Origin of the sequence: Gimesia sp. (assembly GCF_048262075.1) — a bacterium.
Taxonomy (GTDB): Bacteria; Planctomycetota; Planctomycetia; order Planctomycetales; family Planctomycetaceae; genus Gimesia.
The window spans coordinates 1-57,671 of the sequence record NZ_JBLXFK010000014.1 but is presented as its reverse complement, the minus strand read 5'-3'; the positions used below and the strand labels follow the sequence as shown (position 1 = coordinate 57,671).

Annotated in this window: 47 protein-coding genes and 1 pseudogene (1 of these 48 running past the window's edge); 23 read left to right on the top strand and 25 right to left on the bottom strand. The window is 48.8% G+C overall.

Annotated elements, in window-relative coordinates:
- Nucleotides 1–941, bottom strand: the 5' portion of a protein-coding gene (locus ACN0YH_RS22585) for a sigma-54-dependent transcriptional regulator (RefSeq protein WP_417381860.1). It extends 526 nt beyond the left edge of the window; the window shows 941 of its 1,467 coding nt (coding positions 1–941); it begins with the start codon at nucleotides 939–941; the stop codon falls past the left edge of the window.
- 742 nt (nucleotides 942–1,683) lie between these two features.
- Here ACN0YH_RS22585 and ACN0YH_RS22580 point away from each other — a divergent pair.
- The 6 genes from ACN0YH_RS22580 (at nucleotide 1,684) to ACN0YH_RS22555 (ending at nucleotide 6,243) form a co-directional block, all read left to right on the top strand.
- Nucleotides 1,684–2,412, top strand: coding sequence for a PRC-barrel domain-containing protein (locus ACN0YH_RS22580; RefSeq protein ID WP_417381859.1), 729 nt, complete (start codon nucleotides 1,684–1,686; stop codon nucleotides 2,410–2,412).
- Between the two features lie 117 nt (nucleotides 2,413–2,529).
- Entirely contained in the window at nucleotides 2,530–2,721 is a 192-nt protein-coding gene (locus tag ACN0YH_RS22575) for a hypothetical protein (protein ID WP_417381858.1), read from the top strand.
- A 107-nt stretch (nucleotides 2,722–2,828) separates the two neighbouring features.
- Complete coding sequence (locus ACN0YH_RS22570; RefSeq protein WP_417381857.1) at nucleotides 2,829–3,035, top strand: CsbD family protein; 207 nt, start codon at nucleotides 2,829–2,831, stop codon at nucleotides 3,033–3,035.
- Between the two features lie 212 nt (nucleotides 3,036–3,247).
- Nucleotides 3,248–4,219, top strand: coding sequence for a PRC-barrel domain-containing protein (locus tag ACN0YH_RS22565; protein WP_417381856.1), 972 nt, complete (start codon nucleotides 3,248–3,250; stop codon nucleotides 4,217–4,219).
- A 274-nt stretch (nucleotides 4,220–4,493) separates the two neighbouring features.
- Nucleotides 4,494–5,891 carry a DUF2254 domain-containing protein gene (locus ACN0YH_RS22560; protein ID WP_417381855.1) on the top strand — a complete coding sequence of 466 codons (1,398 nt, stop codon included), beginning with the start codon at nucleotides 4,494–4,496 and terminating at the stop codon, nucleotides 5,889–5,891.
- A gap of 76 nt (nucleotides 5,892–5,967) precedes the next feature.
- Entirely contained in the window at nucleotides 5,968–6,243 is a 276-nt protein-coding gene (locus tag ACN0YH_RS22555) for a GlsB/YeaQ/YmgE family stress response membrane protein (protein WP_417381854.1), read from the top strand.
- A gap of 5 nt (nucleotides 6,244–6,248) precedes the next feature.
- On the opposite strand, the gene ACN0YH_RS22550 is transcribed toward ACN0YH_RS22555, so the two are convergent.
- Nucleotides 6,249–6,371: a hypothetical protein gene (locus ACN0YH_RS22550; RefSeq protein ID WP_417381853.1), complete on the bottom strand. Its 123-nt coding sequence runs from the start codon at nucleotides 6,369–6,371 to the stop codon at nucleotides 6,249–6,251.
- 292 nt (nucleotides 6,372–6,663) lie between these two features.
- Between ACN0YH_RS22550 and ACN0YH_RS22545 the strand changes: the two genes are divergently transcribed.
- A complete protein-coding gene (locus tag ACN0YH_RS22545; protein WP_417381852.1) occupies nucleotides 6,664–8,214 on the top strand; it encodes an alkaline phosphatase family protein in 1,551 nt (516 codons plus the stop codon).
- Here ACN0YH_RS22545 and ACN0YH_RS22540 read toward each other — a convergent pair.
- From ACN0YH_RS22540 to ACN0YH_RS22515, 6 genes are all read right to left on the bottom strand, one after another.
- Complete coding sequence (locus tag ACN0YH_RS22540) at nucleotides 8,211–9,269, bottom strand: AI-2E family transporter (RefSeq protein WP_417381953.1); 1,059 nt, start codon at nucleotides 9,267–9,269, stop codon at nucleotides 8,211–8,213. The two genes, ACN0YH_RS22545 and ACN0YH_RS22540, sit on opposite strands and share 4 nt — an antisense overlap.
- Before the next feature lie 214 nt (nucleotides 9,270–9,483).
- Nucleotides 9,484–9,696 (bottom strand): hypothetical protein, encoded by a 213-nt coding sequence (locus ACN0YH_RS22535; RefSeq protein WP_417381851.1) that lies wholly within the window; start codon nucleotides 9,694–9,696, stop codon nucleotides 9,484–9,486.
- Between the two features lie 154 nt (nucleotides 9,697–9,850).
- Nucleotides 9,851–10,312, bottom strand: a complete 462-nt coding sequence (locus ACN0YH_RS22530; RefSeq protein WP_417381850.1) for a phage holin family protein — start codon at nucleotides 10,310–10,312, stop codon at nucleotides 9,851–9,853.
- The gene (locus tag ACN0YH_RS22525; RefSeq protein ID WP_417381849.1) at nucleotides 10,294–10,506 is read right to left on the bottom strand and encodes a hypothetical protein; all 213 of its coding nucleotides are present in this window, start codon (nucleotides 10,504–10,506) and stop codon (nucleotides 10,294–10,296) included. The genes ACN0YH_RS22530 and ACN0YH_RS22525 overlap by 19 nt, the downstream gene beginning before the upstream one ends.
- A gap of 4 nt (nucleotides 10,507–10,510) precedes the next feature.
- Nucleotides 10,511–11,005, bottom strand: a complete 495-nt coding sequence (locus tag ACN0YH_RS22520; RefSeq protein ID WP_417381848.1) for a hypothetical protein — start codon at nucleotides 11,003–11,005, stop codon at nucleotides 10,511–10,513.
- Nucleotides 11,006–11,452: 447 nt separating this feature from the next.
- Entirely contained in the window at nucleotides 11,453–11,902 is a 450-nt protein-coding gene (locus ACN0YH_RS22515; RefSeq protein WP_417381847.1) for a CsbD family protein, read from the bottom strand.
- Nucleotides 11,903–12,566: 664 nt separating this feature from the next.
- On the opposite strand from ACN0YH_RS22515, the gene ACN0YH_RS22510 reads away from it, so the two are divergent.
- From ACN0YH_RS22510 to ACN0YH_RS22500, 3 genes are all read left to right on the top strand, one after another.
- Complete coding sequence (locus tag ACN0YH_RS22510) at nucleotides 12,567–13,544, top strand: PP2C family protein-serine/threonine phosphatase (RefSeq protein ID WP_417381846.1); 978 nt, start codon at nucleotides 12,567–12,569, stop codon at nucleotides 13,542–13,544.
- A 513-nt stretch (nucleotides 13,545–14,057) separates the two neighbouring features.
- A complete protein-coding gene (locus ACN0YH_RS22505; RefSeq protein ID WP_417381845.1) occupies nucleotides 14,058–14,690 on the top strand; it encodes a sigma-70 family RNA polymerase sigma factor in 633 nt (210 codons plus the stop codon).
- Nucleotides 14,691–14,747: 57 nt separating this feature from the next.
- Nucleotides 14,748–17,660: a protein kinase domain-containing protein gene (locus ACN0YH_RS22500; RefSeq protein ID WP_417381844.1), complete on the top strand. Its 2,913-nt coding sequence runs from the start codon at nucleotides 14,748–14,750 to the stop codon at nucleotides 17,658–17,660.
- Between the two features lie 34 nt (nucleotides 17,661–17,694).
- Here the strand turns inward: ACN0YH_RS22500 and ACN0YH_RS22495 are convergent, their stop codons facing one another.
- The 3 genes from ACN0YH_RS22495 to ACN0YH_RS22485 form a co-directional block, all read right to left on the bottom strand.
- Nucleotides 17,695–18,924, bottom strand: a complete 1,230-nt coding sequence (locus tag ACN0YH_RS22495; protein WP_417381843.1) for a serine/threonine protein kinase — start codon at nucleotides 18,922–18,924, stop codon at nucleotides 17,695–17,697.
- A gap of 418 nt (nucleotides 18,925–19,342) precedes the next feature.
- Entirely contained in the window at nucleotides 19,343–21,727 is a 2,385-nt protein-coding gene (locus tag ACN0YH_RS22490; RefSeq protein WP_417381842.1) for an ABC transporter substrate-binding protein, read from the bottom strand.
- Between the two features lie 487 nt (nucleotides 21,728–22,214).
- The gene (locus ACN0YH_RS22485; RefSeq protein WP_417381841.1) at nucleotides 22,215–27,410 is read right to left on the bottom strand and encodes a PVC-type heme-binding CxxCH protein; all 5,196 of its coding nucleotides are present in this window, start codon (nucleotides 27,408–27,410) and stop codon (nucleotides 22,215–22,217) included.
- Between the two features lie 351 nt (nucleotides 27,411–27,761).
- Between ACN0YH_RS22485 and ACN0YH_RS22480 the strand changes: the two genes are divergently transcribed.
- Nucleotides 27,762–28,382: a GntR family transcriptional regulator gene (locus ACN0YH_RS22480; protein WP_417381840.1), complete on the top strand. Its 621-nt coding sequence runs from the start codon at nucleotides 27,762–27,764 to the stop codon at nucleotides 28,380–28,382.
- A gap of 64 nt (nucleotides 28,383–28,446) precedes the next feature.
- Here ACN0YH_RS22480 and ACN0YH_RS22475 read toward each other — a convergent pair whose 3' ends face one another.
- From ACN0YH_RS22475 to ACN0YH_RS22450, 6 genes are all read right to left on the bottom strand, one after another.
- On the bottom strand, nucleotides 28,447–29,628 hold the full coding sequence (locus ACN0YH_RS22475) for a fasciclin domain-containing protein (RefSeq protein WP_417381839.1): 1,182 nt from the start codon (nucleotides 29,626–29,628) through the stop codon (nucleotides 28,447–28,449).
- 272 nt (nucleotides 29,629–29,900) lie between these two features.
- Nucleotides 29,901–30,923, bottom strand: coding sequence for a bile acid:sodium symporter family protein (locus ACN0YH_RS22470; protein WP_417381838.1), 1,023 nt, complete (start codon nucleotides 30,921–30,923; stop codon nucleotides 29,901–29,903).
- Nucleotides 30,924–30,962: 39 nt separating this feature from the next.
- Nucleotides 30,963–32,768 carry an exo-alpha-sialidase gene (locus ACN0YH_RS22465; RefSeq protein WP_417381837.1) on the bottom strand — a complete coding sequence of 602 codons (1,806 nt, stop codon included), beginning with the start codon at nucleotides 32,766–32,768 and terminating at the stop codon, nucleotides 30,963–30,965.
- Nucleotides 32,769–32,821: 53 nt separating this feature from the next.
- Nucleotides 32,822–33,709: a dihydrodipicolinate synthase family protein gene (locus tag ACN0YH_RS22460; protein ID WP_145226059.1), complete on the bottom strand. Its 888-nt coding sequence runs from the start codon at nucleotides 33,707–33,709 to the stop codon at nucleotides 32,822–32,824.
- A 60-nt stretch (nucleotides 33,710–33,769) separates the two neighbouring features.
- Entirely contained in the window at nucleotides 33,770–34,180 is a 411-nt protein-coding gene (locus ACN0YH_RS22455) for a hypothetical protein (RefSeq protein WP_417381836.1), read from the bottom strand.
- Nucleotides 34,181–34,182: 2 nt separating this feature from the next.
- Nucleotides 34,183–35,151: a DUF1559 domain-containing protein gene (locus ACN0YH_RS22450; RefSeq protein WP_417381835.1), complete on the bottom strand. Its 969-nt coding sequence runs from the start codon at nucleotides 35,149–35,151 to the stop codon at nucleotides 34,183–34,185.
- Between the two features lie 155 nt (nucleotides 35,152–35,306).
- Here ACN0YH_RS22450 and ACN0YH_RS22445 point away from each other — a divergent pair, with 155 nt between their 5' ends.
- On the top strand, nucleotides 35,307–36,092 hold the full coding sequence (locus ACN0YH_RS22445; RefSeq protein ID WP_417381834.1) for a helix-turn-helix domain-containing protein: 786 nt from the start codon (nucleotides 35,307–35,309) through the stop codon (nucleotides 36,090–36,092).
- A 28-nt stretch (nucleotides 36,093–36,120) separates the two neighbouring features.
- On the opposite strand, the gene ACN0YH_RS22440 is transcribed toward ACN0YH_RS22445, so the two are convergent.
- Nucleotides 36,121–39,129 carry a PVC-type heme-binding CxxCH protein gene (locus ACN0YH_RS22440; protein ID WP_417381833.1) on the bottom strand — a complete coding sequence of 1,003 codons (3,009 nt, stop codon included), beginning with the start codon at nucleotides 39,127–39,129 and terminating at the stop codon, nucleotides 36,121–36,123.
- A 183-nt stretch (nucleotides 39,130–39,312) separates the two neighbouring features.
- On the bottom strand, nucleotides 39,313–40,746 hold the full coding sequence (locus ACN0YH_RS22435; protein ID WP_417381832.1) for a sulfatase: 1,434 nt from the start codon (nucleotides 40,744–40,746) through the stop codon (nucleotides 39,313–39,315).
- Between the two features lie 362 nt (nucleotides 40,747–41,108).
- Between ACN0YH_RS22435 and ACN0YH_RS22430 the strand changes: the two genes are divergently transcribed.
- The 4 genes from ACN0YH_RS22430 to ACN0YH_RS22415 all read left to right on the top strand — a co-directional run bounded on the left by ACN0YH_RS22430 (nucleotide 41,109) and on the right by ACN0YH_RS22415 (nucleotide 45,403).
- The gene (locus ACN0YH_RS22430; protein ID WP_417381831.1) at nucleotides 41,109–41,525 is read left to right on the top strand and encodes a hypothetical protein; all 417 of its coding nucleotides are present in this window, start codon (nucleotides 41,109–41,111) and stop codon (nucleotides 41,523–41,525) included.
- 73 nt (nucleotides 41,526–41,598) lie between these two features.
- Nucleotides 41,599–43,218, top strand: coding sequence for a TolC family protein (locus ACN0YH_RS22425; RefSeq protein ID WP_417381830.1), 1,620 nt, complete (start codon nucleotides 41,599–41,601; stop codon nucleotides 43,216–43,218).
- A 1,233-nt stretch (nucleotides 43,219–44,451) separates the two neighbouring features.
- Nucleotides 44,452–44,838, top strand: coding sequence for a hypothetical protein (locus tag ACN0YH_RS22420; RefSeq protein WP_417381829.1), 387 nt, complete (start codon nucleotides 44,452–44,454; stop codon nucleotides 44,836–44,838).
- 187 nt (nucleotides 44,839–45,025) lie between these two features.
- A complete protein-coding gene (locus ACN0YH_RS22415; protein ID WP_417381828.1) occupies nucleotides 45,026–45,403 on the top strand; it encodes a hypothetical protein in 378 nt (125 codons plus the stop codon).
- A 311-nt stretch (nucleotides 45,404–45,714) separates the two neighbouring features.
- On the opposite strand, the gene ACN0YH_RS22410 is transcribed toward ACN0YH_RS22415, so the two are convergent.
- On the bottom strand, nucleotides 45,715–46,581 hold the full coding sequence (locus ACN0YH_RS22410) for a hypothetical protein (RefSeq protein ID WP_417381827.1): 867 nt from the start codon (nucleotides 46,579–46,581) through the stop codon (nucleotides 45,715–45,717).
- A gap of 275 nt (nucleotides 46,582–46,856) precedes the next feature.
- Nucleotides 46,857–47,717, bottom strand: a complete 861-nt coding sequence (locus ACN0YH_RS22405; protein WP_417381826.1) for a hypothetical protein — start codon at nucleotides 47,715–47,717, stop codon at nucleotides 46,857–46,859.
- A 159-nt stretch (nucleotides 47,718–47,876) separates the two neighbouring features.
- Between ACN0YH_RS22405 and ACN0YH_RS22400 the strand changes: the two genes are divergently transcribed.
- The 5 genes from ACN0YH_RS22400 to ACN0YH_RS22380 all read left to right on the top strand — a co-directional run bounded on the left by ACN0YH_RS22400 (nucleotide 47,877) and on the right by ACN0YH_RS22380 (nucleotide 53,282).
- Nucleotides 47,877–48,311, top strand: coding sequence for a cupin domain-containing protein (locus ACN0YH_RS22400; protein ID WP_417381825.1), 435 nt, complete (start codon nucleotides 47,877–47,879; stop codon nucleotides 48,309–48,311).
- Nucleotides 48,312–48,614: 303 nt separating this feature from the next.
- Entirely contained in the window at nucleotides 48,615–48,812 is a 198-nt protein-coding gene (locus tag ACN0YH_RS22395; protein ID WP_417381824.1) for a hypothetical protein, read from the top strand.
- Nucleotides 48,813–49,152: 340 nt separating this feature from the next.
- Nucleotides 49,153–49,539 carry a BlaI/MecI/CopY family transcriptional regulator gene (locus tag ACN0YH_RS22390; protein WP_417381823.1) on the top strand — a complete coding sequence of 129 codons (387 nt, stop codon included), beginning with the start codon at nucleotides 49,153–49,155 and terminating at the stop codon, nucleotides 49,537–49,539.
- Nucleotides 49,536–52,610 (top strand): M56 family metallopeptidase, encoded by a 3,075-nt coding sequence (locus ACN0YH_RS22385; RefSeq protein WP_417381822.1) that lies wholly within the window; start codon nucleotides 49,536–49,538, stop codon nucleotides 52,608–52,610. Before ACN0YH_RS22390 ends, ACN0YH_RS22385 begins: the two co-directional genes overlap by 4 nt.
- Before the next feature lie 138 nt (nucleotides 52,611–52,748).
- On the top strand, nucleotides 52,749–53,282 hold the full coding sequence (locus tag ACN0YH_RS22380; RefSeq protein ID WP_417381821.1) for a hypothetical protein: 534 nt from the start codon (nucleotides 52,749–52,751) through the stop codon (nucleotides 53,280–53,282).
- Between the two features lie 78 nt (nucleotides 53,283–53,360).
- Here ACN0YH_RS22380 and ACN0YH_RS22375 read toward each other — a convergent pair whose 3' ends face one another.
- On the bottom strand, nucleotides 53,361–54,212 hold the full coding sequence (locus ACN0YH_RS22375) for a hypothetical protein (protein ID WP_417381820.1): 852 nt from the start codon (nucleotides 54,210–54,212) through the stop codon (nucleotides 53,361–53,363).
- Nucleotides 54,213–54,293: 81 nt separating this feature from the next.
- Nucleotides 54,294–54,575 carry a hypothetical protein gene (locus ACN0YH_RS22370; RefSeq protein ID WP_417381819.1) on the bottom strand — a complete coding sequence of 94 codons (282 nt, stop codon included), beginning with the start codon at nucleotides 54,573–54,575 and terminating at the stop codon, nucleotides 54,294–54,296.
- Between the two features lie 190 nt (nucleotides 54,576–54,765).
- Between ACN0YH_RS22370 and ACN0YH_RS22365 the strand changes: the two genes are divergently transcribed.
- Nucleotides 54,766–55,461, top strand: a complete 696-nt coding sequence (locus ACN0YH_RS22365; RefSeq protein WP_417381818.1) for a hypothetical protein — start codon at nucleotides 54,766–54,768, stop codon at nucleotides 55,459–55,461.
- A 181-nt stretch (nucleotides 55,462–55,642) separates the two neighbouring features.
- The gene (locus tag ACN0YH_RS22360; RefSeq protein ID WP_417381817.1) at nucleotides 55,643–57,064 is read left to right on the top strand and encodes a sulfatase; all 1,422 of its coding nucleotides are present in this window, start codon (nucleotides 55,643–55,645) and stop codon (nucleotides 57,062–57,064) included.
- A 26-nt stretch (nucleotides 57,065–57,090) separates the two neighbouring features.
- On the opposite strand, the gene ACN0YH_RS22355 is transcribed toward ACN0YH_RS22360, so the two are convergent.
- On the bottom strand, nucleotides 57,091–57,237 hold the full coding sequence (locus ACN0YH_RS22355; RefSeq protein WP_417381816.1) for a DUF3309 family protein: 147 nt from the start codon (nucleotides 57,235–57,237) through the stop codon (nucleotides 57,091–57,093).
- A gap of 293 nt (nucleotides 57,238–57,530) precedes the next feature.
- A pseudogene (locus tag ACN0YH_RS22350) lies at nucleotides 57,531–57,671 on the bottom strand (IS110 family transposase); the annotation flags it as partial.

The window sequence follows — 57,671 nt, the reverse complement described above, 5'->3', positions numbered from 1 at the left end:
CGTAAGGGAGGCAGCGAAATCGTCATTCCATTGAGTCGGTAGAACAGGTCTTCACGAAACGAACCAGCTTTAACCATCGATTCAAGATTGCGGTTCGTGGCTGCGATAATGCGGACGTCGGTTTCAATGGTTTTATTACCACCAACCCGTTCAAATTTCTGCTCCTGCAACAGACGTAAAACCTTTCCCTGTGTCAGCTGCGACATATCTCCGACTTCATCGAGAAAGATTGTCCCGCCATTACATTGTTCGAATTTACCGATTCGCTGTCTGTCTGCACCTGTAAAGGCGCCTTTTTCATAGCCAAACAATTCGCTTTCCAGAAGAGTTTCCGTAAGAGCGGCACAGTTGACGGCCATGAAACTTTCTTTGGAGCGGGGACTGTGCTGATAGATTGCCCTGGCGACAAGCTCTTTGCCGGTTCCACTTTCTCCGCGAATCAGAACATTGACGTTTTCCGCGGCAACACGTCCAATAGCCTTGAAGACCTCAAGCATTTGTGGACTACGCCCGACAAACTGATCTCCTTTACTCGATTTAGTATCTCCCACGGGCAATGCGACCGGGATATTCATCAACCGACGTGTCTCAATAGCCTTCTGGACCAGTTGGTTCAGTTTTGGAAGATCCAGTGGCTTGGCAAGATAATCAAAAGCCCCCAGTTGCATGGCTTCGATGGCAAGGTTGCTTTCGCTGGAAGATGTAATAAACACGACTGGTAAGCGTCGATCCAGTTTATGGATATCTCGAAAAACATCTAATCCGGAAACTGAGGGAAGCATAATATCCAGCAGAACAACTTCAGGAGCACTCTTGCGAATCGCTTCCAGTGCCTCATCAGCCGTCCCAGCAGTGACGACGTCGATATTTATTTTTTCCAGTGATCGACGTACCATTTCCCGTACTGTGCGATCATCATCCACCACTAATGCCTGAGACATATTTGATTCCGAACTGATTCTATATCTGAAAGGATTTATTTTGCTGAATTTGATTATTCTAACAATCTGATTTCTGCATTACAAAGATCAGAAAAGAAATTCCCAGACAATACTTTTCCTTCTAAACCCCGACAAAAATTGATTCTGAGGATTCTCCTCACCCGTTGCGAATGAAAAACAGTAGAAATTCATCTGGCACGAAAACACGAAAGAAGCTGGATCAAGAGCTTTACGGACGGCAAATACAATTGGATAACACACATCAAAACGACCAAGCTTATCGAAAACGGACATCGTTCCCGATGCAATGCAGAAAATTAAATCGAAATCCAGTGATATGAAAGATTGACTGTATTTGGCGCTGCGTTACACACTAAGCATCCATGACCAGCTTCCGGAGTTTGGTCACCAGCAGGCCTATGACAGCCCTGTGGCGAACTAACCATGTACGCCGCAGGGCTTTTTTTATTGCCTGACTCTGTTTCTGCGAATGGCGTTTCTGCAAATTATTGACTGATTGTCAAGCACCCCGGTTTATCAGCGGTCGATCAGAATATTTATTAAATGAATTTACTGAGGCAGATTTTAAAACGGGGAAAAATCTGAAATCCGTATTTTAACAGTAAAAAAAAGAGCCTTGTGCATGGTAGAGAATGAGATCCCTCCTGAATCTACAGAAAACCCACAGAATGGCACACGATCTGCATTTCTTCTCCAAACAGAACCAGGAAAGGAGACAGAGATGTTTAGAAGTACAAACGAACTTAAAGGATACCAAGTACTGGCTACCGACGGAGAGTGTGGAACTGTTAATGATTTTTTATTTGACGATGAAACCACCATTATGCGTTATCTCGTGGTAGATACCGGAGGGTGGCTTTCGCATCGTCAGGTTCTGATTTCACCCGTCGCTATAGATCAGCCAGATTTAGATAGTTTTGAATTACCGACAGTGCTTTCTAAGGCAAACATTGAAGCAGCCCCGTTAGTAGATACAGACCAGCCTGTTTCGCGACAGTATGAATCAGCATTGGCATCATTCTATAACTGGCCTGTTTACTGGGGTAATTCACCCACTCCTATAATGAATCGAGCCACGGCGACTGCAGAACTTGAAGAACGTGTGGCGGCCCGGAATGGTGATCCCCATTTACGAAGCATCGCAGAAGTGACGGGTTATAAAATTCAATGTATGGAAGGTTCACTCGGGCATGTGGAAGATATTATCGTGGACACCGAAAGCTGGAGTTTACGGTATCTGATTATTGATACCCGTAACTGGCTGCCGGGCAAGAAGGTGATCATTGCTTTCGATTGGCTCACTCATTTCACCTGGGATGATCGAAAAGCACATGTAGATTTAACCAAATCACAGGTCGAGAATGCTCCGGAATATGATCCGCGGCTGCCTGTCAATCGTGAATATGAAGCTCAACTCTATGATTTTTATGGACGCCCTACTTATTGGTAAAACAGCTCGTATTTCCTGAATACCAATCTGGTATGGCAAAGCCACCAAAACCTTGATTAAACCAGCTACCGGTGCGCCTGTAGCGAGCCAGGTCAGTTTTAAAATGAGGAAGCCATTATGAAAAAGCACATTATCAATTCATGTTTTCTATCGCTGGCCCTGATGCTCATGTCGGCTACGGCCTTCACACTGGCGGGTTGCGAAGAAAAAGAGAAAGTCCTTGATATTGAAACTCCTAATGGAGAACTCGAAATCGAAAGAGACAAATCCGATGGTGATATCGGAGTTGATCTCAAAAAGAAAGAATAGCCTCATAAAGGGCTGTTCTCATGATTGTTGCTTGCTGATGCCTCTTTGGGTTCAGCTCACTTTACTGATTTAAAACCTTTAATTTCAAATTTTAGTGTAGGAGAAGAATGATGAATTCAGATCAATTCGAAGGAAAATGGAAACAGTTCAAAGGTCAGGCTAAACAGAAATGGGGAGAGCTGACTGATGATGAAATTGACCAGATTGATGGCAAACGAGAAGAACTGGTTGGCAAAGTCCAGGAGCGATACGGCATCGCCAAAGATGAAGCGGAAAAACAGGTAGCTCAGTTTGAAAGCTCCTGCCAGTGCTGAATCTAGAAATATAGCCGTCCATTAAGCTATCAACAGCTGATAATTATTCTTACTGAGAATCCAGGACTGCCGGCGAAAAATCGCTTTTCGGTAAAACACCGCTCATTTAGAGTCAGTCATCTGAATTCTCTTCTCGGAAATATTATCAGCTGTGATAGTTATTTCTGGTCATGTCTAACTTTAAATTGTTTGTTACCCCCGGGAGAAATAAAATGAAACGTTATTCTGCACTCGCAAGTATTTTTGCGTTTAGCGTCGCTACATTATGTTTGGCCGGAAGCACTTATGCTTTTGACAATCCTAATGAAGAGAAAGTACAAACGCCGGATACTTCTAAAGCTTCTCGTTTAAATAAATCTGCAACCAAGCGTATGCAAAAGGCGGGAATTGTGACCCGTGCCAGTAAATTGATCGGTATGAACATCGAAAATCCTCAGGGACAGAGCCTGGGCGAAATCAATGACCTGGTTATGAATACCTCAACTGGGGAAGTCCGCTACGCAGCTGTTACCTACGGCGGTTTTCTCGGCGTGGGGAATAAAATGTTTGCAGTGCCCTTTGAAGCATTCAAAATTAAACAGAAAACAGATTCACCAAATGAACACACACTGATTTTGCATGTCACTCAGAAGCAACTGGAAGGTGCGACTGGTTTTGATAAGGATCACTGGCCGAACTTCGCCGATCCAAGCTATCTCGCCGATCTTAACAAAAGGTATGATGTAAAACATAAAAAGATGAGCAAAGCTGATCATCGTCAGACTAAAAAGAATAAATTGGATCCTAAAACATCGGGAGCTAATGTACGAGTCAGCCAGTTAGATGGGATGAACATTCAGAACTCACAAGGAAAAAGCGTTGGTGAAATCAAAGATATGGCTATCAACGTCTCCCATGGAAAGGTTCAATATGCAGCTGTAACCTACGGTGGATTCCTTGGAGTCGGTAACAAAATGTTTGCTGTGCCGTTTAAAGCTTTCGAATTGAAACAGAATCCAGAAGATCCTGAAGAGCAGATCCTGGTTTTGAATGTCACACAGCAACAGCTGGAAGGTGCACAGGGATTTGATGAAGACAACTGGCCTGACTTTGCAGACCCGAATTTCTCTAAAGAACTTCATAAACGATATCGAATTGATATTGATGGTAAAGATCGAGAATTGAAAGTGAAACTCGACACCTGATTCAGTAGAGGAATTTAATCAAGCTCCAGAGTTCCGAACGCTGTGAGGAGTGATTTACTACTCACAGCGTTTTTTTCCATCATTTTTACTCATCTGATTATCATAATCGAATACAATCCATTCCTGATAATTTCTGAATGGTTACTTTAGACTGTGTCCTGTTTTACTGTAGCGTCTTCAGGGCTGTGTGCCCCAGTCTATTAGATTGCGAGACGCTCAGGTTAAATGTGATGCGATCTAGAACTGATTCAACAATGAGAAGGACGACCGGCGAATGCGAGCTCGACTTGATAATCTATGGGATTCATTTCGGACCAGCTTCTGGTTTGTCCCCACAATCATGTCCCTGATGGCCATCTTGCTGGCATATGGTACGAATCAGTTGGATGGGATTCTGATTACCTCTGACCGATCCCTCAGTTGGTTTACTACGACTGCCCCCGCTGCGCGCTCGACATTATCTTCGGTCGCCGGAGCAACCATTGCCCTGGCAGGTGTTGTATTTTCAATTACCATTCTGTCACTGTCCATTGCATCTTCCCAATATGGTTCCCGCCTGGTGCGAAATGTCATGGGTGCCAGCATTGCTGATCTGGTAATCGGCCAATATGTCGGCACCAGTCTCTACTGCCTGCTGGTTCTGCAGAATGTAAGAGAAGCACATGGAGACAGTCCTGCATTTACTCCTCAGGTAGGAACTGCTGTTGGCCTGATTCTGGGACTGATCAGCATGGGTATGCTGATCTGGTTTATTCATCATGTAGCAACCGCCATACAGGCCCCCACCATCATCACTGAAGTTTCCCGTGATCTTGAAGAAGCCGTTAATCGTCTTTTCCCGGAACGAATGAGCGAGGAGACACAGCATGAAGCCGATGAGGAGCAGTCTGAAGATTTAAAACAAAAGACATTCAAGGAAATCCTAGCGGCAGTAGGAAAGAATAATGTGACCGTCCCCTCAGAACAGGATGGTTATATCGAGGGGATTGACGGGGAAAGCCTGATTTCTCTCGCGGTAGAGCTGAACGGTGTCGTTGAGTTAATGTGTAAACCAGGCGATTACATTACTAAAGAACAATTACTGGCGCGCGTCTGGTTTCAGAATTCGACAGACACAAAAGAAGATCAGGAAGAACAGGCTGAAACAGTTATCAATAGCATTCAGCGCGTCATCATTATCGGGCCCCGTCGCACGCCGCGGCAGGATGTCGGTTATGCAGCACTGGAGCTGGTCGAAATCGCGGTGCGAGCACTTTCACCAGGTATTAACGATCCCTTTACGGCGATGAACTGTGTGGATCGACTGAGAGGAGCAATGGGGCGGTTTGTAGAACGTTCCCGGCCAGTGCAAATTCGCCGAGACAGCGAATCGGTACCCCGGGTTCTGGTGACTTCTTCAGATGACTTTGCAGATGTTTTAACCTGCTCCTTTGGAATGATTCGCGAATATGGTTCCAGCAGTATCGCTGTTTCGCTCAAAATACTGGAAGCCCTGTCTGGAATTGCCAGCCATGCCTCTCGACCTGAAGATCTGAAAGTGATCCGCGAAGAAGCAGAAGCATTAAAGAATGCATTTGAAAACCACAATAGTGTTCAAGCAGATCGAAATAAATTTCAGCAGGCATTCCTTGACCTGAATGATATTCTGGAACCTGGTCTGCAATCGAAATAAGAGCCGTACCTGTCGTGGGTTGCGGTCAATTAAGTTGCTTTTCAATTAAAATTCAGCACGAGAGAGGAACACGATCATGGGAATCTTTCAATTTTTTTTATTACTTCTCGTTGCTGCCATCTGTGGTGGCATAGCGCAATCACTGGCGGGATATTCACGTGGAGGCTGCCTGACTTCCATTGCGCTGGGTTTTATCGGTGCCTTGTTAGGTACCTGGCTTTCCGGAACGCTGGGACTCCCTGAGCTACTGACGGTTGAGTTTGGTGATCAACCCTTCCCTATTCTGTGGTCCATTATCGGAGCCGCATTGTTTGTATCGTTACTGAGTCTTATTTCTTTTCGCAAGAAATAAATAGTTCAGTCTTTCGGAAAATGGTCAAACGCGACTTCGGTGGCGATGTTTGCCTGGGCAATTTCAATCGGTTTCATGCGTTTATGACTGATAATTTTTTTGAAGTTGTCGGCATGTGGTTTTCTCATCCAGACTAGTGGCTGTTTTTTGAACTGCAGAAAATAACATTAGATAATAACATTACTAAAACGAATCACATTGAAACAGAGTGTCGCGAAATGTGTTATAATCGGTCCCAATATTTTTGGAAACTCTATAGTAACCCTGGGCTCAGTCTACGAATGATTTATATTAGTGAGACTCTTAACAACGCGAATTGTTGTTTCTGAACCGAAATGGTAATCTCAGTATTTAACTTTTAAATTAATAGAAGAGACTCACTCTGGAACCTGAGTCCCTATCTGGAGCGATATCGCGAAAATGAAAAAAGTCATATTAGTCATTGTTGATGCCCTGGCATCTCGTATCGTGCAACCAGCTTTGGCAAAAGGGCTATTGCCTCATTTCCAGCAACTTGTTGAACGAGGTGTTTTATGCGAGGAATGTACTTCCATTTTTCCCTCGATCACGCCGGCAGCCACCTGTACCCTGGCTACAGGAGCTTATCCATTCGAGCATGGAATCAGCGGTGCATACTGGTATGACCGCGATTCTGATGAAATCGCTTACTTTGGCTCTGATCTGCAAGCGATCATGAATGAGGGCATGGGGCGTTATATTAATGATTTTCAAATTAAATTGAATAGAGATCGTCTGCTGGTTCCAACGATCTTTGAGCATATTGAGCAACATGGAACTCTGACTGATGCAGTCGTTAACTTTATGTGGTATCGAGGTACCGTCTCGCATGAGACCAGTACCCCACTGCTTCTGAACCTGACTCCCGGAGTGAAACTGGCAGAAACGATGACTGGTCCACATTCCATGTTTCTGGGAGAGTTTGTTTCGACTCCCCTCTATGGTACTGAAATTTCAGTAAGAGGTGGCCTTACACGACGCTTCGGCTTCCATGACGATACCACGGCTGACTATCTGCTGGGGATGGCTGATCAGGATTGCCTGCCGGATTTTACGCTGGCTTATTTTCCCAATAATGATTTTGACAGCCACGCAGAAGGACCAGAAAACGCGATTTCGACTCTGCAGGCAGTCGACAGTCACCTGGGGAAACTGATAGAAACCCTCGGCGGTATAGACCAGTTTCTAGAGAAACATGTCATCCTGGTGACTGGAGACCATTCCCAGAGTGATCTGGATGAAAACTCGGGGATTGATTTGAACGAGGTACTCAAGAACTTCCAGGTCGTAGATGCGGGAAAACCCTGGTATAGTTCAGAAGATTTAATGGTCTGTCCCAATATGCGATCCGCGCAAATTTATATGCAATCAGAGCTATGGAAACGTCGGCATTCGGTGATTGACTGTCTGTTAAATTGCCCGGAGATAGATCAGGTTATGTGGTGTGACCATGACAGTGGCTTGAATGGCACAGATCAGCCATCTTTTTACGTCCATACTCAGGATCGCGGACATCTTGTATTTAAACCGGCTCCAGACTCAACTGGTAATGCCTGCGATATCTATGGAACGGCTTGGATCTGGGACGGTGACTTAAAAGCCGTTGATGCCAGTGTCACATCAGAACATCTAATCGAATTTGGTAATTACCCCAATGCATTTGAACGAATCGCCACTGGCTTTTCCGAAAAGACCGGGAATATCTGGGTGACTGCACGCCTGGGTAAAGAATTTTGCCTGCCAGGTATTAAGTGCAATCCTGCGGGGTCACATGGTTCGCTGCATCAATTGGATTCAACAGCCCCCCTGATCGCGGCTGGATTGCCAGATCATTTCGCGTTACCCGCTTCTCCTCGCATTATCGATATTACACCAATCTGCCTGCAGTTACTGGGACTGAAACCGCAACGCCAGCCTGGAGAAAGTGCGATCAACAACCCGATGAATGGCTAACCAGACAGAATGCGGGCAACAGGCTGCAGAGATTTAAAATGGTCACAAGAAATCTTGACCATTCCGATCAGAGGAACAGCCAGTAATATACCACCCACTCCCCAGGCCCAGCCCCAGAATATGATACAGATAAATACCAGTGCCGGGTTGAGTTTCATCGAACGCCCTAAAATCATCGGCGTAAATACATTCCCTTCCAGAGTATTAATAACGATATACATTAATGGCCCGATAATGGCTTCTGCTGGCGTATTCAGATAGACAATACCGAACAAAAAAGTAACTGCCGCACCAATAAACGCTCCTACAAATGGGATAAAATTGAGAGTGGCGGCCATGATTCCCAGCAGGATGGGATCGGGAAGTCCCAGCAACCACATCACAATTCCGATAATGATTCCCAGACAGATATTAATCGCTGTTATCGTGACCAGGTAGCGGGAGATACCAAGTTCCACGTTACGAATCATCGTCACGAGACCTCGTTTATCCTCAAGGGTTGGCATCAATTCGACGACGGAATTCAAGGTTCGATGTCCCATCGCCAGTAGAAGATAGACCAGAACCACGGTGATGGTAACACCAGCCAGAAAATTAACGGTTGAGCTTAACAGGTAACTGGTCACCGGTGGCTGTTGAATTGAGACCTTGACCACATCGTCTTTTTCTTTTCCCGCGGCAATGTCTGATACCTGGGAAGAAGCCTGATCAATTTTATCTACCGGATCGATGATAAAACGGAGTTTCTGTTCCGCTTTTCTAAATGTGGATGGCGCATTCGATAGCCAGTCAGATACCGGTGCCGCCAGTATGTAACTCATAAAACCGAGGGAAAAAGTAAGGGAGAGTACAACGATTGCAGCAGAAACCCACTCTGGGAGTGGGGTAATTCGTGTCAGAAATCGAACTATCGGTGCCAGAAGAAAGAAGAGAACTATTGCTAGAGCGATAGGAATAAGAATAGCCCTGGCAAAATATAAAGCGTGTACCACACCTAATGTTGCCAGGATTGCGAGAGAGACTCGCCCATAGTTTCTATTTTTTATCTTATCCATCAATACAAGAGCAGATACAGCTTGTTCTTCCCTGATCTGCTCCTGTATTTCAGAACTCGACGGATCAGAATCGGTATCACCCTTCATTCGAGTTTCACCTCGATTGGACTGGCAATCAGATTCTTGAGAGGACGTAGTCAGGGACATGGGTATTCTCCTTATTGGTAAGCATCAAGGCAGAGAGTTTCATCCCCCCTGACATACTGATTAAATCTTACCAGGGTTTTAATTTCCAACCCACGATGAATCCAATTCCAAAGCACCACAGAGCAGCTGTCCCGGGATTCTGTTTTGCATATGTGGAAACGTAATCAACCAGGTCATCTACCGGTTCCAGCTGCTCTGCGGTTCTGGCAGACGTAGCATAATTCCCCGTTGACTGGGCTGTTGATTGAGCATGTTGCGATGTGGTTGTGTTCATATTCATCTTTGATTTCCTTTCAAATTCGTCTTTTTATAATTAAAAACTAGTGGAGTGTCATTTGTAAATTTTGAGTTGATAGATATCCCGAGAGTGCGACAACGGAGCACGTAAACAATGCCCCAACTCTTGATTTCCAGCTTGAAAAAGCACTAGCAGGTCAAATAGCATTTTGTCGGTTACGATGCTTTTGCGAAATGATCGTTTTGATCCATTGAATATTACTTCGTAGTTCTCTTCCGGAACGTTTCACTATTGATATGCTTTTAACTAATCCCTTCCAGGCAAAGAACAGTAAGAAGGCTGCGGTACACAACCCTGATACGGCAACGATCAACATGGAAGAAGCCAGTGTCAGCTCAAAAGCATTACTAAGCCACCACGAACAAGCCAGCAGTAAAACTGGAAACGCGCCAATACATAACCCGAGCCCTAACGCCAATAAAACCACAGGAACTACCGATTCCCGCATTGCATCCCGCGTATCTACAGAGAGTAGCTCGACCTGTAACTCGCCCAGAGCCAGTAAATCAGCACCCAGGTCTCCCAGGTCACCTCTCATGTCAGGTTTAGGCTCTGACTGTAATGTTCCATTTTGACCGATCATCGTTTCACCCACCATCCTGCAAATAAACCTGCCAGCAAGCTGACTTTTAAAGCTTCGCCGGGATGATCACAGATCTCCTCCCGCAACAGCTCTTTCCATTTCATAATGAGAGACATTGGACTCATTTCAGTCTGGGCATCTTCCGGCTGAGAAGTCCGTTCAGTCATCTGATTTGAATACTTTCTGGTCTTCATTTGAGTAGGATACATGGTATTAAAATCTCCGGTCGAGATGATTCTCATAGGATTTGTAAGAAGTAGAGCCGTCATCATGTTCTGTAGTGTTTGATACACCACTCCCTGTCTGCTCCTGGCTTAAAATAGATGTCAAATGCCTGGCGGCTTGTGCGGCAGCAGCCCGCATTGCAAGACCGGATAGAAATGTGAATGCTGTTTTAACTACTCCCACTTTCGCATCATCGTCCTCAGCAGCATCTTTATTGATAACCAGACGCTTTTTTTTAGCCAGCTTTAACAGTTCATCAGTGTAGGGATTACTAACCTTCAACTTCCTGGGAACAATCATAAATCCAAAGGCAGCAGCAGCGCCCACGCATGCCCAGGGATAATGCCTGATATAATACTGCCAGTCAGTTAGAGTGGACGCAGACTGTTTAATCTGAGACACGTCATCGTCCAGCTCGCGCCGAATCTCATGCATCGTCTGACGTATCTGATCTGCTCGATTGTGTTCTGACTGACTGGCCACTTTTTTGGCTCCTGTCTGATATTTGATATCGTTCCGATATTTGCTAGTTTGATTCTCACTGAGTCGTACTAAAGATCCTTAAACCTAAAGACCATCAGGATCGAAAATGTTTCTTCAGAGAGGCTGGAACAATCTCAGATAGTGAATCACGAACGCTGTTCCCGACCCTGTCCATAAAAGCCTGGTCACGTGTTAAATACCTGGACGACCCCCGGAACATTGACCCCAACAGCAGTCCTGTTCCAATCCCGACCCCCAAGCCAATCAGTACAGATTTGACTGGTTGTTCTTCGACATATTGACATACCTGAGAAGATTTAGAAGTAACCGACTTCTCAACCTGATCATGAGATACAGGTTCAATATCTTTTTCCAGGTCTTCGTATTGATGAATCATGTTTCGCTCCCTGTTAGATTCAGTTTTAACTATTGAATGTTTGTTATGAATTAACGACGCCAGACCAGACTTACGATGACGCCTGCAATCAGACCAGTACCAAAGGCAACTGCAACTGACTCCGCAGGATGTTTGCGGACAGTCTGTTCTGCTTCTCGATACCCTTTTTGAACAGTCTGATTTACCTGTTCGTATTGTTCTCTCGCCGCTTCTGAAGCATTTGCGAATTGTTCTCTCGAATTTTTGACAGCTTCGTTGAACGTGTCGCCGACTTTCTCTGCCATGGTTGAGGCCGAATGAGAAAGGCTTTCCACCATGGAATCGAGTTCGCGCTGGATGTCGCTTTTTGTTTCCCCAGTTTTCTGCTGAATCTTTCCGACCAGTTGATCCGTCTTTCCTTCCAGTCCATCAAGATCACTCGAACTGATCTGGCTCCATTTTTCCTCAATACGCCCTCGGATTTCATTCCAGTGACCGCGAAGTTCTTGTCGAGTGGTCATCTTTCTCTCCTTATTTTATTTGTCTGATTTGTAAATCTAATATGAAACGCTGAACGTTAAGCAAGGTGAAATGCAAGAAGTATGCCAGTTCATATTTTCATTGCCTGGCCATTGAATAAAACAGGATCAGACCACCCGAAAACCCTGCAAATTCAGCCTGGTGTGCCAGTTTCAACAGTTTTAAAGATTTATTTTGAATCTGGCTTCGACATGAATATTTCTTTTGGAATGGTCGCCTGTGTGCCAGACTGACTTACTTTCGATCAAAACCTTCATCTTGAAATAAACAATCGCAGGCTTCATTTAAAAACAGCGATCACCAGTAAATATTTCAACTGCGATTCCAACTGTAACCTCACCCATAAATGATGTCGAAGTGTCAATATTGGTAACAGGTTACCGAAAAATGCCGTTCCCAGATTGAATTTCCCAGCCTGAATAATCATGGAAAGTGGAATACAATATGCATCCAGTCTTCCAGATTAGAAAATGCTCAAATCTGAAAATCACACTTTGTTTTGGCACTCATAGGCGGGCTGCTGTCATGCGAGGTATTTCTGAGAGACTATTTTCTCAAGTTAGCTACACCAGCATGCTCGACGACTTCAACTGGTAGATAAAGCTTTTGACTCCAGGGGCATGCCGTGACAAAGGAGAATCAACGATGACTGGAAAAATGGACTGTTACGGACTATCTCGCAGTGGCTCGCTGCACTCAGTTAATCAGGATCAGTTTCTGATTGCTGATCTGGAAAAATCAATGCGAATTCATTCCAGTAGTCTCAGCCTGGATCAGAATTCCAGACTATACGGCAACTCGCAGGCTAAACTGCTGATGGTGGCCGATGGCGTAGGCCGGTCTAACGCAGGCGATCTGGCAAGCCGTCTGGTGACTGACTGTATTTCAAGGTACCTTCTGAATGAAATGGAGTGGTTTCTGCACCGGAACGATGATACTGACGCAGAATTGTATCGTGAGTTCTTAAATGCTTTTGAATTCTGTCAGGAGCGACTGGAAGATGATATCCAGGAACATCCGGAGCACTCGGGAATGGAAACCACCTTGACACTCGCCTATCTGACCTGGCCTCAGTTGTATCTGGTTCATGCTGGTCACAGTCGCTGCTATCTGTATCGAGACTCACACCTGCATCAGTTAACCAGAGATCACAGTTTTGCAGAACGTCTGGTAACCAGCGGTGCATTAGAAGTCGATGAAGTACCAGAGATCTGGCAGGAACTGCTTGTCAATTCCATTGGGGGGAATGAAGATAGTGATTTGAATCCCGAAATTGTCAAAACAGAAGTTCGGATTGGAGATACATTGCTTTTATGCACTGACGGGTTAACCAGGCAACTTCCCGACCTGATTCTCTCCGAAATTCTGAGCCAGGACCTGATGGCTGACGAGACCTGCATTCGTCTGGTCAACCGGGCAATCGATCAGGGGGGGACAGATAATATCACAGCAGTCGTCGCCAGATTTCTGGATCTTGGTGATCAGGATGTTTCGCTGACTGTCTCATTGGATGCAGATACCGGCAAACCAGAACATTCAGATCACCCAACAGAAAAAGACGACCTGCAAAAACGACGCCACAATAATAATGATCGAGACAAACAACATGACAAGATCATTTAATGGGATTGAATGTAGTTTCGCGACTGAAAGATCGAAACCCGCTGCTGCAGAGTTCCTGACTGTTCTGATTAATCTCCCAGGTTAGTGGCTCAGAATCACGAACAAAATACTCGCTCTTCCAGATCGCTTTGAGTCCAGATCTCTGCGATTCGAAGGTATTGCATATTTCACAAAGTGGTACCTGCCTCATCGACAGTTTTGTAGGCAAACAGGAGTCAAGTGGTTTGACTTCGGGCGCTCTACTAGAATTTCTGGCGAAATTTTAAAGTAGATCCGTCATCAGCGACATCTATCACGTAAAGATATGCAGCCCTCTCAGTAATCTTTAGTCAGTAACCTGTAGCAGAATATTAAGATCAGTCGGTCTTGATTTAAGCTAAAATCACATATGGTCAGCACGGCTTGTCGATATCGCAGGCAATCGGGTACAATCACCCTGGAATGCTCTGGTCAAGTCCGGAGCACTGACACGATTCCTGAAATCGAATCCACCATGACTGGGAGACTTGTTGATTGTTTGATGAGCACGAAGACCCTGCGATCTTTCTCAACCGGCTACGAGAGAATCCGGAGGGGGTGCTTGCGGATGAATATAACCGCTATCGAGATCGGCTGTGGCGTATTGTTAATTTTCGACTGGATACGCGCCTGCTGGGTCGCGTTGATGCGGATGACATACTGCAGGAAGCATATCTGGACGCGTCTTCCAGGATTGAACATTACCTGAATGACCCGGCTACTACGTTTTTTATCTGGCTGCGAACAATCGTGGGACAGACGATGATTGATGTACATCGACGACATCTGGGGGCACAAAAACGAGATGTGCGTCGTGAAGTCAAAGCAAAACGTCGTATTTTTTCAGCCTCAACCTCCTTCCAGATTGCCAACGTCCTTCTGGGTGATATGACTTCACCCAGCCAGGCGGCCCTCAAGGAAGAACTGGCTACTCAGCTGCGTGAAGCTCTGGAAACATTGAATGAGATCGATCGAGAAATACTGGTTCTGCGGCATTTCGAAGAACTGTCCAATCTTGAGGCCTCCGAAGTTCTGGAAATTGAACCTAAAACAGCCAGTATGCGATATTTTCGTGCTCTGACCAGATTACGCTCCATTCTGGTTCAGATCCCCGGTATTATAGAGTAAACAGTCTTCCTTGAAGCATGTTTCTTTTCACGATCGAAATCGTCAGGACAACAGTTAATGTTATCGCCCGATTCACCTCAATCGATCAAAAATCTGACTCCTCCAGCCGCCACCGATCTGGATCAGATCGCGGACGAATTTATCGCTAAAATTCGTCAGGGGGAAAAACCAGCCATTTCTGAATATGCAGACTGTCATCCCGAACTGGCCAGTGAAATCGAAGAGATCTTTCCCGCCATCGTTGCCCTGGAAGGTGGAAAAAATGCCGCTCAACCCCAGGGAAAAGTCTCCCTGGGTGCCAGCGCACCAGAACAACTGGGGGATTTTAAGATCGTCAGTGAGATTGGCCGAGGAGGCATGGGCGTCGTCTACGAAGCAATACAGGAATCGCTCAATCGTCGTGTCGCCTTAAAACTGCTGCCACGACATTCGTTGCTGGATGACAAACAATTGAAACGATTCCGCAGAGAAGCAGAACTGACCGCTTCTCTGCACCACACGAATATCGTGCCGGTATTCGGTGTGGGTGAAAACGGAAATTTTCACTATTACGTCATGCAGCTCATACAAGGCGTCGGACTGGATGAATTGACCCAGAACATTGTTACTACCGCCGCCAATACGGAGTTGAAAGGTCAGCAGTTCAAACCAGGCTCTGAAACACAAACCGGTAGCGATACTGCATATTCTCCAATTGAACCGGATGGCAAAATCGAATCCGTTGATCGATCTGCTGAGGGGCATCTCAATTCAGCAGAATTTGAAAAGTATGTCAATACGCCTTACAAGATTGCGATCCTGGGAATTCAGGCGGCAAATGCACTGCAATACGCACACGACCGGGGGATCCTGCATCGCGATATTAAACCAGGAAACCTGCTCCTCGACCGCGACGGATTATTATGTATTACAGACTTTGGACTGGCACGCGCCGCCGAGCAGAGCGACCACAGTAAGTCGACCGATATCGTGGGAACGCTGGGATACATGGCTCCGGAAATGTTTCGGGGAGACACTTGCCGCCAGAGTGATATCTATGGTCTGGGAATTACGCTCTATGAACTCTTAACAAAACGTTATGCGATTGAGAGAACCAGCAGACATGCCATGATTGAACAGATCACACATGGCACGATCACCTCATTGAGGCGAATCAATCCACGCATTCCACGGGATCTGGAAACCATCATCCTCAAAGCAATTGCACCTGATACGAAACACAGATATCTCTCAGCCAGTGAACTTGCAGATGACCTGAACCGGTTTTTGGAAAATCGTCCCATCCGGGCAAAGCGGATATCTCCCATCGAATTTCTGTGGCGCTGGAGCTGCCGTAATCCTGCAATCGCATCTCTGTCCGGACTTGCTTTGACGCTGATGTTGGCTCTGGGAATTTCCATGGCGGTAGGATTTGACAGAGAGCGACGGGAGCGAAAGCGGGCAGAATCATCCGCCCAACTGGCGACCAATGCCCTGGATCGTGTCTTTGACCGTTTTGTTCCCAGTCGTCTGCATTCAACTGAAGTCTCCGGATCGGGAGATGGTTACTCGGAACCGGTGCTGTCGCGTGAATCAGCAGATCTGCTGGCAGGCATGGTTCAGTTTTATGAGCAGTTGGCCGAATCGACCGGTGAGCAGGAAGAGTTTCAGAATAAAGCTGCGAAAGCACAGCGCAAGGTCGGGGATATTCATCGCCGACTGGGAGATTTCAGTTCCGCCCTGACAGCTTATCAGAAATCACTCAATCTCTATCAACAGAACACTGGTGAATTCAATGCACTAACCATCGCTAATTTATATAATGAAATCGGTCGTATTTACCGTTTTCTGGGGAAACAGACTGAAGCCACTGAAGCTCATAGACGTGCAGAAAAACTGCTGCAGGCAACCATTGCAGCCAATCAGGAACAACCGAATCTCCAGTTTGAGTTGGCGCGGACATTTTTCCTGAAAGCCATCCAGCTTCGCCCCGATCAACTAGGCAACTCCAGCCTTGGAGTGGAGTCGCAATCTGCACCAGGCAGGTTTTTTCCGTCGGAAGAGAATCGAATTCAACTTCAGCAAGCCATTGACATTCTTGAAAGACTGACCGAGTCAGATCAGACCAATCCAGAATATCGCTATTTGCTGGCACTCTGTCTGCAGGAGCAGATTCCCGCCGACTATGCACGGTCACCCGGTGAAAAAGGCAAAGAGGCGCGCGCGTTTGAAATTCTGGAAACCCTGGTTCAAGAGCACCCCCATGTTGCAGATTATCGGCAGGCTGTGGTTAAATCTTATGAGCGGTTTGATATCCGTCGTTTAAATCCGGATGAAATCGATGAGTATGTCATCGATCGTCTGGAAAAAGCGATCCAGCATGCCAGTCGACTGGTCTCAGATTATCCAACTATTCCGGAATACAAAGTTTCCCTGATCCATGCTCATAACAAACTGGCGCACGGTCTCGATAAAATGACCAGGCAACAAAGGACTTCTAACGAAATTCGGACACGTCACGACACAGCCGAACTCTCGCTCAGAACTGCCCTCAGGTTGCAGAAAGAACTCGCATTCCAGTTCCCGGCGGCCCCGGAACATCGAATCTGGATGGCCAAGTTTGAAACCGGCCTGGCTGAAATCCTGTATAAAAAGGGGAGTACAGCCGAGGCCATCAGCCTCCTGGAGAGCGCGATCAATACCCTGCAGACTGAGTTGAAAGCTGGTCCAGCTTCATACCGTATCTACACTGAAGTTTTAAGTTCGACGGAAGAACTTGCCCGAATTTACCACCATGCTGGTAACGATGTTGACAGTTGGCTCATGTGGGACAAATACGATCAGTTCCTGGGAGAATTCAAGCAGAAGTTTCCTAATGCAGCTCACCGTATGTCCGAGGAACTTCATCCGCCGCCGCATGGAGGCCAGCATCCCCAGCATGGCAGGCGTCCTCCTCGGGGGCAAAACCGACCTGGGCCTCCTCGTTTTTGAAAGACCATGATTCACCTCGAATCAATCAAATTTGTTAACCAAATTTATTCTTCCAAACATCCGGCCATTTTCCTCGACCTTTCGATTCTGACTTTACACGCGATTTAACATCGCAACCGTTCAGAAAACGCACCAGACTGATACTCAGCTCATCAGCCGACTGATATCGATCCTGCTTTGATCTGGCCAGACAGCCGCAAATAATATTTTCCAGCGAGGAGGGAATCTCGCTATTGATTTCACACGGACGTGGATATCCCCCGCTGAGAATCTGTTCGATCAGAGCACTGGAATTTTCAGCCTGGAATGCTGGCGTGAGCGTAGCGAGCTCATAAAGAACACACCCCAGGGAATAGAGATCGCTTCGTTCATCCATTTCACCCTGGATACGTTCCGGGGGCTGGTATCGCAGAGTCTGCCCCCGTTGCTGCTTGAGAGAACCATCTGTATGTTGCGGTAAACAGAAACCTGTCAGCCAGCAGTGCCCTGCCCTGTTCACAATGAGATTCCCCGGTCTCAAATCGCTATGTAACGTTCCACGACTATGAGCAAATCGAAGTGCATTGGCTGATTGCAATCCCAGGTTGGCAATTGACCGCCAGTAATTCTGCCTGTAACCATCCATCACCTGAGAAAGTTGTTCGCCAAACAGGTAACCCGCCTGTGGTTCGAATCGGTCCTCGAATTTTGCCCTCGTCAGTTTCTGCGTCAGCCCTCGCAGGACCTGATCAAGATTGATTCCTGTAACCAGTTGCATTACTGCATAAGAATACCCCTGATCTTCCTCAATCGTATCAACTGAAATAATATTGGGATGCCTGAGTCGTAATACCAGCCGGGATTCCCGAAGAAAGCGGTCCCGCAAGCGAAGTGAGCATTCAGACTTCCAGGGCAAAAGTCTGACAGCCACACTTCGTTTCTGTGGACCTTGCGCGGCAGCATAGATGATCGAAGTTCGATTACGGCTGATTTCGTTCAGTAAGTGACAGTTCCCTAAATGGGGAATCATGAAATCAGCTGGAACCTGTCGCCGTAACCTTGCAAAGTCCTCATTCGTTTTCCATTCTTCCATTGCAATCAGGACAGGGAAACTTTCGCGAATTTCGTCTGCATATTCCGGGCAGGCGTTCGCGTAGGCTTCGATGGAGGGATTCAGCCAGCGCCGATGCTCTTCTACAAACTGCGACGCCAGAATCTCCAGTGTCATTCGCTCGGAAGCGATTTCTGGCCGTTCGATTATCCCAGATGATGATTCAGAATTCATGTTAACCCCTCAAGGAATACTGAAGTCACTCGGCTTATGCTCTGTTCAGCATCACGGATTCGAGCTTCATCCCGAATCAGCAGTCCCCTCATGCTGTTTTCTTCATTGACTACAGCTCTCTTAAGTAGAGTCGCTCATCAAATCAAATTGATCATCCGGAAACGAAAGCGGACAGTAACAGTTTCAGCAGATCGGAAAACACAGATACCTGAGCTGGCTTCAAGCGGCTCCATCTGGTTTCATCAGCAAGACTTACGATCTACAATCGCTGGAAGGCTGGTTAGAATCAAATGGGCCCGCATCTCTATAACGAAAGCGATTCAAGATGAGCTACAGATAATTTCATTGATTTTTAATAAAGCGAATCCTGCGAACCATTCAACACAAAACACCAGATAACATTCCAGGCAGATAAACCTTACTCCATGTCCAGTTCTTTGTATTGTGCTTTATTATCCAGAATCGTTCCCCATACACGATTAGAAGCCTGATGCCGTGAGGGACCGAAATTAATGATCGGCCCGATACCCAAATCCAGACCGTTAATCTGTTCCAGGGCATTAATCAGATTTTCTGTGGTCAGTGATTTACCGGATTGTTCCAGAACTTTTAAACCTTCTACCAGACATTCCGCCGCGATGAACCCTTCCAGAGAGACAAAACCCGGCTTGGAAAGAGGGTAAAATTGTTTCATGGCATTGCGATATCGTAATACTCCGCTAGCACTCGAAAGATAGTAAGGCACCACCTGGGTCACAATCACTCCCTCCGCATATTGAGGGCCCATTTCTTTAAACTGCTGGGCCAGCAGTTCGCTTCCCACAAAGGAAACAGCGGCAGTCTGAATATTCAGATTTCGATCTTTAATCTTCTGTACCATTAAGGCTGCTGGCTTATAGGTCGCCACCATGATCAATGCGTCGATGCGACCCTGGTTTTCTTCGATCTGTTTGACAGCATCTGCGATTTGCGTGGTATTTCGCTCATAACCAACTCTGAAAATATTTTCCGGCTGGATTTTATATTTTCCCAGGGCTTTCGCCACACCTGCAAAACCATCATCGCCAAAGGAATCATTTTGAGCAAACACAGCAATTTTTTCAGGGGCAATGTGTTTCTTCTCAACAAAATAGTTGACCATTGCTGCAGTTTCATCCGCATAGCTGGCACGAAGATTAAACACATAACGATCGGGAGGATCACGTCGCAGACTTTGCGCTCCGGTGAATGGTGCAAAAAACAGAAACTGGTTCTCATTCGCATAAGGCACGGTCACTTGAGCAGTCGGTGTGCCTACATTGCCAATCACTGCGAATACCTGATCCTCTTCAAACAGTGTGTGCATGTTATCCAGCGCCTGGTCTGGTTCATATCCATCATCTTTCACAACAAGCTCAAGCTGACGACCACCGATACCCCCCGCCTCGTTGATCGATTTAAAACAGGCCTGCATCCCCATCACCATATTGGTTCCCAACTCCTTATTGGCACCGGTCATGGCAGTCGAAGTCGCCAGGAGAATTTTCTCATTGGTGATTCCCTGGGAGGCAGGTCCCGCCTGCTGTTTGGTAAGAGCCGGTTCAGTCACTTTCTGTGGATGACTGTAATTCCAGTAATAGTAAGGCACCAGGGTCAGCAACAGAAAGGTCACCAGAAAAATAACGGTATTAAACACAGTCCCCCGCCAGGGAGCAGCTGTCGGCGCTGCAACTGGTGCAGAATGTCCTTCCAGTTCATCCTGGCTCAAAATCTTTGTATCACCATATTTTTCTGCACTGACAGTGATTGCTTTCAGATCCTGTAACATTTCTCTGGCAGACTGATAGCGGTCTTCCGGTTTTTTGGCCATCGATTTACAGACAATGGCAGCACATTTATCGGGAATGCTGGAATTCACATCACGAGGGTCAAGAATGTCAGCATGACAATGGGCATACATGATCTGTACTATGCTGCCGGCATCTTCATAGGGATGATCCCCTGTCAGTAAAGTATAATATGTAGCCCCCAGAGAATAGATATCGCTCCGCATGTCTACAGGCTTAGACTCGCATTGCTCGGGGCTCATAAAGTAAGGCGTCCCGATCAGCTGACCATCCTGGGTAAGCTGCATCGACTGTTGAATGATTCGTTTCGCCAGACCAAAATCTGCGACTTTGATCGTACCATGTGCTGACTGCAACAGATTTCCCGGCTTGATATCGCGGTGCACCAGCCCGGAGGCATGCGCAACCATCAACCCTTCACAGGCATCTGCGATAATTCGTGATGCTTCCAGAGGAGAATAAGGCCCAATTGATTCCAGATGGTCATCGGTACTGCCACCTGTCATCAGCTCCATCACGATGTAATGGATATCCCCCTCCTGGTTAATTTCGTGAATGGAAACCACGTGAGGATGAGTTAAGCGACCAGCGGCCTTAGCCTCTGCCAGAAACCGATCCAGCATCATTTTATCTGAAGCCAGTTCGGCAGGCAGCAACTTGATGGCAACATCACGCTCGATCGTTGTATCATGCGCCTTATAAACAACCCCCATCCCCCCCTGCCCCAGGAGACCGGTGATCGTATATTTCCCCAGCTTTTTCCCGATCCATGCGGCTGCTTTCTCAGCGGAAGGCCCCTCCAGATGAGGCGACGACTTACCTGAGACACTGTTGCCACCAATCATGGTTTTGTCGATCTCGTTGATGTTGAGCGGCGGTATTTCATCCACCGTTTCTTCCTGCGCAGGATCGACGGGGGGAAATTCATCGACAGTTTCTTCACCATCTACGGGATCTTGGTAACCTTTGTCCGACACGGGTCAGTTCCCAGAATTTGATCGTCTCAATCGAGTAAAATTTCAGCCCCGGAATGCAGGTTTCCTGCCAGGCGTCTCTCAAGTGATTGAAAAATATTATCCAACCAACGGCCAGTGTTCCATTGAACACAAAATAAAAGCCATTTATATGAGGGTTTTATAGATATACAAAATCATCGTTCATAAAAAAATTTACGCAATCGTTTTTTTTCAAACTCGAAGGAATATTCATGAAAATTCAATGACAACAAGGAATGTACACGCTCGTCCCACATCATTACCTCCAATAACGGCAGAACGTTGGAGTTGACACCTGTTTTTCACCAATTATTTTCGGAACCAGCAGAGTTTTCACATCGCTGGAAACAGGGATTTCGGAGACAGCAGAATCAATACAACCAGTATAAAAGATTTGATGCTGGCCTGGTTTCGGGACAGCACATACACTTTCAGGTTATTGTTCTGACAATGACACACCAGTCAATATTTACTGACTGGCAACGCGGAGACGAACCGTTTTGAGATCCAGAAGTGCATTGTTGATTTTGCCATCGCTGCGAACCGTCAGACGGGTCTTGCCACTGGGAACATTGAGCGTCCCGAGTTTGCGGCTCTGATATACATCCCAACTGCCTGTTGCAGCGACGGCCCAGATCAGTCGCTGACCAGCGACCTCCAGCTGCATCAGATTACCGGCGACTCCCTGTGGGCAGGCATATTCCAGGTAGACATCATATTTACCCGATTTCGGAACGTCCATTGTCCAAACGGCTCGGTCGTTTTCACTCTGCCAGTAACCCAGATTCTTATATTTATTTTCAAACTTCAGCGTTTGTCCGTAAATCTCAGCCAGTTGCGGAGTCAAAAAGTAATCTCCTCTCAGAGCTTCCGCTTCCACAACAGCAGGTGCATTACCGTTGAATGTTTTACGCGGTAATTCGATGGCGTTCAGATAGGCAATCACATCTGCCAGATTCTGGGGAGACATATCTTTCTCTAATCCCTCTGGCATCAGGGATTTTCCCGTACTGAGCAGTTCTTCCAGATCATTGCGTAACAGCGTTTTTGTTTTGCCATCATTTTGAACCAGAGTAATACTTTCCCCACTCTCCGCTGCGAGCAGCCCGTTAAAGGTCAGCCCGTTAACCGTGACTGCCAGGTAGCTCACATATTTATTTTCTATTGCCCGGTTCGGATCCAGTATCGCGGTGACTAATGCTCGATGTGACTTGTCAGTCAGAGCCGACAAATCCGGACCGATTGGTTTTCCTTCCTGATTCAGCTGATGACAGACAGAACAGCGTTTGACAAAAATCTGATGTCCCGACTCGGCATTCCCTTTGAGTTCTGAAACCACCGAATACTCTTCCACAACCTTCATACGATTGGAGTTCATGGATGAAGCCAGCAACCGTTCTGCCTGCTTGCGGATCTGGTTGTCTTTACTGCTCAGCAGGATCTGGCGACTGGAAGCATCGATCTCCGCAGGGAGAATGGTTTTCTGCTCGAGCGCCGTCAAGACGGATTGACTCCAGGCTCTGCGACTCAGCAGGGCGTTCAAGACTTCAGCACGTAAGCCAGGCCCAAAACTTCTCCAGCGTTCGAGTAAAATCTCCGGCGTCTGTGGATTTCCGAATTGGGTCAATGCCGAAACAGCAGCACTCTGAAGTTCACGTGAATTACGAGGAGAAAGCAGACCGGCCAGCAGTTCGAAATCCTCATCACGGTGTGCGAAACCGCGACCGAGCAATCGGAGTACCTGTTGGCGTTTTTGCACAGAAGCAGTTTCATCCTCAGCGATCGTTCTCGCCTCAGAAAAAAGGGGTTTCAGTTGATCAAGTACCACCTGTAACTGTTGATCGGATTTCTGATAAAACTGTGTCAGAGACTGATTTCGACGTCCCAGGGATTGAAGGAGAGTCGCAAGAGCCTGGAACTGCCAAGGCTCAAATGGCTTTCCGGCAGTTCGCTTCCCGACGACATTATAAATCTGCTTCAACGTCGCCTGATCGTTCTTCGCAACGGCCATCGCGACCAGAGCATTAAAGCTTTCCGCGGGAGGCTGTTTTCCGTTCAGTTCCTTGAAAAGTGCTGTTGTGAAGGAATCCAGGTGGGAACCAACCGAACTCAAAATTGCAGTGCGCAGATAAATATCCCGACCATGCCGTAACGCGAGTTGCGCCAAAGCAGCGCCGGCTTTCGGTGAATCCCATTCACCCAGTGAATAGGCAAGTTGCATTTGCACCTGGGGATCAGAGTCATCTACCATGCTCAGTAACTTCGAACCGATCTCTGGTGAGTCATTGTCGAAGCGTTCACCAATTCGAATTGCATGCCGACGTACTCCCGGATGTGAGTCAGCCAGAGCGGTGAGTACTACTTCCGCGGTGACCTCGTCTAATCCCTCCAGCACACACATCGCATGCAGTCGGGCCGTTGCTGCTTTGCCGTTTGAAACCATGCTCTTCAAACCTGGTACCGTGGAACGCAGCTTCTGACTGACCATCCATTGATGGGCCATGTCACGCTGTGTTCCGTTGGGACTTTCCAGTACCTGTACCAGCTCTGAATCTGTCAACTGATCCAGTCGGGGAACAGGACGCAGCGGCGTCCGATCTTTCACTATCCGATAGATTCTCCCCTGCTCTTTACCGGCACGCAGATCCAGTTTGGCCTGCATTTCCTCTGGAATCCACTGTGGATGCTCAATCACATGGCGATACATGTCTGCCACCCAGATCGCTCCATCAGGGCCGGTGCGTGCCATCGTGGGGCGAAACCAGTTATCCGTCGAAGCCATGAACTCCGAATCCTGTTCACTCTCTGCCCGCTGGCTGGTAAACGTCGTCCCTTTGGAAGTGACAATTTCCCGATGTACCAGATTATGGACTGGTTCACAGATAAACGAATTCCCGACAAAATCGGAACCCAGTAATTTATCCCGATACAAACACAGGCCACAAGCTGAGGTAATACGATTGACCTTATTGAAATCATTAAAGCGTACCTGCGTCCGACTGATGGGAAAAATAGTAGCCGCTCCCGGTCTGACTGAAACCTGGACTTTCGCATCCGGTGCAATCAAACTTTGATTGCGGCGGAGATAGTGATCAGCCAGTGCATAATGAAACGCAGGATTACTGTTGTTGCTGCCAAACCAGTTGCCCCAGTCATCTCGTTCCCGACCAAACTGAGTCTGCCCTGACTGAGGATCCATTAATCCGGAATCCGGCCTGATGCGTAAGTCACGACGTCCAAACGTCAGCTTCTCACCCGTTTTAACCGACAGTAGATTTCCGCCTGAGTCGCCGTTGGCCAGATAAACCCAGTTATCCAGGCCCCACCGCAGACCATTGACACGATGCTGCTGGTTCCCTTCACCAAAGCCGGTATAAAGCGATTCGCGCAGATCCGCTTTGCCATCTCCGTCGGTATCTTCAGCATAAAACACTTCCGGAGCCGTCGTCACAATCGCTCCCTTGCGCCAGGCCATGACACCAGTCGGATATCCCACCCCCTCAAGAAACAGGGTCGATTTATCATACTGGCCGTCACCATCAGTATCTTCCAGGTAGCGAACCCGCCCGGCAAATTTCCCGGTTTCATCCACTCCTAGCGGATAGTCGGCCATTTCTGTCACCCAGAGTTTTCCATCCGGTCCCCAGTCGAAAGCGACCGGATCCTGCACCAGGGGTTCAGCAGCAACCAGCTCTACATGGAATCCGGGTTTGACTTGAATGGTTTTGAGCGCTGCGGCAGGAGACTTGGGCTGAGGTCCCTGTAACTCCATTAATTCTTCAAACGACTTACCGGCGACAAGGTGTTTCAGTTTGGCAGTATCTTCATTTTGAACCCAGAGATGTTTCGAGTGAAACCAGGCACCATTATTCGTTCCGTTCCTGGATATGGCGGGAACCTCATCTGCCTCTTTTCTCTGCTTATTAAACAGCTGCTTCCAGCCCTCATCAATTGATTTAAACAGATGCAGCGAATAGCGACTCTCATTGGAAAAGAGCGTATCCTCGTAGCCATCTTCATTAATGTCCACAAACCGCAGCCCCGCATCACGACCATTCGCATCGACAAGCAATGTTGCTTGAGGAAGGGACCAGGCAAGTTGCTCCCATTGGGAATTTTTCTCAGACCACTTAAACACAGATTGTTGCTTTGGATTCGAGACAATCAGCTCGCACTGACCATCGTGGTTCAAATCGCGCAGGCGAAATCCCTGGTCGATGCCTTGCTTTTGAATAAAAAATGACGCGTCTCCTGTAGGTAAACCGGCCAGGAGTGATTTTTCTTCGACCCAGCTTTTCCCGTCAAACCGCCAGGCCCCGGATTCATCAGGAGTTATTGTGAACAGCACTACCTGGTCGTTCAAGATCCCAAAGCGACTGCGAATGGCCTGCGTACCGTCCGCTGCAGGCTTAGTAACCAGTTGCGTCGGAAAGCCACTTTCGATCCAGCTGTTTTGTTCAGGATTCCAGATTCGTGTTTTCTGTATGCTCTGATTTCCGATGACGACATCCATAAAACCGTCAAAGTTCAAGTCCAGCAGGCGCACCCCATTGTCAGCCCCCTGTTCATTTCGCAGCGGCTGTCCGGCCAGCAGGTTTTGATTCATACGCTCAAGCACTTCACGAAACGAGAGAAACTGAACCGCGGAACCATGTTTCTCTGTTGCATGATCAATCAACTTGATGACCTGCTCATTACTGATCCAGCCATGGGGATGAAAGACCAGATTGAACGTGCCCTGTTTGACTACAGTCGCATCCAGCACGGCGGTCCAGTCACGAACCGTCAATGGGTTCATTGGCTTCTGGCGATGCTGGGCCGACCAGTCACTGGGCGTTACGCAGGAGAATTCCCAGCACAGCCGCGAAATCGGATAGGGATAAGGATAGTCAAAGATCGTATTCACGAAACCCCGATCCACGGGAACATACTTCTCAATTCGTCCTTGACCATCCGGATCGACAACATACTCTTTTGGCAATTCCGGATCCTTGTCCGTGAATACATGAAATACTGAAGTATCGATCTGCAGGAAGTTTCCCTTAGGAGACTGACTGTTGAAGATCTCGGTAAAAAAGCGGGGACTGACCGTATTCAGGGAATCACAACAGGGCATGCGATAAGCAACAGGCTGACTGTGAGGGATCTCGTTCAACAGATCAACACAGCGATCCACAGTCCCTTTGGCTTTTTCAAAATCACGATCCTTCAAGAGTGGACAGGGATGATCATAGGTGTGTACCTCAATGCTGACCCCCTCTTGAATCCATTTCTGCAGATGAGGATCTTCCGGCTTTACGCGGCAGGTCATGATACTGACGCCCGCGTTCCCGTTGATTTCTTTGAGTCGCTCCAGGATGGGTCGCAGGTAAGTTTCGTACTTCTGAACATCACGCATGTCATCAATGGCAAGCACACAGACCGCTTTGACGGAAGGATCTCCATACCACTGCGGGGTTGTCAGCTTGGGAAAATGCTGCGACACATAATAGGGATCATCCTGATCCAGGTAGACCAGGCGATTACCGGTTTCGACGGTTTTCTCCGCTGCCCTCAGCGAGCAGGACAGAAAAAACAGAATGCTCAAAATCAGGACGGAAAGTTTCTGGATTCGATCCCGGTTTGAACACGCGGATTGAAAAACAGCTGTGACTGACAAAAGCATCTGTAAGTCTCCGGTAGGTATTAAATTGCCATACTGACTTAAGAGTCTGGTATTCGTTGAGCTTTCAGGAAACACTCTCCCTTTGAGTCTGGCTGCCTCATTGTGACGTGTCAACCAATCAAACCTTTTATTGTATACAATTTATACAATACCGCAGTTTTAGAGATTCCTGTCCCTGTGACACAAAACCCAAAATCGTGAACAATATCAGCATGTTTTATAATTCCCTGCGACCATAGCCAGAAACAATACCCCTCAATAAGAATTGCAATATTGTTCACAATAACACAGAATGGAGCAATCGAAGCGAAAACACAGCATCACCCCGTTTGAAATAAACCAGGAAACATCATGTCCCAGATCGAATCAGCCGCCAATCAGAGCCAGGACATTGTCGAGCAATTACGGATGGAGATCATCACCGGACGTTTTGAAGAAGGCATGCCGTTAAGAGAAGTCAGCCTGGCGGAACGGTTTCAGGTCAGTCGAGCCCCGATTCGCGAAGCGCTCAAACAACTGGCTCATGAAGGCATGGTGGAATCCAAACCCAACTGCGGTATGCGCGTGGCCCCGGCTTCCTCGGAATCGATGCAGGAACTGGTGATCCCACTCCGGCAGACGGTGGAATCGTTTGCTTTGAAGTCCATCTTCGCAGATTTGTCAGAAGCGGATTTTCACGAATGGGATGAGCTACTAAATGAAATGAGAGCCGCCTGCGAATCCAGAGACTATAGACAGCTCACGGAACTGGATATCAAATTCCATCAGTCGATCGTTGCCAAATCTCCCGAGCAGGGTCTGATGTCGATCTGGGTGACTCTTGTCTCTCGACTGCGTCGCCACTTCCTGGCAGGATTTCAGAAACCCAATGACCCGATGAAGGTCTACTACGAGCATGTCGCGATTGTGGCCATGTTTCGAACTGGCAAGCTGGAGCCATCATTACAGGCCCTGATTTCCAATATCGATTAAAAAAGCTCCCGCAGCCACCCGACAAAAAGTGACTATGGGAGCCCCTGATTTAAAGAATATTGGACTACAGAGAAGACATCTCTGTATAAGCATGGTCCAGTGCATTTCTCAATCGCCATGCCTGTTGTGAAACACAGTTCATCTGCTGCGACTCACTCAATGCATGTTTCATGTTCATGCGAATGGTAGCAGGCATGCTGTCTGTACTCTTGAGGACATCCTGCATCGTTTTCTGATAAAGCTGAGTCGTAGCGTGATAATCCCCACAGTTATAGAGATTAGCGCCCCGTGCCACCGCATGCTTGATCTTCTCGCGAGCTTCCGTCGCGCTGTACTTCTTACCTTCTGGAGGCATGATCACAGTATCGATGACATGAATCACCCCGTTGGAGGCATCCAGGTCTGTCATGAGCAGTTTGGCGTTATTAACTTTTGCAACTCCATCCACCACTTTGATCATCACAGGTTTACCCTGCAGCGTTTTCGCTTTACCTGCTTTCAAAGCGTCTTCCGAGTAAACCCGACCTGCGACGACATGATATTTCAAAATCGCGGCCAGTTTGTCTTTGTTCTCTGGCTTCAGAAGTGAGGCAATCGTCCCTTCCGGTAGTTTCGCGAAGGCATCATCTGTCGGAGCAAATACGGTAAAAGGTCCCTGCTCGGACAACACTCCCGCCAGACCGGCGGCCTTGGCTGCAGCGATTAAGGTTTTAAATTTCTCAGCTTCCACTGCCGTTGTGACAATGCTTTTATTGCTGGGAAAAATTACGGAATCAATCACGTGAATGATCCCATTGGAGCACATGATATCTGTCGCTTCGACTGTTGCTCCATCAATCTTTACACTTCCTTCTCCAGCCGCGATATCCACACGCTGGCCATTCAGAGTTTTTGCCCCTTTCAGTTTGACAACCTGACTGGCGGGCACTTCACCTGAGATCACGTGGTATTTCAGGATGGCGATCAGCTGATCTTTATTCTCCGGCTTCAATAAGGTTTCGACGGTACCGGCAGGTAATTTATTAAAGGCGGCATCCGTGGGAGCCAGTACTGAAAAAGGCCCGACCCCCTGTAATGCACCAACCAGATCAGCAGCTCCCAGGGCGGCGGCAAGTGTTTTAAAAGATCCTGCTTCCACAGCAGTTTCGACAATGTCTTTCTTTTCAGCGGCCTGAATCAGCGTGGCTGATAATGTGACAGCAAAAGCGGTGGCCACAGCCGCTGACTGCTTTAGCAAGTGGTTCATCAAACAAACTCCTTGGGTGATGAGAAATAATTGACTCGGTTTCTGAACTACTGGAGAGCATCGCATTTAACCATAACGTCTCTTGATCTATTACACCTGGTCCAAATGGACCTGGAGACGCTTCAGTTAAACTGGACACGGTCTTATGTGAAACATGAGTGGCCACTACAGTTTCCAAGCTAACAATACCTTAGAATGAGAAGGCTGTTTGACAAGCAGCGGTTTGCAAAGATTTCTGAAATGCGCGAAGAAGGATCTGAATCGAGCTTTAATCAGGGAGCAGAGCAATCCTCAGAAGGATTATTAAATACAGGTGTTTCCAACCCGTTCTGCTGTAAATCGGGATCTAATTCAGATTGGTGGCAGCGCTTCCAATAGGATGCCAGGAGTGAACTGGTGACTGCACTCCAGGGCCCAAAGACAGCAGACCCCAAAGCAATAACCGGGTTTTTCAAAACATTGACCGCCAGGCCAGTCGCCATTCCCCCATTCTGAATCCCCACTTCGAAAGCCACAGTACGACAGTCCCTGTGACTCAACTTCAGGCACCAGGCCGCCCAGTAGCCCAGCGTATAACCGGCTGCATTCTGACAGAGAGCTGCCGCAAATAATGCCAGTCCGACTGCAGCCAGTTCCTGCCTGGCAAGTGCGATCGTAATGGCGATGATCAGGCAGATCGAAAACATGGCAATACCCGGAAGTATTTTTTCCAACCTGTTCACAAACCGGGGAGCAAACTGATTCACAAACAAACCCAGCATAACAGGAACCAGAACCATGAAGAGAATCGAACGCATCATCGGTAACACAGGAATCGGCACGTACTGCCCTGCCCAGAACTCCATTAATAGTGGTGTCAGAAACGGAGATAGTATTGTGGAACAGGCCGTCATCGTGACAGATAAGGGGACATTGGCGCGGGCGATGTAGGCGATCACATTGGAAGTCACTCCTCCCGGGCAAGATCCGATCAGAATCAGTCCGGCAGCGACTTCCGTGGGCAGTTGAAATAGAACCACAAAAATCCATGCCAGAAAAGGCATGATCGAAAACTGGCAAATCACACCGATCAGTATCGCGCGAGGCATTTTTAATACTCGACGAAAATCGGCAAACGAAAGCGACACGCCCATCCCGAACATAATCACCTGCACCAGCGGCACAATTGCCTGACGTGGTTCCCAGCCCCCGTGATTCCAGTCATAGAGCCAGGGAAAATAATAGCCACTGACAGCAAACAGGAGCACCCAGAGAGTGAATGGAATTTGTATCAGGCGGAATAATTGCTGTTTCACGAAGCCAGTCCCTTCTTCCAGCTGAAACTGGTCCAGTCATTATTCTGTGTTACCATCTGCAGCCGTTGAGCCAACCTGTAGAGATGTGACTGGTAGAATCGACAAGCCACAGTCTTCCTTCCCGATCGAGTACACGACATACAGCTTGCCATCATACTCATGAGCATAAGGATAAGACCATTGCTTACTTTTCGCCAAACCTTTGAAGCGCGGGGCTTCTGATTTTCCATGGCGAATTCTCCACATCTGGCTCAGCGTGGACTCACCCGGCTGACTGACAGAAATCACCAGCGTATCTCTGTTTTTCAGATTGGAGACAAGGTACTGCTGTCCGGTACTAAGCGTTCCCAGGTACGCCTTGGCACGCGGCATCGGTAGATTGGCAGGCCGTGCGCTGGACCAGTTGCGGCCATTGTCCTGACTGATGGAAACCCAGGCCATTCCACCGCCCCCTCGAATAATCGCGCGGACATTCTTCCCGTCCACAGCAACGGTGGTCTCTGCAAAAGAGGGTGAAAGTTCAGGAGGGAAGGGAATCCGAACCGTATCCCAATGCAAAAGATCATCACCATGGCTAATGGCAACGACAGGCAGTCCATCCTGATCCTGTCCGCCGGTAATCAGATTCCCATCGGGCATCCGCACTGGTTCGTCATACGGCCAGCAGTTCTGCATGACAATGCCCTTTGATTCCCATTGATCCGTTTTTTCATTGAGCACAAACGCCTCACCCTGCAGACCGGGAAATCGCTTCGCCGGTCGACCCACTCCAAATCGACTACAGATCGTCCATAATTTCCCCTGATGTTTCAGCAGTACTCCATGGCTGTGTCGCTCGGGTCCTTCAAATCCCGGGCCAATCATTTCCAGCTTCGGCCAGGTCTTGCCGCCATCTATAGAACGCCTGCCCTGCAGCGTTTCATGCGGTCCATTCTCATTGGCCGGGCTGTTGGCCCAGTTCGCATATAAGACACCATTTAGAGCGATGATGGCGGCACCATGCAGAAATTTATAGCCATCTTTTTCAGCGCGATGAATTGTCTGATGAGTCATCTCCGGTACAAAAGGAATCTGATCCAGATCGGCGGGGACAGGTGGTCCACTCCACAGAGCAATCGGTTCTGGCAGTGGCTCCACTGCACCAGGACTCGGGAGTTGAGCCCCCCCTTTGATTTCCAGATCATCAATCAGGTACCAGGCATCGTTCGCCAGACGCGTCCCCGAAACCAGTGCCAACCCCGCCAGATCCAGATCACTGCGATAGGCGTGAAGAGTTCCGGTGGGAGAGTCTGGCAGTTTGAACTCTCCCGGTTTCGATAACCAGAAATCGATGCCAGATTGTCCTGCATCAACCAGGATACGCAGGCGATGCCAGATCGGATCTGTCGGATCTGTTGAGGGTTCCACGTCCTTTGAGATCACGCGCCACGAACGTGTGCGACCGTCATACTGTTGCAGTTTCCCATTTTGAATACACAGGTTCAACTGGCTGGCATCAGTGCCTTCCGGTTCGAAGGTCCACAGATTCAAAGAACGACCGGCACCGGGTGAAAATGCAAACGAAAGCTCAATCAACACTCTCTGTTGTGATTGAGAAAACGGTCTGATAATCGCCGTCAAACCTCTCGATTTCGAACGGACGCTTTTCAAAGCATGCTTCGATTCCCCTGCCCCCTGCGCAACGACCTTGACGTTGGGAGAAGTTTTCGGCAGAAAAACAGGCCAGCCCGCGGGAACCGCTCCGACCTGATCGGATTCAAATCCACTTTGATAAATCAGATCTTCGGCTGCGAATACCTGAAGCGGTAACAACAGCAAGAACAACAGGGCGAGTACAGGTTTCATATGAGGTTCTTTCAAAGTTAATTCGTTCGATTGAAGGTTTTCTGTATCTTACTCTAAATCAACCCCGCATTCAGCAACGCTTCCCGAATAGGACCTTTCTGGTCAATGGAAGTGACCGGCATCGGCGGACGGGGAATCCCCCCCTCGCGCCCCTGCAATTCCATGCAATAGCGGGTATTGGCAGGCAGGTTATCATCGAAAATGGCATTCCAGATGGGAAGCAGCTTTTCATGCAGTTCCAGTCCTTTTTTGTGATTGCCCGCCTGAACCGCGTCCCAGAGTTCGACACACAGAGTGGGTGCGGCAGTCAGTATCGCAGCGATAGAGCCTACCGCTCCCAGGGCGAAAGAAGGATACAGCAAGGCATCGACGGCCGACATGATCCGCGCACGATCTCCCGACATCAGCAGCAGGTCCGCCAGCAGTTTCATGTCCCCTGCACTTTGCTTGACACCAATCACACCTTCTACTTCATCGATGATCCGAGTCAGTAATTCAGGAGAGAGATACGTCCAGGGTACAACATTATAAATCATGATAGGTAATTCGGTAGCAGCCGCAATTTCATCGAAATGCCGAACCATCGCATCATCATTTGGACGGAAGACATAATGCACGGGAGTGACTTGAAGCGCAGCAACCCCCAAGTCTCTGACTGCCCGCCCCCGTTCAATCACGGCAGCGGTGCTGTTAGCAATGATGCCGGTAATGACGGGCACGCGCCCCGCAGCAGTATCAATGACAACTGAAGTAATCAGACGTGTTTCTTCGGTCGACAGGGTATGTCCTTCTCCCGTACTGCCACAAACCGCCAATCCGTGTACTTTGGCAGTCGCAATCAGATATTCCGTTTCTGTGCGCAAGGCTCCTTCATCTATCGAACCATCTGCTCGAAAGGGAGTGACCAGGGGAGGGATGATACCAAATAGCTCTTCGTACATTCGCGTGCTCTTTAATTAAAATGAAATGCCTGGGCGACAGGGAAATCCCCAAATCTGCAATCACAGACGTTGTGTTTCTTCGGGGATAATAAAATCGTAGGTTGTATTTTCTTTGGGCAGTGTCACACTTAATTTGACGGGAGCAAAGAGTGAATTATCTACATCAGCCGAGGAGGGTTGTGTTCCATCAGTAGCCATGATCAGAACCTGATGCGGTCCTCCGACATGCCCTTTTCCTTCACGAGTGTGAAATTGACCGTTCTCGATATCGGCTATGCCGGCAGGCCCCTTGTTTCCCTGTTGGTTATCAGGCTGGAGCAAAATCCGTCCGAAAGGAATCGGCTCTCCCTTGAATAACGCGGTCCCGGTCAGAGTAAATCGCTCAGGTCCCTCTTCAGCCGATTGACAGCCTGACAACAACATCAGACTGCAACTGGCTAAAGAAAGCTTCCACACCCATTGAACAGCCATGGCTATTGGAGCCCTCCCAGCGGCAGACCATCGGCCCGTTGTGCTAACTGGCGATAGACACTCAGATCTATATTTTCGCCAATAAAGTGCACGGAACCATCTGCCAGCGCGAAGTGAGCGCCCCCCTGATGCCAGCTGCCAAAACAACGCGTGTGCGTCCCGACGACAGCACCGATCCCGGCGGGATGATTTGTATAAGGACCATCGGAAGGAAAATAATCTACCAGTGGGGCATTGATCGGGTCTGTTGCACTCGCGACCACATTCACATGACTGGAACCACCGGCATTTCGTGTACTGGAGGCCCAGGTAAAGTAAGTGCCATACGGTGAATTTTGCCCTACTGCAAACCACCAGCGGGATTCCCCCACCAGAAAGGTATTCGATGTACCATCGATGACATCCCGCATCTTGACATTGGAATTGATAAACAACATGCCATTTTTGTAAAACAAACGACGATTACTGGCTGTTCCAGCCGTACATAAAGCCTGCGACTCACCACCGCCCCCCTGCACTCCTCGATAATTAGTATTTGGTTCACCGATAGCAGCATTCGGGTCCGTCGGGCACTGGAATTTGGAATTCGGACGAATCTGTTCCGATTCGTTTGTATGTGCCGATTCGTTAGCGATCCCGGCAAAGGTGCCTTCAAAGTTAAAGTTGTTGTAGCGGGGAACATCATCAAGGAACGGGAGAATCTGAATCGTCCAGGTCGCCCCGCGTCGAGCCGATCCCCCAGGCGGACAACTTGAGCTGGTCACAATCGACCCTGGTGGGAAACAGCGATGTGTCTCGTGATAGTTGTGTAAAGCCAGCCCGATCTGCTTCAGACGGTTCTTACAATCAGAACGACGTGCTGCCTCGCGGGCCTGCTGGACCGCCGGAAGCAGCAAGGCGATCAAAATCGCAATAATAGCAATAACAACGAGTAGTTCAATCAGCGTAAATCCACGACATTTCCTGGACATGAGCGAGCGCCTTTATTAAAAGGAGAGTCCGTGTGATTCATTTAAAAACACTGTATTAGGTCAAGTCTTTCATTCTACAAGTGGTTATAGTCGATACAATATTGCATAGATGCAGCCCGGCGCGCGAATTCACATAGTCTTGGAGACGGGAAAGTATGAAAATGACTCAGAGCCCGATGAAATCGGTTACCGAACTCCGGGCGACACTGGAAGGTTTTGCAGCGCGGTGTGCTGCGTTACAGATCAAACAGGGTAGTGATCCTAAACGCCTGCTCAATCAGTTTATCGATCTCAAACGGGCATCTGATGTAGGTAATTACCGGCAGTTTGCCACCGCAGATCGCCAGCTGCATCAAACGATTATTGAGCTGGCAGATGTCCCTGGTCTGAAACCATCCTGGCTGGCAGCTTTTGAAGCGCAGAATACATTCCGGATTAAAACCCTCGAACAATGCTGGCCTGATCTCGCGGTCCTGTTTGAATCACATCGTCCCCTGGTCGATGCGATCGCCTCCGGGTATCCCGAGGAAGCAGAAGAGGAAGCGCTGGCGCATCTGGATGCAGTCTGGTTTCGCCTGGCGGATGCGACTGACGATCAGTCTCTGCCTCGCGATCCTCTCTCTCGTGCATGTGCATTTCTGGCATTCCATTTTCATGAACCGATTCGCCTGCCGGAGTTGGCTCAGGAAATTGCCTGCTGTAGCCCAGGCCATCTGGCAAGGCTCTTTCACGACAAGCTCGGCTTGAGCTTCAGCGATTATCTGATTGAGCTCCGTATGCAGAAGGCGGCTCAGCTGCTTCAGCGTTCCGACAAACCGATTCAGGAAATCGCCCGCCGCCTGGGATACGCCGATCCATCCCGATTCACCATTCATTTTCGTCGTCGGTTTGGACAGCCCCCCCGTGAATTCCGTGCCTGTTTCACTCGTATCATAAACTGAATTTATTCTACATCTCATGATCAATCCGTTACTTGATCGAATTCAAATAAGCGAGCAGGTCGGCCATTTCCTGTTTGTTGATCTGCTTTTCCAGTCCTTCAGGCATGAATGACAGACGCGAGCTGATCAGCTCATCAATGTCGATTCGCAACACGGTATCACTCGTGCCATCCGCCCGGGCGATTGTAATGCTGTTGGCATTCTCTTCTTTGATCAGACCGGTAATCGTTCTCCCCTGGGTGGTCACCAGCAGGTACGTCACATACTGCGGCTTCACTTCGCGGTTGGGATCCAGAATGTTGAGCAGCACTGCTTCCGTACCTCGATCCTTAATCGCTTTCAGATCCGCTCCCAGTTGCACGCCGACATTCTCCAGGCGATGACAGGCCGAACACGATTTCTTGAAGACCAGCTTCCCGTGGGCCGCATTCCCCTTGAGTTTCAGAGAGGACTGATACTCTTTGATCACATCGGAACGCCCTGTCAATCGCTCATTATCAAACAGGGACTCCGCCATTTTCTTGACCGTTTTGTCCTGATTCGTCTTCAACAGTTGCACACGGTCAGGACCAATATCACCAGGATTGATATCGCCCGCCTTCACTGCCTCCAACAAACTGACCAGCCAGGGCTTACGGGAAAAGAGCGTCTCGACTGCACTCATTCGTAATTGAGGACTCAGGCCAGGCCAGGCTTCAATCAGCAGTTCCGCCACGCGATCATCGTTGATCAGCCCCAGCGCCGTGATCGCTCGCTGACGAACCGGCAAAGGCTGCTGCACCGAAAGTAACTCTTCAAAAACCGGTTGTGTCTCATTGAATGGCCCGATACTCAAAGTCGGAATCGCTGCCACGCGTGCTTTCACTGCCGCTTTGTCATTCGTTGCCTGGGCAATCGCTGACTGCATCATCCCTTTCAGCAGTTTCGCCGTATGATCACTGTCCGATTTGGCAATCACCTGCTTAGTCACTCCCGAGGCACGAGAGAGCAGATTCCGAAACAGAATTTCCGCCAGCTTCTGATGTGATTCCGGCAGAGCTTCGAGTGCAGCCAGCACCCGTTTCACATTGTCCGCTTCCTGCTGGGCACCAATCTGGACGGCTAACGCAACCAGGAACTGCTCGATCTGCTTCTCTTTAAGTGACTCGTTATTCTTGATCAAAATTTCGAAGACTTCACCAGCTCCCTGATCCAGCGAACTCTGCACCGCCATCCGCATCCACTGATTGGCAGCATGTCGTTTCAGCAGATCAGCCAGCGCCCCATTGCGTGCCGACGATTCAAAAGCTCCCAGCGAGAAAGCGGCCTGATACTGCACTTCGAGTGAAGGATGGGTCGCCAATGAAATCATCTGCTGCTGAATCGCTTTCGCATCAGCATACTGCTCGGCAATTTTCAATGACTGTTTACGGACCTGGAATTCTTTGTCTTGCAGCCCCTTCAGCAGCGTCGAAGAATCGAGTGACTTCAAAGCCTGCAGCGACCAGAGTGCCGTCGCCCGCGTAATTGGTTTGGTAGAACTGATCGCCAACTGCTTCAGGTCCCCAGAGATCGATGTATCCTGACGCTCATATAACAGTCTTTGCGCGGTATCGCGTGTCCAACCATTATCACTTTCAAGTAATTCAACCAGTTCCTGTGAACTGAGTTTTGTCAGATCGGTTTGCGCAGGCTGTTGAAATCCTTTCGGAACGATCCGATAGATTCGCCCCTTGTCCTGTCCTCCCACCGGATCCAGATGCTTAATCACCTCTTCCGGAATAAAAGGAGCCCCTTCGATTAATTCACGGTACATGTCCAGGACATACAGCGCGCCATCGGGCCCATTTTCAAATTGAACAGGTCGGAACCAGACATCCGTCGAAGCCAGAAACTCCGCATCCTGGTCAGCACGCGGAGCCACCAGCGACAATCCGTCCGGCTGGGGAGCAGCACGATAAACCAGATTATTCGCAGGTTCGCCCACAAACAGGTTTCCCTGATATTCAGCAGGCCACGCATCACCACGATAAACCGTGATTCCCGTCGCAGCGGTAAAGAAACCAGAAGGCTGACCCTTTTCGTAATCGCCACGCTCACTCGCTGCGCGGATCCGGGACCGCAGCACGCGCCACGGTTCCACCTGACTGATGCGCAGCAGCTTTGTGAACTTTCCACCGGGAGCAATCGAAACCGGAGCTGCCGGCGGTGCCAGGTAAGGATTACGGGCGATATAACGATCGTCGTACATCAGTACCTGCATCGGGATACTGTTCGCGCAGACAAACTCACGGTTCCAGTTCCCCAGGCTCATCCCATGCTGTCCGCCACCGGTCGTCAGTTCAATCGTGCGGGTCTCGGGATCCAGAATCACGCCCCGACCTTTGGTATTGTATGTCTTCTTGTTCTCCTCAGCGGCGAGAGTCACATTGCCGCCATCAATGCCTGTCGAGAAGTGGATTTTATTATCAAGGCCCCAGCGAAAGGAATTGATCATGCCTTCATCGCCTTTATCGCGACCGAATCCGGTCATCACAACTTCACGCACATCAGCAATACGGTCACCATCGGTGTCTTTACAATAATAAACGTAAGGTGGTGCCCCGACAAAGACGCCCCCTTTATAACTGAAGACAGCGGTTGGCAGAGTCATGTCAGACAGAAACGGATAGCTCTTGTCGAATCGGCCATCGCCGTCTGTATCTTCCAGCAGTTTGACCGAACTGTAGCCTTCCTGATTCGCATCGTTGTATTCCGGCATTTCCACAACGTAAGCACGACCGCGGGCATCAAAGCACATCGCGACAGGATCTCGAACCAATGGCTCTGCCGCCATCAGCTGAACCTCAAAATCAGGATGTATTTTGAATGACTTGAGCGCCTCTTCCGGTGTGCGGGGCAGAATCCGAGGCATCTCTGCTGAATAATCGACCTTGGGTTTCGTCTCCGTCTTGTCTGCCGATTGAGCTGTGATCGTTAAACCAATCATCAAAACAAAAAACAGACCAAAAACCAAAGCAGTGGTGCGAAAACGAGAGGTCGGAACAAAGGCAGGCATGAATCAATCCTGTTGAAGGCTCAGGAGGCGGGAAAGGGGCGTTATTTAACATCCCTAATTTATAAGTTTTCTGCATTATAAAGCAGGTATCACGGCAAGTTGAAGCATGCGATGCAGAAACTGACCCATTTTCCACAAATCAGTATCCGCTGATCTATCTCACTATTGATAGCGGAAAAGCCGTTAGTCCTCCATCAGCAGATTCAGCTCCGCCTGCATCTGTTTGACCGTCTCTTTCGCAGCCGGATCGTTGATCAGGTTCTGCATTTCATAAGGATCACGCTGCATATCGTAGAGTTCGTTCATCCCTTCCAGTTCGTTGAATTGAATGTACTTCCAGCGCGGCGTGCGAACCGCTTTGTACCCCATTTTGACCAGGCGCGGAAACACGGTATCGCTGTTGTACTCTACCAGGAATGATTGACGCCAGTCCGCCGGATGCTCACCTTTAAGCAACGGAACCAGACTGCGACCGTCATACTTCTGATCCGATTCTACCTGAGCCAGATCCAGCATCGTCGGAGCCAGGTCCACACTCACAGCAAATTCGTCAATCAGCGTCCCCGCTTTGATCAGAGGAGGATAGCGCACCAGTAATGGCACACGAATCCCTTCTTCATAAGGTAGCCGCCGTTCGACACTCAAACCATGCTCGCCATACCAGTACCCGTGATCGCTGGTGAAGACAAACACGGTGTCGTCGAGTTTCCCCTGCGACTCTAACAGCTTGCAAAGCGAACCCACCCCTTCATCAATGCCAGCCAGCATCCGCAGACGATCACGGATCACTTCATCACTGGTCCCCGTCTTCTGACTTAAAGGCGGCAAACCGGGTACACTTCGTTTTAATGCCTGTTTGCCTTCGAGCGTATCCACCACATTCAGGCGACGCGGAATCGCATCATTGTTATACAATTTTTCGTGCCGTTTGGCGGGCATGAACTTCGCTGCGGAGGGATCTGTTATACTGCCATCATCACGTTGCGTCAGTTCCGGATGCAATGCCTTGTGCGCGATGTAAATACAGAACGGTTTCTTACCCTGCTTTTTGACGAATTCATTCACCTTCTGATTCAGAGCATCCGTCGTATGCCCTTTGAACTGAATTCGCTTGCCATTGACATTCAACGTCGGATCAAACGACGTTCCCTGCCCCTTCATGCTCACCCAGTGATCAAATCCGGGGCGAGCCGTATCATCATTGCCCATATGCCATTTTCCGACATAGGCAGTTGCATAACCGGCCTTCTGGAGTTCCTGTGGAAATGTTTTCAGCGTATGGCTGTGTTCGCTGCGGTTGATGTTATCGAAAATACCATGGTTGTGGGTGTACCGCCCCGTCAACAGACAGGCCCGCACGGGAGAACAGAGAGGCGTCGAACAGAAAGCATTTCGAAAGCGAGCCCCTTCGCGGGAGATCCGGTCAATATGAGGCGTTCGCACAAACGGATGCCCCATGCAACCCAACTCGTCCCAGCGCAGGTCGTCCACCAGAACCACAACGATATTAGGCTGCGCGAGAGCTGCTGAAGCAGATCTTACACTCAGACTCAAGCAGGCCACCAGACAACACCAGACCAGAGTCTGCAGCATGACAAACCGGGGAATACGTTTCACGAAAACTGCTCCTGGTTGAGATTCAATAATCATCGTCTGAGCACACTGACGAACAGGTTGAAACTTCAATGTACCAGACTGCACGGGTGAATCAAGTAAACTGGCAGCTTTGATGAATCAGGAACCTGACCGTAATCATACCTGAGCTTCCCGACCTCGGACACCGGCAGGCCGCCACAAAACTGTACATACACACCAATAACCCCCTGCAGGTCGTACCGGTTATACGGATTGCTCTCATCAGACGGCCCTTGAAATCCCTGTTGCAGTTCGAAACGGGAGAACGGGTTTATCATGCATAATCCGAACAACCGATCAGAGAAGAGGATTCATATACTTTTCTTCACAGCCAGGATCTCAGGATGAGACAGTGGTTTCACAAATTGATCTGCCTCTGCTTTGCGGTGACGATTCTCGTACAGACGATCATTCCCTGCGCAGCCTGCTGCTGCCAGCATCACGATCACGACGAACATCCCCTGCATCGGGAGACCACTCATGCCTGCCACCATCATGATCAAGCTGATCCGATTGTTGAACCCGCTCATCAGATTCCCGACTCACACTGCCCGTTTTGCGTTTGTGGTGTGAAGCGAAATCTGGTCCTGACTCCGAACAAAATACATCGGTTAGAGAACCCGAACAGCTTCTGTCCAACCAGTCTCATCATTCTCAGCGATCAACCGCTTGATATCACGATGCATCAGGGTTGGCAGAAAACGGACACTTTAATCAGGCAACCCTCCATCGTCACAGCCTTGGGGAGGCAACTCATTTAAAACGGGCACAACAACATTAGTGTGTTGGTTGCAATTTTATTTCCCCAGTAAGTAACGATGTAAGGAATCTTCCATGATTCATTCAAGACTGATCCGGCTCTGCATGGTCCTGCCATGCTCTTGCTTAGTCTCCTGTGCCCATTTCAGTGAAACGTCGGCCACAGCTCACAAAACGCCTGTAAAAATTGATGTCGCTCAGCAGGAAGACATTCCTGAATCGCTCAAAAACACGACTCAGAAGAATGTTTTAAAGTCAAACCAATCCGCTGATGCGCCCCGGAAAGAAGTCACCGAAAACAACAGAACACAACACGTTGATGAGGACATCATCATTCCACTGGACGATATTTCCAGTGACAGCGATCAACTCCTGCAGACAGGTTTCCAACCCAAGAGCACAACCATCCCCCCTGCTCCCGGAGTAGGCACGACTGGAAAAACTTCGGCTGAGCCGGACCTGATCTCTCTGACTCTCGATCTGGACAGCCTGCTGCAGATGGCGATGGAATCGAACCCTACGCTCGCGGAAGCAAATGCGGTCGTCTATAAAGCCGAGGGAATCAAAACCCAGGTCGGCCTGCGTCCTAACCCTGTCATCGGTTATTCCGGAAATGAAATCGGAAACGATGGCCGCGCCGGTCAGCAGGGAGCCTTCTTCAGCCAGACCTACGTGAGAGGTAACAAGCTGCAGCTCAACCAGGATGTCGCCCACCATGATGTGCAGGCACTTTCCTGGGAACTGGAAGCCCAGCGATTTCGCGTCAGCAACGATGTCAAGTCTCAGTTCTATGCCACCCTCGGTGCCCAGAAACGACTGGAAATCACTTTGAAACTGGAGAAAGTCGCGGATGCCGGCGTCGAGATTGCTCAAGCGCTTTTTAAAGCTGGCCAGGCCGCTCAGCCCGATATCCTGCAGGCCGAAGTCCAGTTGGGAGAAGTCCGCATCCTTCGTCAGAACGCCGAGTACGATCTCGAATCTGCCAAACAACAGTTAGCGAGCCTCGTTGGACATGAAGACCTTTCCTACTATTCATTTACCGGAGAACTAGACGTCGATACCGTAAAATGGAACTGGGACGAGGCCTACAACAACCTCGTCGCCAACAGTCCGGAAATCCAGGCGGCTTGTGCACAAGTCAATCGAGCCCGCGCCCAGATCGCCCGCCAGGATGTTCAGGCCATCCCAAATATCCTCGCCCAGATCGGTGCCGCCCATGACAACGCCACGGGATCAGATATCGCCAATGTACAAATCGGTCTCCCCATCCCCATCTTCAACCGCAACCAGGGGAATATTGAAACCGCCAACTCAGAATATCATCGCGCCGTCAAAGAAGTCGAACGCCTGCAGCTCTCTCTCAAAGTTGAACTCTCCAAAGCTTTCCGCGATTACAAGAAATCACTGAAACAGGTCGAACGTTATCGGGAAGACATCCTGCCCCGCGCCCAGAAAAACCTCGATCTTACCACTCAGGGTTACGAAAGCCAGCAATTTGACTTCCTGCGTGTCTTGACCGCACGTCGCACCTACTTCGAAACCAACATCAGCTATGTCAATTCATTGATCAACCTGAGACAGTCCGAAGTCGGCGTCAATGGCATGGTCCTCTCGGGTGGTTTAAACAGCGTCCAGGATATCTCCCAGGGAGTGGGTGGCACCAGCAACCGCGGACAGGCCCTCAGCGGACAGTAGCCTCAGCCCCCCACATCGACACGGCCAGGTCAACACATCAGACCTGGTCGTGAATCTTCATCGCTGTCCTCTGTCTCATCCTTACCACCCTATTTAAAAACAACTGTATAAACCGGACTTGACGCCATCGCGCCACTCGCGATTATGCGTCTAACTGAGTCGCGCGCGTGCCCAGTTTACAGAGCACTGAAACACGCGCCACTTGTTCCGACTCTTCACTAAGAATAAGCCTGTTTTTTCCAGATTATCAGTTCGCATATCAACACCCGTTCGTGGTGTATGCCTGCGGGTCGCCGCACTTCGCAGCCCTTCGTCCCGGCACCACCTCGACATCGCAAAATATCGTCCCGGTATCAACCCATATCGCCACATTTTATTGTTCATCCCTCTTGACCTCCCACCGCCCTTCCACAAAATAATCACCATGTAATGAACCACAGAAACGAGCCACCAGACCAAACCCACAACAATCCCAAAAACTCAATGTGCTCTCAGACGTACCAGCAAAGCAGAGTGGGCTCGAACTCAATTCGGGCCGAGCGCAGCGAACAGGAAGTCACAGTTACCACGTTCCTGCCAGAACCGAATTCCCCATCCCCACTTCACACGGCCGGACGAATTACTTTCCCGATCGGGTGGCACTTTTGGGCTCGTCCAACAGGGACTGTGAAAAGCCCCCATCACCTGAATCACAAAGTATTATAAAAGAAGTATCCCCAGTCCCCGCAGATGAAAATCCCGCACCACTGAAGTTGAATAACCAGACTTAATAAGTGCCTACGCAATTCACCGTAGAACATCTCGGATTAGCCGCAGGGCATTAGACCCGGTTCGTTACCCGACCGAAATTGACATAAACCGTGGCTAACGTCGTACGGCTGATGTGAAAGAAACGGATGGCCCCGGATGCAATCCGGGGTTGTCGTAGACAACAGGAAACTGTCAGGGCAATCACACAATTCAGAACAACATATCCCACCTGTCCATCATACGGCGCCCCAAGTGTCCGCCTGCCTGGTGAGTATCGCCCCGGTATCACATACAATGGGATCAGAATGAAACATCTCAATCAGATTTTTCTACCACGAAAAACACGAAACCACACGAAAGTAATAATGGGTAAGCCCGGGATTAAAGGGGTCAGGAGTCGTTTTATTGACTCCTGACCCCTTTTTTTATTTAATCTATTTGTTACTAAAAAAGTAAATATTTTCTTATACTGAGGGCAACAATATGCTGATCTATGAATATTACAAAAACCTCGATCTAACATCTTTAAGTCCATTTTTTGACAATACAGATTCTGAGCGAGCAAAAAATATATTCTATACTGAAGCAGTAACAGCATTTGTTCACAAATCTGAAATGGAAGAGCTAGATGTTCCCCTGTTACTTAAAGTGTGTGGACAACCTGACGAACTCATCCATTTTGAAGATTTTGATGTTTGGACATATTCATGGTACGGTCGGCATGGGCCTGGGCTCTTTTTGTCATTCACGCCGTTTAAAATACAGTCGAACACAGTCCATTTTTTAAATAGAGATGAATTGGAATCATTAAAAATTGATGAAATAGAAATTATAAATAAATATGCAAAGAAGCATAAAATAAAGTTATAATGAACCAAAAAAAAAGTGAAGCGATTTATAAAAAGCAAAAGCAGTGACTATTCCTACCAAAAATATCACAAGATAGGAGTTTCTCAAGAGGTGGACGAAATATAGAGGCAAACCGAAAAATCCCATAGGGGAAATGATGTTACTGAAATTTTAAACGAATTATTAGTTTGAAAAAAACAATATGACGATGGATGATTATTATAAAAGCATTGATCTTATTTCTTTGACTCAAGGATTTGATAATACAGATCCTGAGCGAGCAAAAAATATTTTATATATTCATGCAATCGAGACATTTGTAAGAAAATGTGAAATTGAAGAGTTAAACGATGCATTATTACTCAAAGTTTGTGGGCAACCTGACGAAGTTATTCATTGCGAAGATTTTGATGTTTGGATTTATTTATGGTATGCTTGGTATGGATATGAGAATGGTCTCGATATCACAATCACACCGTTTACAATTCAGTCAATCAGAGTCCGTTTCTTAGAACTCGATGAAATAAGATCATTTGAAAATGCCAGGGTAGAAATAATAAATAAATATGGCAAGAAGCTGACATAAAAACCAGAAAAAGGTGCAGGATAAAAAAAGGGGACAGGAGTGCTCTGGATAGATTAAGGGTCAGGAGTCGTTTTATTGACTCCTGACCCCTTTTTTTATTCTAGCTCACAAGACCTTTTCTACAGAGCAGTCCTGACCCCTTTTCTGTCCCCGTGACAGCGTCACTATGGGACCGTTGCGCAGCTACATCTCAAAAAATCAGCGGCAGTGCCATTCGTCGCTGACACCTTTTTCTGTTCGGCTGTGATTCAGTTCAGCCGTTGATAGACCGTGTATTTTCTGAAACGGTTACCACCTTTTTCTGTCTTCGTTTATTCAATTATGCCAAGAACACCCGAATCCCTGAAACTTTGATCCAAACCAAGACAACGGGTAACTAACCGCAAATTACGGATATTTACAGGAGCTTCAGAAGTAAGAATATGCAGAATTCCCGATGTCGCTTCGTTGCTTGAGGACATAGACTGAATCTCGTAAACACAACATCGCTCGATCACAGAGTTGCTGTCAACGAGAGCACATGGAATAAAAGAACCAACTACAGGGCCAGTTGACACTGCTACCGATTGCAGTCGTGATCGGATGGCGCTCACTGCCTGCGATTCAAATTGTGCAATAAGCGGGTCATAGCCGATGTCACTAGGAGTCAGGCCATCCGAAGTTTCAAGAAATTTCTTCCAAATGGTCAGCCAGCCACGTACTTGGTCCCAGCATTTCAGACGCAATCGTACGTTGCACGAAACTTGGCAATGTGTCCTGTATCGATTCGTCGTTACAAATTTCCCAATAGCCTGATCGGCTACCGAATTCGGAAGTAGAAGAGCAGTGTGTCGACACGCGAGCTCAGCTACAGTGACCGCATTTGGATTAGATTGCCTTACACCGTTAATCTCTATGCTAGGGTCGATAAACTCCGTAACCCATCCTCCTTCCCAAATTGACACAGGACCACGATAGTCAGTCGAGACTACTGCAGCCTGTACCGTCGTTCGGATCGACGGTGGAGGTACTTGAACTGCTACTGCCGACACAACCTTTAGCGGATATTCATCCGGAAGAAACTCCAAGCCTTCAGGCACAGGAAATGGAAGTGCCTGCGGATCTTGTATCGAAAAATGATGTCCGCGAAGATTATGTGCAGAAAAAACATAGTATGAATACTCAAGATCTGTTGTCATTTATAACACCCTCGAAATGGTGGATGGGGTCTTGCTTACGATAACATCGAAACCGAAATGTTTCAGAATTGTTGTGGCATTATACTCCATTATTTCGCCGGTACTTTGAGTCACTGCTTTGCCCCACAAGCCTTTGCTCAAAAGATATCTGAGTAGATTAAAGGGGTCAGGAGTCGTTTTATTGACTCCTGACCACTTTTTTTATTCGAATAATCTGGGCCTGGCCGGTTAATCACATTTCCCCGAAAATCACACTTATTTCTGGACCAGTTATCTTAATATTTCTTAGAGTTATCCAGTAAAAGATCGACAATCATTTCCGGAGAAGGGGATTCATTACTATCAAAGTAATCTTCAGGATGCAGTAGTAAACGTGTGCCATCTGTGTGCATGCTATTGTGGCTAATAGCAGTGATGATCAAAAAAGATCTTCCCTCTGTTTTGGGGCCATTCTGATACTCTTTTACAAGGAAAACCAACTCTTCTCGAGAGAGAGCTTTGTCAAATTTAAAATATCCTTCAATGATCTCGGCTATTATCTCATCAGGGTAGTCCTTGATACATAAGCGATGCACAATAGGATAAGGGCACAAACTTCCAAACTCTTTGAGATACTCCCCATATTCTTCACTATGCCCTTTTAATGACTTTAGTCTCTTGAGCATCCATAAGAGATGATCTCTATCCATATCTATGGGCACTTCCTTTACTTCCGGGACTTTATTTGTTTTTTTTGAATTATCCAGTAACAGATCAATGATCATTTCTGGAGAAGGGGATTCATTGTCTTCAAAGTAATCTTCGGGACAGATAAGAATATCTGAACCGTCCGGGCGTAAACTATTGTAATCAACCGCATAAACTATTAATGAATCTTTTCCTTCTGTGGTATCCCCATTCTGAAACTCTCTGACAAGAGAAATTAACTCTTCTCGAGAAAGAGTTCTGGCGTACTGTTCATAGCCTTCAATAATTTCTGCTAACATTTCGTCTGGATAGTCTGACTTACACATGTTATATACACCCACATTAGGGGAGATCTCTTCAAGCTCTTTGAGATATTCTGAATAATCTTCACAATGATCCATTGCTGTCCTCATTCTATCCACCAACCATAATGTACGTTCTCTAACCATATACAATCCTTTTATAAATGTAATCAAATTTGCATATCCTGTGTCTTGATCGTACTTATCACAGGGAAAGTATTAAATAGATTAAAGGGGTCAGGAGTGCTCTGTGTACCTAAAAAGGTGTCAGGAACCTTTTACGGAATACAACAAAGGAATCCCCCAGTGAAATTACATAGCGTCTCGTCAGTTTCCCTGTTTTTCATCAGCGTCTGCTGCCTTGCTGCATTCAATTTTGCAGCAGGTGCAGCAGAACCGAAGGTCCAGGTCAAAGTCCTGCGCGCGGATGAACTCAAACTGAAACAGAACGGTAAGAACATGACTGCCACCCTGCTGGAAGTCACCCTCGATCCCCTCGCGGACAGTCCCCCACATCGGCATCCCGGCTCCGTCTCCGGCTACATCATCGAAGGCACCTTCGAATTTCAGGTCGGCGACGGTCCCCTGCAGACTTTCAAAGCCGGCGATACCTTTTTCGAACCCGCCATGATTCTGCACCGCATCGGCCGCAACCCCGATCCTGAAAAACGAACCCGCTTCATCGTCACCATGGTGCATTCCTCCGATGCCAAACAACTGGTGATCCCCGAACCCGAATAACAGATGCCCCCTTTTTAATCATCAAACACAAATCACCCCACAGAAAGCAGCACTGTGAACTCCCCTTATCCTCGAAACAACCGCCTCACCTGATTCGCCCTCTGTTTCGTTCGCCTGGCTCTGGCGGCCTCGTTTCTCTCTGCCGTCGCCGACCGTCTCGGCTACTGGGGCGCAGCCGGAACCGGTGAAGTTGCCTGGGGCAGTTTTTTCCCCTTTGTCGACTACACGCGGCGGCTGCTCTGGTTTCTACCCGAACCGCTGGTCCTTCCCTTCACCTGGACCGCCACGATCCTGGAAGTCCTCTTGGTGATCGGTCTCATCATCGGCTTCCAATTACGTTACATCGCATTCGCCAGCAGCCTGTTACTCTTCACCTTCGCCCTGACGATGACATTTGCCACCAGCCCCGAAGGCCCCCTCTCCCTCTCCGTCTGGACCGCCTCCACAGCCGCTTTATTACTGGCCACTCATCCCCCGTTGCAACGAAAGGCTGCTGCGTAGAATTAAATGGTGTCCGACACGAATGGCACCTTTCACGGGACTCGACCGCTTCCGATAAAATACGTTCAACCGCGGCGTTGTCATCAACCGTCTCATAAATGGTCATCTGGCTATCCGCCCGATTGACTACAGGATAAATACACCCCGCCTGAGTGGCCGCTTTTGGTCGTCTCATAAGCAAAGAATTTAGCGAAAAGTCCTTGAAATTTTATTTTAAGGTTCCTGACACCTTTTATTCTATTAATATGTTGCTGCTGATTTTAAGTGCACGACGGACTCCCCCCCTCAAAGTACGACAATCGTCGTTGACAACATACGACCACTGTCGTATATTACGGGCATGAACCAAAAATATCCCAAACCGACCACGGCTGAACTGGAAATCCTCAGTATCCTCTGGGAACACGGGCCAGAGACCGTCCGTGCGATTCACGATATTCTCTCGCAGGATAAGGAAACCGGGTACACGACCACTCTGAAGATCCTGCAGAAAATGACGGAGAAAGGGCTCGTCACGCGTGATGAATCCCGGCGTTCGCACGTCTATCACGCTGCGCTCCAGGCGGAACAGACGCAGCGCCAACTGCTCGACGAACTGATCAAACAGGCGTTCGGGGGAGCCGCTGAGAAGCTGGTGATGCAGGCGCTTTCCTCACGAAAAGTTGCCCCCGAAGAGATCGGGGCGCTCCGCAGATTACTCGATGAACTGGAGGAGAAATCCCAATGAATGAGTTGCAGGAAATCCTGAATCATCCCCTTGTGATCAAATGGGGTTGTGTGTTGTTGCATTTCGTGTGGCAGGGAGCAATTCTGTCGATGCTCGCCTGGTTCGTATTATCCCTGTGTGCCCGGAGATCTGCATCTCTCCGCTACCTGCTGGCAACGGGCTGTCTGTTTCTGATGCTAAGCTGCCCACTGATCACCTGGCTGAGCATGGGACAGCTCAATCGCTCTGAAATGACTGCCGCGCGTGTTCCAGATTCGGCCCCCTCTGCCACCTCCGACCATTCGTCCACACTCCCTTTCGCGTCGCCAGACCAAGAGCAGCTTGCGAAGGTTTCAAAGACAACTGACTTCACTACATCCACATCGATTCCCAAGAGCGCCGCGGGGCCTGTCTGGATCTCCTTTCAGGAACGTGTTTTGCCCTGGTTTGTTGCGGCCTGGGCATGTGGTGTGCTTGTATTAGCAGTTCGGCTGACCGGGGGCTGGATCGTCGCCCGGAAATGTGTGGGCAACGGTCATCCACTTCGTGATTCCTGGACCAACCGTGTGCAGGAACTGACGGTGCTCCTTAATCTGGCCCGGCCGATTCGCTGGATCGAGTCAAACCATATCCTCGTTCCGCAAGCGATGGGCTGGTTGAAGCCGGTCGTTCTTGTGCCGAGTTCACTGTTCACGACGTTCACTCCTGCAGAGATCGAATGCCTGCTGCTGCATGAAATGATGCATATCCGTCGGCATGACTTTCTGGTGAACCTGATTCAATGTGTGATCGAAACGCTGTTTTTTTATCACCCGGGAGTCTACTGGCTCTCCCGTCGCATTCGGCTGGAGCGGGAACTGGCCTGTGATGCAGGGGTCGTCAGTTTCACCGATGACCAAATCACCTTTTCCCGCGCATTACTTTCCCTGGCCGAACAGGCACTGCTTCCCCCACCGGCACTGGCTGCGATAGACGGTGATCTGACCACGCGCATTCGCGCGATCCTGGGGCTGAAATCATCCCGATCAGGCTCTCGCTTCGCCATCGGGATTGGCCTGGCGGTGTGCGTCATTACAGTCGGGATCGTGTTGATGGTTGGTTCGCAGCCGCAGAGTGTGCCGGAACGAAAGACAGAATCTTTGCTGCACGATCCAGATTCCCCGCCGGTGATGGAACGGTTTGTCGAGGACGGTATTCCTGTTCCTGAACTCTCTGGAAAAGTTGTTAACAGTGAAGGGATTCCCGTTGCAGAGACCACGGTCTATTTAAGACAGACTAATCGTACCAAAAGCGGCCGGGGGATTCCCAGACCATGGGAAGATCTGGCACAGACAACGACAGATGCAGAGGGGAAATTCCGGTTTGTGGACGTATTGGATGTCGAGCAACATCGCGTCTTCCCCGCCTACGATCTTGTCGCGATGAAAGACGGTCATGCACTGGGCTGGCAACACGTGCTCCCGACCAGACCGGTTTCGGACATCAAGTTGACTCTTCAGAAAGAACCTGCAACAGTAACCGGTCGCGTGACGAATGCAGAAGGGAAACCGGTTGGCAACGCCGAGATTCGACTCAAACATCTGATGTCCATGCGTCACATCACGCAGGCAGATCTGGAAGAAGGTCGCTGGCCGAGTTGGAAGGATCGCCAGTTTGTCGCCCTAGACGGTTTCCGGGACGCACCGACAGCGACTTCCGATGCAGAAGGCCGCTTTGAGCTGAAAGGGCTCATCGCAAATCGAGGACTCGTTCTGCAAGTCGCACATCCCGACTATCTGGTTCGCGATATCTATGCGTCGACCGTTGAAAAACTGCTTCCTGAGACAGCGGCAAAGTCGAAACGAGAAGTCCAGGCGGGGGAGATATCGGTTTCACTTGACCCCGGATACCGGGCCCGGTTGAGAGTCGTCGATGAGGAAACCGGAGCACTGATCCCCGGCGTACGCTATGCCAATATGCAGGGGGCCCACCAGATTCCTCCCCGGCAACACGATCAGGATGGCGTCATTGAAATCGATCACCTCGCGAAGCCGAATCTCTTTGCCACCGTGTATCCGCCGAAAAACACCGAATACCTTGCATACAGCAATCTCCTCGAATGGCCCGCTGAAACACACTTGCAGGAAGTCGAGATCCGGCTGAAGAAAGGCATTCCCGTACGCGGGCGGGTGATCAGTCAGGAAACGGGAGCTGGCGTTGAAAACGCCCAAGTCTCCTGGAGACAGGTCCAGAATGCAGTCATCCCTGACGCTTCACATCTGCATGCCCCCCAGCTTGCGACAACTGATGCAGATGGTTCTTTTCTGTTCCACTGCCTCCCAGGTGAGTACACATTTTATACACGTGGAAGGAATCGTGGATTCATGTCGAACGCCTCTCCGCAATTGAGCAGGCAGAAAGCGATCGTCTCACTTGACGGACCAGACAGCGTTCCCATCATTGAGCTGGAGTCGGCACCGAGGTTTCAATTCGTCGTCAAAGATCCCCAGGGAAAACCTGTCGCTGATGCCGAGATTCTGACCCGGGCATGGAGTTCTCTTAACAGTTATCTGCCTCTACGCGGAGTCACGAACGCCAGGGGAGAATATCTGCTTGATCAACTCTTTATGAATGACGTCGCCGCACAGCAACTCCCGGCGAACGAAGTCATCATCCGAAATGCCAATAACACCCTGGGAGCCCAGTGGCTGCTGCAGCGTCCCCCTGCGGATGCCCCCCTTGAGCAGCGCATCGAAGTCCAGCTACAGGAACTTGGATTCGTTGAAGGGAGAACCGTACATGGACAGACCGGCGAACCAATTGCGGGCACACAAATTATTCTATACCGGCAGAATCACGAGCGCAACCTCTCATCACCTGTAAGAGAAATCACGACCACCGGTGCCGACGGTTACTTCCGACTGAAAGGCGTGCTGCCGGGCATTGAGCACCACCTTTCGATGACTCACACAAGATATAAAACTCCCAATGGTTACCAGCTGCGTTTCAAGGTCACAGACGGAACCACCAAAGATTTCGGCAAGATCTCTCTCACTGATCTGACTCCCCCTGCAGTGCCTGAACTTGCGAAAGCAACTGCGGCACCCTTTTAATCCGGGACCATTTCCAATCCCCGAGATATTTCCCCTGAAGTCGCTATTTTTCTTCGCTGATCAATTACGCTGTGACTATAATAAAAGTCGCTGTTCAGGAATGACTGTTTATCCGATCAACCACAGAGGAGAATGCAAATGAGAGACTTTGGATTGAAAGTATTAACCATTGCGACGGCGCTGGGAATCAGCCCCCTGTTCCTGTCCGCTGCGGAACCGGACTCAGGAACGAATGACACGATCCAACTGGACCCCATCGTCCGCGCAGGGACCGCTCATCTGAATTACGACGACGCGACTCGCGCACGCTACCACTTCCACAACGGTCACTGGATGTTTGAAGCCGAAGCGGGACAATGGCTGATCCATCAGAACGGCGTCTGGAAACGCTCCCAACCAATGAAGGACATTACGCCAACACTGCAGCTGAGTTCCTACACCTCACAGGTTCCCGCGGAGCCCGGGCTCGAACCTGTTCCGGAAAATCCGCCTATGATTGAGTCTCTTCCTGATGGCGGCGTCATCTTCAGACCACCCCCAGGAGGCAACCCGCTTGGTCCCTATTTCGATCAGTTCATCCCCAGCTACGCCAGCACGGGTCGCGGCTCTTACGGTGGATATGGTGGCGGCTGTTACGGCGGCGGCTATTACAGTTCGTTCCGCCGCTGGTAAAAACAGTATCAGGTTACCGCAACGGCGAACCTGAAGTTGTATCACAGAGAGATCTGTAAGTAACCGGTGTCAGGTCCATCACCTATTGGGCCTGACACTTTTGTTGTTTCCCTTATGTTGATCACAGGGAATGAATCTGACTCCATTCAATTTGTGATCTCTGATCTTCTGATACAGCTGGGTCGAAACAATGATCGCCTTCCAGGCCGATGCACCACTCCCGAAATACTCTTGAGTTTTCAAAATGGGATCGGCGGGCGGTTCTGTTAAAGTGGGAAACAAGCTCCTGCAGATCGGTAAATATTTTGTGCGACCACAACTGACACAAGTTTCACAAGGTTGATCTTTAGATAGTTGCAGTCCAGATTTCTCGGTTACTTTAAGATCCAGTTGTAATACCGTCTGTAAGACTTGACCGCTTTTAAACTGAATGACCGGCAGGCAACCAACGCCTGATGTTTGGAATACACTCTCCCAGACATCGGGAAGAACGAAAAATTCATCATACAACCAATGCAGTTGCAAAATATTGTTTCTCCCCCATTTGGGTTCATGTTTTATTTGAATGGGAGCAATCTGACGTTTACCAATCCCACATTTCTCACAATATTCTGAGAGGTCAAAGCTGGCGGAGAGGTAGCCGAAGTCATCATCAGGCTGGGGATATCCGTGATACCAGCTTGACTGCATCTGCAATGAACGGGCTCGATTCAGTTCACTTCTGGTAAACTTCATCATGATCACGTCGCCCATCTTCCAGTCTTTGATGAGTGATGCTACTGCAGGCCAGGTCGGATGCGATTCTTCAATATCAAACGACACCAGACGTACAAAGGAATTTTGCGAGGCCTCAACCTCAAGGCCCAGATCACGGAGCTGTTCAAGCTGCCAGAACTCAGGCGTGAATGATACTCGGTGAATCGTTCTCATGCTTAGATTTGACTCCTGATCAACACAAGCTTCAACATCGAAAACAGATCTGGCTTTTTTCTCACGATAAATGCACTACATTCAAGAAATGATTTCCCATTCGTCTTCGCGCACCCCGAATTCCCACTCCGCTTGAGCCTGGGCTTTCTCGATGGATTCATGAAATGTATCTGTCATTTCAATTCCATGCGAATCACAATACAGCAGGTAGAAACCCGGGTCCTCAACGTAATGGACTATTTTCAACTCTGCAGGCGTCCGCATTTCTTCAGCTGCGGCCCCGAGATAGTGGCGGGTTTTTCCAGTCGGCTGGTGACTCGCAGTAAGTTTGATTCGTCTAAGCAGCAATTCTTCTGACATCATTCAATCCAAGATTATCTCACTTGTTGAAACGATAAGATCTCCCTTAGATCCACTATGAGCGTTTTTCACTTTGACATTCAAGTATCGATGGCTGAGAATACCACATACAGTGTAATTGAATGCTCAGCAGATAGACAATAATCGTTTTTTAAGGTTCTCTTCTCTCTCTATTTATTCGGCTCATTGCACCATGCCCGTCTCTACCGAAATACAGGTTCGTGTCGCGCATGCGGATGTGGTCATGGATATGGCGTTTCCTTACTCCCTGAAATACTGGCAGCGTGGCGAGAAGGAAACCGATCCCTGGCTGCAGCGGACTGGTGACTCGTGTGCCATTTTCCTCGAAGAAAAACAGGCCGTCATCATCGAAGGGGACTGTCTCCATCAAGTCTCGGCTCCGGAAGAGGGCACGATTATTGTCTGCGGCAATCTGTACTCCACCCTGGATGTCAACGGCTTCTCCGAAATCATCATCACCGGCGATGTCAGGCCCGACGGTTATATCAGGGCAGATAATTTCTGCCATGCGTTTATTGGAGGCCGCCTCGAAGGCACACTGCAATCTGCTGATTCGACAAAAGTCTGGATTGATTCTGATTTAACGGGTGTACTGAAAACCGGATTCTCTTTCTCACGTATCCATGTCGGCAGCGATTACACGGGGAGCATCATCCCCCATGAACAACCATCCTCACTCTTTCTGAACGTCGCCGGCTTCGCTGCCAATGAGTCACTCTATAGAATCATGGAATACTACCCCAACCGTGTCAACGCATCGATCGCCGTCAGCGATGTCCCGCCCGGCCTGTATCCGCAAGAGGACTCTCATCGAAGAAACGAACGTGGCAATTGTTTTGCCCGCTGGTCGGTTCAACAACAGCGATAATCAGTAATCTGTTGGGCATAAAAAAGTGCCAGTGAAAAGTCACATTTTTCGGCCCCCGCTCTCAGGTAAGACAAGACTCCCCCCGAATCGACTGATATACTGACACAGAATAGAACGCCGGTTCGCTGACGCAAATGTCGCGGCCCCCCTTAAATCCTGCACTCGATTTCAAGGACCACTGATGATGTACCGCTTGAGTCTGCTGCTGTTTGCTCTGTTCTGTGCTGCTCCCGTTTTTGCAGAGGAACGTCCCAACGTCCTCTTTATCGCCGTCGATGATCTGCGACCCGAACTGGCCTGCTACGGTAAACAGCACATTCATTCGCCAAATATCGATAAGCTGGCCGAGAGTAGCGTACTGTTCGAACGGGCGTTCTGCATGGTGCCCACCTGTGGTGCTTCGCGGGCCAGTCTGATGACCGGCATCCGTCCCGCGCGGAATCGCTTTGTCAACTTTCTCGCCTGGGCCGAACGTGATGCGCCGAATGCAACAACCATGAATACCCAGTTCAAGCAGAACGGTTATTATACGGCGTCACTGGGAAAAATCTTCCATCACCCCGCCGACAACAGGCAGGGCTGGTCGGAACCGGCGTGGCGACCCAAAGGGGTCCAGTGGTATCAGCGGCCTGACAATCAGGAAAAACACGCCGCCCGACAGAAACTGGGCAACAAGAAAAAAGGCCCCGCGTGGGAATCAGCCGACGTCCCCGATAACGCGTACATGGATGGCGTGCTGGCGGAAAAAGCCATTGAAAAACTGCAACAATTGAAAAAACAGGAGCAGCCTTTCTTCCTCGCAGTCGGATTCTTCAAGCCACACTTGCCCTTCATCGCACCGCAGAAATACTGGGATCTGTACGACCACGACAAGATCCAGCTACCCGACAATTATAAAGTCCCGCAGGGTGCACCAAAAGAATCGATTCACAGATTCGGCGAACTGCGGGCCTACGCTGACATTCCCGCGCAGGGACCGGTCTCTGAGGAAACCGCCCTCAATCTGATTCACGGCTATTATGCGTGCGTGAGTTACACCGACGCGCAAATTGGTAAGCTGTTGTCAGAACTCGATCGTCTGAAACTGAGCGACAACACCATCGTCGTCCTCTGGGGAGATCATGGCTGGAACCTGGGTGATCACACCCTCTGGTGCAAACACAGTTGTTACGAGAGTTCGCTGCACATCCCGCTCATCGTACGGGCACCGGGTATTAAAGGGGGAGAACGCCGCACACCGCTGATTGAGTCGATCGACATTTATCCTACCCTCTGCGAGCTGGCCGGCATCCGGCAACCGAGACACCTCAAAGGGCAAAGCTTCGTCAGCCTGATGAAAGACCCTCAAGCAGAATGGAAACAGGCCGCTGTCAGCCGTTATAAAAACGGCGACACGATCCGCACTGATACGCTCCGCTATACCGAGTACACGCTTCCCAAAGGCAAGCAGGTCTCGCACATGCTCTACGATCACAGCACCGACCCGCTGGAGAACGTCAACGTCTCCACACAACAGGCCGACGCCGTCATAGAGCTGTCCGCACAGCTACATCAGCTCAAAGGCCGTAACCGGAAACCCGGCAAAGGCAAGCAGAAGCCATAACGGCCATTCATTAGAATTAAACTGCTTTATAACAAAACCAGAATCAGAACGATTATCAAAATCAATCCGATCCCTCCACTGGGCCCGTATCCCCAGTTACGACTGTAGCCCCACGTAGGCAAGGCTCCGAGCAGAAACAGAATCAGGATGATTAATAAAATAGTCTCTAACATGACTTCACTCCTTAGATGTATTTCTCATTGACTTGTTTAAAAGTAGTCTGACTTGACTATTGCTGATAAAAGCAGTTTGCATGCCAGTAAACCTCTTCTGACATTATTATTCTCACATTCGATGAGAACCCTGTTTTTAAAGGGCTTATTAACAATCCAACCCCCTGATTTTCTGAACCAGGGGATTACGCATGCCTCTCAATCCGCCGTAAGATGAGCGATCACAAACCAGCCTGGCAGACAAACTGACTCAATCATAGAAATAAAGGTGTCAGCGACTGTGTTAAAATCTGTCAAGAGGTAATCAGATTCTGATCCCATGTCTGATTATTTTTCATCATCGAATTCAGGATGGTGAGAAATTTTCGCATGCAGGCTGTGATGGCGAGCTTCTTTGGTTTGCCTCTTTCCAATAAAGACAGATAAAATGCTTT

Coding starts and splice junctions, on each gene's coding strand:
- ACN0YH_RS22580 (WP_417381859.1), top strand. CDS start 1,684: ATGTTTAGAAGTACAAACGAACTTAAAGGATACCAAGTACTGGCTACC.
- ACN0YH_RS22575 (WP_417381858.1), top strand. CDS start 2,530: ATGAAAAAGCACATTATCAATTCATGTTTTCTATCGCTGGCCCTGATG.
- ACN0YH_RS22570 (WP_417381857.1), top strand. CDS start 2,829: ATGATGAATTCAGATCAATTCGAAGGAAAATGGAAACAGTTCAAAGGT.
- ACN0YH_RS22565 (WP_417381856.1), top strand. CDS start 3,248: ATGAAACGTTATTCTGCACTCGCAAGTATTTTTGCGTTTAGCGTCGCT.
- ACN0YH_RS22560 (WP_417381855.1), top strand. CDS start 4,494: ATGCGAGCTCGACTTGATAATCTATGGGATTCATTTCGGACCAGCTTC.
- ACN0YH_RS22555 (WP_417381854.1), top strand. CDS start 5,968: ATGGGAATCTTTCAATTTTTTTTATTACTTCTCGTTGCTGCCATCTGT.
- ACN0YH_RS22550 (WP_417381853.1), bottom strand. CDS start 6,371: ATGAGAAAACCACATGCCGACAACTTCAAAAAAATTATCAGTCATAAA.
- ACN0YH_RS22545 (WP_417381852.1), top strand. CDS start 6,664: ATGAAAAAAGTCATATTAGTCATTGTTGATGCCCTGGCATCTCGTATC.
- ACN0YH_RS22540 (WP_417381953.1), bottom strand. CDS start 9,269: ATGGATAAGATAAAAAATAGAAACTATGGGCGAGTCTCTCTCGCAATC.
- ACN0YH_RS22535 (WP_417381851.1), bottom strand. CDS start 9,696: ATGAATATGAACACAACCACATCGCAACATGCTCAATCAACAGCCCAG.
- ACN0YH_RS22530 (WP_417381850.1), bottom strand. CDS start 10,312: ATGGTGGGTGAAACGATGATCGGTCAAAATGGAACATTACAGTCAGAG.
- ACN0YH_RS22525 (WP_417381849.1), bottom strand. CDS start 10,506: ATGTATCCTACTCAAATGAAGACCAGAAAGTATTCAAATCAGATGACT.
- ACN0YH_RS22515 (WP_417381847.1), bottom strand. CDS start 11,902: ATGACCACTCGACAAGAACTTCGCGGTCACTGGAATGAAATCCGAGGG.
- ACN0YH_RS22510 (WP_417381846.1), top strand. CDS start 12,567: ATGACTGGAAAAATGGACTGTTACGGACTATCTCGCAGTGGCTCGCTG.
- ACN0YH_RS22500 (WP_417381844.1), top strand. CDS start 14,748: ATGTTATCGCCCGATTCACCTCAATCGATCAAAAATCTGACTCCTCCA.
- ACN0YH_RS22495 (WP_417381843.1), bottom strand. CDS start 18,924: ATGAATTCTGAATCATCATCTGGGATAATCGAACGGCCAGAAATCGCT.
- ACN0YH_RS22485 (WP_417381841.1), bottom strand. CDS start 27,410: ATGCTTTTGTCAGTCACAGCTGTTTTTCAATCCGCGTGTTCAAACCGG.
- ACN0YH_RS22480 (WP_417381840.1), top strand. CDS start 27,762: ATGTCCCAGATCGAATCAGCCGCCAATCAGAGCCAGGACATTGTCGAG.
- ACN0YH_RS22475 (WP_417381839.1), bottom strand. CDS start 29,628: ATGAACCACTTGCTAAAGCAGTCAGCGGCTGTGGCCACCGCTTTTGCT.
- ACN0YH_RS22465 (WP_417381837.1), bottom strand. CDS start 32,768: ATGAAACCTGTACTCGCCCTGTTGTTCTTGCTGTTGTTACCGCTTCAG.
- ACN0YH_RS22460 (WP_145226059.1), bottom strand. CDS start 33,709: ATGTACGAAGAGCTATTTGGTATCATCCCTCCCCTGGTCACTCCCTTT.
- ACN0YH_RS22455 (WP_417381836.1), bottom strand. CDS start 34,180: ATGGCTGTTCAATGGGTGTGGAAGCTTTCTTTAGCCAGTTGCAGTCTG.
- ACN0YH_RS22450 (WP_417381835.1), bottom strand. CDS start 35,151: ATGTCCAGGAAATGTCGTGGATTTACGCTGATTGAACTACTCGTTGTT.
- ACN0YH_RS22445 (WP_417381834.1), top strand. CDS start 35,307: ATGAAAATGACTCAGAGCCCGATGAAATCGGTTACCGAACTCCGGGCG.
- ACN0YH_RS22440 (WP_417381833.1), bottom strand. CDS start 39,129: ATGCCTGCCTTTGTTCCGACCTCTCGTTTTCGCACCACTGCTTTGGTT.
- ACN0YH_RS22430 (WP_417381831.1), top strand. CDS start 41,109: ATGAGACAGTGGTTTCACAAATTGATCTGCCTCTGCTTTGCGGTGACG.
- ACN0YH_RS22425 (WP_417381830.1), top strand. CDS start 41,599: ATGATTCATTCAAGACTGATCCGGCTCTGCATGGTCCTGCCATGCTCT.
- ACN0YH_RS22420 (WP_417381829.1), top strand. CDS start 44,452: ATGCTGATCTATGAATATTACAAAAACCTCGATCTAACATCTTTAAGT.
- ACN0YH_RS22415 (WP_417381828.1), top strand. CDS start 45,026: ATGGATGATTATTATAAAAGCATTGATCTTATTTCTTTGACTCAAGGA.
- ACN0YH_RS22410 (WP_417381827.1), bottom strand. CDS start 46,581: ATGACAACAGATCTTGAGTATTCATACTATGTTTTTTCTGCACATAAT.
- ACN0YH_RS22405 (WP_417381826.1), bottom strand. CDS start 47,717: ATGGTTAGAGAACGTACATTATGGTTGGTGGATAGAATGAGGACAGCA.
- ACN0YH_RS22390 (WP_417381823.1), top strand. CDS start 49,153: ATGAACCAAAAATATCCCAAACCGACCACGGCTGAACTGGAAATCCTC.
- ACN0YH_RS22385 (WP_417381822.1), top strand. CDS start 49,536: ATGAATGAGTTGCAGGAAATCCTGAATCATCCCCTTGTGATCAAATGG.
- ACN0YH_RS22380 (WP_417381821.1), top strand. CDS start 52,749: ATGAGAGACTTTGGATTGAAAGTATTAACCATTGCGACGGCGCTGGGA.
- ACN0YH_RS22375 (WP_417381820.1), bottom strand. CDS start 54,212: ATGAGAACGATTCACCGAGTATCATTCACGCCTGAGTTCTGGCAGCTT.
- ACN0YH_RS22370 (WP_417381819.1), bottom strand. CDS start 54,575: ATGATGTCAGAAGAATTGCTGCTTAGACGAATCAAACTTACTGCGAGT.
- ACN0YH_RS22365 (WP_417381818.1), top strand. CDS start 54,766: ATGCCCGTCTCTACCGAAATACAGGTTCGTGTCGCGCATGCGGATGTG.
- ACN0YH_RS22360 (WP_417381817.1), top strand. CDS start 55,643: ATGATGTACCGCTTGAGTCTGCTGCTGTTTGCTCTGTTCTGTGCTGCT.
- ACN0YH_RS22355 (WP_417381816.1), bottom strand. CDS start 57,237: ATGTTAGAGACTATTTTATTAATCATCCTGATTCTGTTTCTGCTCGGA.